Raw genomic sequence first — 57,671 nt, 5'->3', positions numbered from 1 at the left:
ACTTTGAATTATTATCGATAATAATGGACATTCCACGCATTGAGATGTCGTGGACGATACAGTTATGAAGAGTAGCTGAATTGCCGCTTATTCTAAAAAGACCTACCTTCTCAAGTGAAAAACGCTCGGATTTTCTGGAGTTTTCCGGCTCTAGAGCTGAGGAACACTTGATGAGGTGGAAGTTTCCATATCTTGTTTTTACAGGGGTTATAGATGTAGACATGAACTTGTAGACTCTACCATCTCTTTTGTTGCGGATCTGAACTTTGGAGGGCTCGAGAAACTGCATGTATTTGCCAAAATATTCCATGGGTTTACAAAGAAGCCCTGCGTTAATGCCGAAAATGGCCTCTGTCATAAGAACTATGTTGTGATTATTTATGGAAGCGTGGATCCTGATCTGTGATCCTGCGGCAATATCGTTGATATTCATGACTGTCCCCCATATGTAGCGCGATATTGATTCCTCGTATCATATCTAATGGTGTAGAACAATATTGACTAGTGAAAAGATATATAAACTTTCGAGTTCCCTACTATCTATGATATAATGTGCATGGTTTTTTATCAAGCAGTTAGGACGCCTCCGCTTAGACTAAAATGCGCTCTAAACTGTGCTTTTTGTTAGATAATAATTCAGGAGCGATAGTGACTATGATTAGAGAAAACTTGGAAATAGTAGAGAGGAACATACAAAAGGCCTGCGACAAGGCAGGGCGGGATAGAAGCGAGGTTACGCTTATCGCAGTCAGCAAGACCAAGCCTGTCAGCGACATAAGGGAGGCCATGGCCTGCGGCATAAGAGTTTTTGGAGAGAATAAGGTTCAGGAGATAAGGGACAAGACTGCTGAAATCACAGAAAATCTTGACTGGCATATGATAGGCCATCTTCAGGCCAATAAAGTCAAGTATCTTCCTGGAGTTGCCTGCATGATCCATTCAGTTGACAATAGGAAGCTTGCTGATGAAATAGAGAAGCAGGCTGCCAAGCATGATCTGGTGATGGATGTTCTGATAGAGGTCAACATGGCAGGTGAGGACACCAAGTTTGGCCTGGCGTCGGAACAGGTGATTGATTTTGTAAAAGAAATATCTATTCTGCCGCATTTATGCATAAGAGGTCTTATGACAATTGCACCATATACTGATGATCCAGAGAGCAACAGAGTGTATTTTAAGGGGCTTAGAGAACTCAAGGATAAGATAAACGCTCTTGATATACCTGGGGTTAAAATGGATACTCTTTCAATGGGCATGACTGGAGACTATCAGGTGGCCATAGAAGAGGGAGCTACCTTCGTAAGAGTGGGCACTGGAATCTTCGGTGAACGAAATTATTCTAAATAAATTAGTTGAAATATTAAATAAACATAAACGAATTTACACTAATTAGGCCAGATAGTATAATAAATTTATACTATTCTGGCTATTTTTTGGAGTAAATATGGACAAGGTAGCTCTTTTAACTAAAGTGTTTGAAGCCTTTGCCAGTTCGACAAAAGGTAGATATGTTTTTATGACTGACATGGAAACCAATATATCCAGGTGGTCCAAAAGCTGCGTGGAGGAGTTTGGTTTGCCTTCAGAAAGAATGGAAAATGCTGGAGAAATCTGGGAAGAGCATATTCATCCTATGGATAAGAGTAGATACCATCAGTCTATCGTGGATCTTTTTGAGGGAAAAAGCGAGTCTCATGACATGGTTTACAGGGCTAGAAATAAGAATGGTGAGTATGTGGCCTGCACCTGCAAAGGAACGGTCATAAGAGATGATGATGGTAAGCACTTATACTTTGCCGGAACGATAGATAATCATGGAATAGCCAGTGAATACGACAGTGTAACAGCTCTTTATACTAAGGACAAGCTCCTTGATACTCTTGCTGATCTTAAGGATGAGAGGCAGAGATACTACATTCTTTTTGTTGGAATGTATAATTTCGGCGAACTGAATAACGTCTACGGATATGAGTTTGGCAATAAGATTCTTAGGACCTTTGCAGAAAAACTCTTGGAATTTACTGATGATGCAGAGGTTTATCACGCTGGAGGAACCAAGTTTGCACTTGTTTCAACCCAGCTTAATCTTTCGGAGATAAAAGAGATATATTCTGAAATAGTGGACTATTGCAGGAATTCAATTGCTGTGGAAGGAGTGAATGTTACAATTACTCTAGGCGGCTCCTGCACAGAGGTTATGAACTTTAATATTGATGAGCATACAGTATATTCCAATGGTATTCTGGGGCTTGATGAGTCTATGAAGGACAGGCACGGTGAACTGTGCGTGTTTGGAAGCAGCAACCTGGATAAGAGTCACGAGCGACTGGTTCTATTGAATGCTCTTAGAAATAGCATAAGCCGTGACTGTGAAGGCTTTTCAATAGTTTACCAACCTGTAGTAAGTGCACAGGAGGAAAGATTATGGGGAGCAGAAGCTCTTGTAAGATGGCAGAAAAATCCTTTTGGAAGAGTTTCTCCTTCAGAGTTTATAGGATGGCTTGAAGATGATCCTTTGTTCTATGATCTGGGTCTTTGGATTGCCAGAAATTCAATGAAATACTGGAAGGAAAAAGTTCTTTCGGTAAGGCCTGAACTTTCTTTGAGTATCAATGTTTCTTATACACAGCTTGAACGAAAGAATTTTAGAAGAGACCTGCTTGAAATATTGAAGGAGCTGGATTATCCGCCTGAAAATCTTAGGGTTGAACTTACAGAAAGATGCAGTGTACTTGATAAGAATTTCATTAGAAATGAGATAATTTTCTTAAGAAGTCAGGGAATACTTACTTTTATAGATGACTTTGGAACAGGCTTTTCGGCTCTTGAGCTTTTGCTATTTTTACCAGTAGCTGGAATTAAAATCGATAAGTCTTTTGTCGATGGAATTGATGAAGATGAAAAGAAAAGGATAGTTGCAAGGGCAATCATCGAGTGCGCCAGCAATATTGGGCTTAAGACTACTATTGAGGGCGTGGAGACAGGTGATATCAGGGAGATACTTCTTGGATTTGGCGCGAGCCATTTGCAGGGTTATCACTACTCAAAGCCTCTTTCAATAGATGATTTCACTTCTCATCCCCTATTTAAAGAATAGATAAGAGTGAAAGTACCAGTATTTAAGTAGATAGGAAGAGATAATATGTTAAAAACACAACCTCTATCCAAGAGTACAACAATAGATCAGCTTAATCATCTGATTGAGACAGGGCACGTTTTTGTGACGCCTTTTGGGCTTAACAGAACCTGCTATATTGTGGTCAATCACAAGCCCTTTATGGTGATATGTACTGATATATCAATAAGAGGTGTGCAGCTAAGTGGGGCATGGTATACCTGGGAGGATCTGGAAGCAATGGGAGGCGTGTATGAATCAGAGTTTGAAGCACTTAAAGCTGTGGCAGGCGGAGCATGAATGGAGTGTCTAAGAGAAATCTGGACGCTTCATTTTTTATTTATAAACAATGTATAAATAATGCATAAACATTGTCACAACTAAAAAAATTCATGCTAAAATAATTTTTACGCATTGGCAGCTTGGAGGTTTTACTTTGGGATACGTAATATTTTATATAGAAGCATATTTAGCTTGTTTTTTCCTACTGGGGATAATACTTTTTAAAATACAACATGGCGTTAATAAGCAGCTTTCACAGGTCTATCTTGGAAATCTGACTTTTGTTACGATGTTGTATTTTCTTGCAGAAGTCTTTTGGGCAATTGTTGATGGCGGAATTATTTCCACCACCAGACAGATGTTGTATCTATCTAATATTTTTACATATGTACTTCTTAGCATTGCTGCATATCAGTGGTTTCTGTTGTCTGAGGCTATTCAGAATGACAAGGCTGTAGAAAATGATCCGGGTAAGCTACTTCTTAGTATTCCGGTCTGGTTTTCAACTATCCTTTGTGTAACTGCCTACAGAACAGGCCTTGCATACTATGTTGATGACGCGGGCAAGCTGGTAAATGGTAAGCTTTATGTTATTTTGATCATTGTCCCTTTTGGATACATGATAGCTGCTTCGGTTAAGGCTTTTTACCGTGCCTTTGCCAAGGATAAGTATGCGGAGAGAAGTATTTATTTTACAATAGGATTTTTCCCGATTGCTCCTATTGTCATGGGACTTTTGCAGGCTATAATCTGGAGAGTTCCGCTTCTGTGCTATGGAGCAGTAGCAGCAATCTTTTATATTTATACTTCAATACAGGACAGCCTTATTTCTCTTGATCCACTCACTCAGATCAACAACAGGACTCAGATGTACAAGTATCTGACCCAGAAGATGAGAAATGCTGAGCCGGGATTATCTCTTTTCCTGTTAATGGTAGACGTTGATAATTTCAAAAGTATAAATGATGCTTTTGGACATGTGGAAGGCGACAGAGCTCTTGTGAGAATCTCTAATGCTATCAAGAATGCATGTCAGGGCCCTAGAAACAGATTCTTTGTATCCCGCTATGGCGGAGATGAATTTATTATAGTTGCAGAAATGGCTTACAGAGCTGAAGCAACCTGGCTTGCAGAACAGATCAGGACTAATGTCAGAAGAATTACAAGTGACAATAATCTCAAGTACTCTGTTTCAGTCAGCGTTGGGATAGCTCAGTACGATTTTGCAGAGCCTATATCAATTCAATCATTTATCGCTAGAGCTGATTCAGATTTGTACAAGCAAAAGAAATTAAGCGCAGGCTGAGACGTGATACCTGCTTATAAAAAATTGCTCCATAAGTTTGTTATGGAGCAATTTTTTGTGATATAGGAAATTTCTCCGAAATTCCCATATCATAAAAAGCGCTCCGCTGTGGATGCGCACCTCGCGGAGATGAAGTTTATTGCTTCGCAATACCGCTCGGGCGCGAAAGAGTCGCTAGCGACTCTTTGTTCTTGCACAAAACCGGTATTCTTTTATATCACTGCATACAATCTTACATTTCAGAACAACTTCCCAATCATGCTGATCAGCAGCCCAGCCAGGATGAATCCCGCCAGAATTGCAATTGCATATATGTATTTCATTCGTGCCATAAAGTCCCCTCCAACTAGTATATTTGAGCTTTTGTATATAGTACTAGTATACAGTAATCTGCATATAAGGTGAATATTAGACGGTAGGGAACTGGCTTACACGAAAGTGGTGGTAACAAGCTTTTCGTATAATAGCAGGCTGGAATTACTCTTCATCAGCACTTAAAACATGCTATAATTATACTTGTATATTATATGTATGTAGTATTGCCGAAAGTGACGATAGGTCACAGAGCAATAATTGTGTGTTCTGCAAATTCTGGCCACAGAGCTGGATTTCAGACATCATAACTACAAAAGGGGGTTAATATGCAGATATATGTAGCAGGTAATGTTCTAAGAAGCGGTGATGGCACAGCTGTACACCCATTCAAGACCATTCAGGAAGCTGCTAACCTTGCAAGCGCAGGTGATACAGTATTTGTTGGCCCTGGAATTTACAGAGAATGGGTAAGACCAGCCAATTCAGGTACGAAGGATAAACGTATCACATATATCAGCACTTCTAGACAAGAAGCAATAATCACAGGAGCAGAGGAACTTAGAGGCTGGGAACAGTTTGAGAACCTCTGGCGCATTAGAGTTCCCAATAGCTTTTTTGGAAGCTACAATCCTTATATAGACGTAGTTCATGGGGACTGGTTCAGCAATCAGGAGAATCCGCCCCACACAGGAGATATCTACTTAAATGGCAAGTCTATGTATGAAGTATTTGATCTAAATACTTGCATGCATCCAGCAGCAGATAAGCGATCCTGGGATCCCGCCTTTTCTGAGTATGTATGGTTTACAGCGCAGGAAAATGACGAGACAGTTATCTATGCTAATTTCCAAGGCAAGAATCCCAATATAGAGAACGTAGAATTTTCAGTGCGAAAGGCTTGCTTTTTTCCTGAAAAAGAGGGACTAAATTACATAACAATTTCTGGCTTTTCAATCAGGTGTGCAGCTACGCAGTGGGCACCACCAACAGCATTCCAGGAAGGAATGATAGGTCCTAACTGGGCTCTTGGCTGGATAATTGAGGACTGCGATATTTCAGAATCCAAGTGCAGCGGTATTTCCCTTGGCAAGTACTACCAGAAGGGCAATAACAACAAGTGGACTACAAGTTGGATTAAAGATGGCACGCAGACCCAGAGAGATAGTGTATGTCAAGCAGTTAATGAAGGCTGGAATAAAGATACAGTAGGCTCCCACATAGTAAGACGCTGTGATATCCATGACTGTGGTCAGACGGGCATAGTAGGACATCTTGGCGGAGCCTTTAGCGTTATTGAAGACAACCATATTCATAATATAAACAACAAGCATAATCTGGCAGGGGCCGAGATTGCAGGCATCAAGCTTCATGCTCCTATTGATACTGTGATAAAACGCAATCACATAGATCATTGTACAAGAGGAATTTGGCTTGACTGGGAAGCTCAGGGCACCAGGGTTACTCAGAACTTCCTTCATGATAATGTGCCGCCACAGGGAACAATCATAGATTCAGGCTTATCCCTTGGAGAAGATATTTTTGTTGAAGTTTCGCACGGACCTACAATTATCGACCATAACCTGCTATTATCAGATATAGCCTGCAGGATTAGTACTCAGGGCATCGCCTTTGTACATAATCTCATCGCTGGCTCTTTTACCTATGTAGGAAATGGCACAGACAATGCAGGAAAGAGATTTGCAACAAACAGATATACGCCATATCACGTGCCGCACTCTACTCAGATAGCTGGCTTTATGACTATTCTTCATGGCGATGCGAGATTCTACAATAACATTTTCCTTCAGAAGACTGTAAGACAGGAACTTCTGGAGTACTGCGTTTCACAGAACCTTGATACAATAGACAAGAATAACTTTATCTGCGGAACAAGTGTGTACAACAGTTACCCTTCTGCTCCTGAGTATTTTTCAGGCTTCTATAAGGGAGCAGAAAAAGATAAAGGGTCTAAAGATCACTATTACGACCACCTACCGGTATATTTGTCAGGAAATGCATATTTTAACGGCGCAAGACCCTGTGATAATGAGAAATGCCACGTGGACAAGGACCACAAGATAAGTTTTTATATAGACGAAGAGGATGGAAGATACACTCTTCATACAAATCTTTATGAATTCCTGCCAAGGAACATTTCTTCTCCGGTCAATTCGTCTGTTTTAGGAGTTGCCTTTGAACCTGAGGCGAGATTTGAAAATCCGGATGGTACTGAACTTGTTTTTGACAGAGACTATTTTGGCAGAAAGAGGGGAATCCACCCTGTAGCCGGACCCTTTGAGGAGTGTAGAACTGACAGATTTACCGTTCAGACTCCCGGCTTTGGCTCCTATATGATCCGCTATGAGGAGAAAAAGAGAATCTCTGAAAAGAAAGAAAGTGACGAGGAAATCCTTGAAGAAGTAAAGGAGTCACAGACTATCTATGTAGAGCCCAGGGACGAAGCTCCTGACCTTGAAGAAATAAAGGAACCAAACTTTACCATCGATGAGGACGAGTTTGAAAATGAAAGCAGAGTAAGCGAGATCAATTCAAACGTCCTTCTTACAGGTTGTGAATCCTGCGATATCAAGTTTCCGTTTGAGGGAGGTCTTTTCCAGGTAAGCGACATGTTTGTAAAGGGCAATGAAGTCTGGCTCTATGATGGAACTAACGAAAGACTTGTAGAGCTTGATCTTGAGTATGGAATATATCATAACCTGAAAAAATGGTCTGTTGGGTCTTTGCAGTCTCTTGATGTTTCTGATGAGCCAAATATAGAGGGACTTGTCCGTACTGCAGGAACGCTTCTGTGCATCCTTAGTAAGAGCATGACTCATGATGCTGCGGATACCTGCGAGACTATACAGAGCAAGGTCAATAGTGAGATAGAAGCTAAGGGAATAAAAATGAGGCTTACTCCCAAGTACCTCAAATTCATTAGAAATAAGAAATTCATATCTTTAGAAGATGTAATATACCGCATGAGCAGAGGCTCTATGGATGTGGTAACAGAAAGGTTGGAAAATTGATTTAATGGCAAAAAGTAGAAACTGGTACGAACTTGATAATGCTGCCAAGATTGTACCTTCAACAGCAAAGGGAGCCAATACCAGGGTCTTTAGGCTTACCTGTCAGTTAAGGGAGCAGGTTGATGAAGACATCCTTCAGAGAGCATTGGACGAAATAATAGAGGATTTCCCTATCTTCAACTGTGTACTGCACAGAGGACTCTTTTGGTACTATCTGGAGGAAACTGACCTAAGGGTAAAGGTTGAAGAGGAGAATACTCCGGCTTGCGAGCCTATATATATTCCAGGCCGCAAGAACCTCCTCTACAGGGTTAATTACTACAACAACAGGATTAACCTTGAAATGTTCCATGTTCTTGCTGACGGAACTGGCGCCTTTATGTTTTTCAAAAATCTCCTCACAAGATATCTTGTGATCAAGCATGGCATAGATGCTGAGATCAAGCCTACTGATGACTTTTCTATTGAGGAAAAAAATGTAGATGCTTTCGATGACTTTTACAGCAAGCAAAGAGGACTCAAGCAGCTCAAGGAGATGAGATCAGTTAAGGCATATCAGATAACTGGTGAGATAGATGATAATCTTTTGCCACATCTGATAGAAGGAACTATATCAGCCAGTAAGTTCCTTGATATAGCACATGAGTATAAAACAACAGTCGGAGTTATGTGCGTTTCAGTCTACATAAAAGCCATTATTCAGGGAATGAACAGGGCACAGAAAAAGAAGCATATAGTCGTAAGTGTACCTGTTAACCTAAGGCAATACTTTAAATCCGGCACCAGCAGAAATTTCTTTGGCGTAATAAACATCGACTATGATCCTGCAGATTATAACGGAGATATGCAGAGCATCATAGCCAAAGTTGATAAGGACTTTAAAGAAAAACTCGCTCCTGAGAGTATTGAAAAGACAATGAATTCCTATGCTGCACTTGAGCATAATATTGGTATCAAGATGATCCCGCTTCCTATAAAGGATATTGGAATCGGTTATTTTGACAGGGCGGCCAAGAAGGGCGTTACAAGCTCTATGTCCAATCTTGGACAGATCAAAATGCCAGAGGAGGTTGCAGATTTTATTGACGGCTTTAGTGCCTTTATGACCGCTGCCAGTCAGCAGGTTACAGTTTGCTCCTACAAGGACAGACTGACCTTCGGAGAAGCATCCCCTTACAAAACTCATAAGAGTATGCTTAACTTCTTTAGATGCCTTACGGAGATGGGGCTTGAAGTAGAGCTTGGAACAAATGACTATGACAAGGAGTAAGTTAAATGCAGTATTGTCCTAAATGCAAGGTAAATATAAGAGGCCGCAAGGAGTGCTGCCCTTTGTGCCAGGGACAGCTCCGCCAGATTGATGGCGAGCCTGAGGCACCTTTTCCAACTCTTAAAAAGAAAAAGATCAGTAACATAACACTTTTTAAGATGGTGACTTTTATCTTTATTGCGTCAGAGATTATATTTGGAACGATCAATATTCAGACACAAAAGATATATCCTGTATTTGGAATCATGATGCTGGGATTTTTGGTTGCCTGGATCACCTTTATAACCACAATGTACCTTAGGAATAACCTGATAAAGGTAATAACCTTTGAGGTGGTTGTTGCCATAATTGTTGATGTGTACGTTGATATTAAGACAGGCCCCCACGGCTGGAGCGTAATGTGGATGGTTCCAAGTACACTTTTTGGACTTGCTATAGCCACCATTATTACTGCCAAGGTACTCAAGCTAAGACTTGATGAGTATATTCTATATCTGGTTCTTGATCTGTTCATGGCTCTATCACAGATAATATTTATTAAAAATGGTATGAATACCTTCACATGGCCTGCAGTTGCGGTAATCATGGTGTACCTCATACTCATTGCAGCCCTCATCATTTTCAGGTTCTCAGACCTTAAACGGGCTGCGCAAAAGATGTTCAACCTTTGATGTATGGAGAAATATGGGATTAAAAGATAAGACCAACAAAAGTAACTTTAAGCGCGGAATTGTTTTTGCGTCAAAAGTTGGAGATTACGTAGAAAACAGAATAGGCAGAGCAATAGAAGAGAGTAGCTTCAAGGCAGAAAATCTCCCCAGTGATCCCAAGGAAATGACCTGGTACAAGGTACCTCTTGAAAAGGGACTGTCGGGAGATGGGTCAGAGTACCATATCTATGTCAAAAAAGCAGATCCTGACAAACTCTGCATTTTTTTATCAGGAGGCGGTGTTGCCTATAACGAGTACATGGCCGCACGACCAGTGACTGGAGGCAAGGTTGCAGCAGGGCTTCCCAACTATTACTGGAATAATTTAAGACCCTTTACCCAGATCATGAACATAAACGTGGGGATCACTGATATCATGTCAGACAAGAATCCCTTCAAGAATTGGAGCTTTGTAGTTATTACCTATGCCACTGGGGATTTTCATGTGGGCTGCAATGATTATCCATATCAGGGTGAGGATGGCAGCGATAACATACTTCATTTCCATGGCTATGTAAATTTCCTTGAGAGTATGAAGGTGGCGAAAGCTCTTTTTCCTAATCCAAAGAGCATTCTCATTGCAGGTAATTCGGCGGGAGCTTTTGCAGTACCCGCGCTGGCATCCGAGATTGCAGATGACTATTATCCTAAGACCTCCAATATTACGCTATTTTCTGATAGCGGGCTTTTGCTATACAAGAACTGGAGGAAGACTGCAAGAAACATCTGGCAGACCAAGGATTCTATATGGAAATCAATTCACGGGGATAACATAACTCTGGACTGGTACAGAGCCCTCTATGCCAAGCATGGTGACAGGTTCAGATATCTTTATTCAAGCTCTACACATGATTACCTTCTGAGTGCCTATTACAACGATATCATCCGCAAGAAGTACAAGACAGATCAGGATGTTCAGAATGAATATTATAATCAGCTCATCCAGATGGTAAAAGAGCTAAAGGAGATCACGCCAAAGTTTGGCATGTTCATAGATGATTGGAAGATTCCCTTTATTACTATGGGCGGCACAGTTCACACTAGTGTCCGCGAGCCGCATTTTCTTCTTTTTACTGAACAGGGAATTACCATGGCCAAATGGCTTATTGATGCCTGCGAGGGCAAGGTTTACGATGTGGGGATGAATCTTCTCAAACAAGAGTGAAACAAGAATATAACCAAAGAATCACACAAGAAAGATTTACATAAGAAAGGCCGCCTTGCGGCGGCCAACAAGTGGTCTATATGAACTAGTCGACAAAACATTCTTCTATCTGAGCTTCATACTCGCTGCGAAGCTGCTGAGGTATATCGTACTCATCCAAAGCCTCAGCTACTGACCAGTGCTCATTAGCCATAGAACGAAGAATGTTGCGTATAACTCTTGAATCAAGAGCCTCAATATCGGCAACATTACTCATAATTCACACCCTCCTCAAAAACGAAATAAAAATCATTTCTTAACTACAATATATTGTAGTACAAAAAAATATAGATACAAGTATTGACATTTGTTTTGAAATAATTTTTGTAGAATATGCACAGAAAATGAGAGGGAATTTCATGCATATAACAACAATTGCTCTGATAATTTCTATACTGGGTCTGATCAGCTCTTTTTTTGTTGTGGGAATAATTCCGTCCATAATGGCTTTTATTCTGAATATTCTCTGCATCAGAGAAGAGAAGTCTATACGTACAGTAAGAGCCCTGGCTATTTCTTTTGCCGGGATACTGCTTCCGATTGTGATGTATCTAAATAGTTTTGGTTTATCTTTTCCCTATGAAAAACTTAATGGGCTTAATGCAATTAGCCAGATCATGTATGACAATTACGGCAGGTTAGGCCTGGATGTTAGTTTTATGGTCCCGAATGAGGCAGCTGGTGAGAATACGGAGCTTGTCTTAGAAAATCCAGATGAGATGTACTATGTCAGCGATGGCGTAGTGGTAGACGATGATGGAATGCATCTGGATGAAAAGGCACTTAACAACAATGCTAAAGAGAACTCTGACGGGGCTGCCGGTACAAGTACTGCAGATGCTATTGCTCTTGAGATAGATCCAAATAGTATCTTTGAAAGTATAGACAGCCTTGATGAGAGCGCCAAAGCTGAGAATGATTATGGGAGCGATAAAAAAGGCGCTTCAGACGATGATATGCCTTCCTACGGGGGACTTCCTCTGGGGGTCAGGATCCTTGGGCAATATTTTAGAGAGGACTACCACAACTGTAATCCAATCTTGGTCCTTAAGAATGAGACTGGAAACGACTGCAGATTTGAGTGCCTTTTTACTGCTAGAGATGAGGATGGCAATGAACTTGCAACCTCCAATAAGACTGTTGAGGTGGTAAGTCAGGGAGAGGCTTTTGTCTTGGAGGGAAGATTTGATAAAAGGCTTCTTAACGGGACTCTGCCTTCCATGTATGAATTTCTGGTAACCAAAAGAGATCCCTATGAGGGAAATCTCTATGACGGCGTTTCAGTTTTTGGAGAGATAGTCGAGAATTCAGCAGTTGTGACTGCTCAAAATACCACAAAGAAAAGAGCAAAGGTGGATGCTTATGTTTTGTTCTTTGATGGAGAAGAGCTTGTGGACTGCATTTGGATGATACCTAAAAATGGCGGTGAAGTAACAATCGACCCGGGAAGCAGCGCCTATATAAGAGGCGATGCCTATTATAAGTTTGACAGGATAGAAACCTATTACACAGCCTACGAGGCAGTGGGAGAGTAGGTCAAGGCGTATCTGGCTTGCCACTGTCTACCATCATATTTATGGCTTCTAGAGCAACTTCGTAGATATTAGCAAGATCCTTGGAGCCTTCATCGTCTCTGCCCGCAAGTTTTCTGTATTGATTCAAAAAATAGAGACGGGACTGTTCAATAGTATTTTTGGTGATCACATGGCCATTGCAGAAGATATTGCCAGTCTCGGCATTATATTTGCCAGCGGTATATTTGGCCTTTTGGGCGTCACCCATTCCCATGGATTTTGCAAGTGAGTGGATAAGGTCTTCTCTTCCTAATGACATAATGTGCGGTCTCCTTTTTCTTTGACTTATGACACCTAAATGATATACGAATTGCTCCATTGCTTTCGTCTTTGTCGCAATCCTATATCATTATTATATAACAATTAAGAATAAATGGTTAATCGATTATAATAATCATCCGAAATATTATTTGAGATGTGCGAGTTGATTATTTGTAAATTATAAAATATAATTGTATGCAATTGGCAACTGATAAATTTTCGGAGGATCATTCAGATGATAGGTTATTATATTGCGGTGATACTTATTGGTATCCTATATATCGCATTTCTGGAACTATCCAAGAATATGCTGATAGGCTGGTTTGTGGGAATTATAGCAACATTGGCCATGATTGTTTACGGGTATATGAGCAAAAAGACTCTGCCAAAAGAAGATGATTTTTACAATAAAGTCATGAAAAAGAAATCCTACGGCGGAAAAAAGCTCCTTCTTGCTTTTTTGGTATTTGCCCTAGTTCTAGTAATAAATGCAATGCTCACAAAACCGCCAGTAAAGCGGGTTCCAGCTGTCACAGCCAGAAACCCTGATGTGACTGATGTAATTACAATAGACCAGGGTAAGCTAACTGGAGTGTACAACAAGGATCATTCTGTTAAGGTTTATGCAGGAATTCCTTATGCCAAGCCGCCTGTTGGAGAATTTAGATTTAAAGAGCCTCAGGCCCCTAACACTTGGGAAGGCGTAAGAGCCTTTGATCACTTTGGCCCAAGAGCTATGCAGACACAGGGCTCAGTATTTATGGATTCTTTATCTCACATACTTGGCTGGCATGATTACCAGATAAAGTTTGGCGATGAATATGTTGAGGAAGTTTCTGAAGACTGCCTGTATCTTAATGTCTTTACACCTGCTGATACGGAAAAGTTTGCGCAGGAAGCTGGAAGCGAGCTTCTGCCAGTAGTTTTTTATATTCATGGAGGTTCCCTTACAACTGGCCAGTCCTCATATACGGAGTATAGAGGAGAAACTCTGGCTTCCAAGGGAGTAATATTTGTAAACTGCGCCTATAGGCTTGGAGTATTTGGATATTACGCAGCAGAGGACCTTGCTAAGGAGTCTCCAAACGGAACAAGTGGTAACTATGGCCTTCTTGATCAGATAGCAGCTCTTCAGTGGGTTTATGACAACATTGAAGCTTTTGGCGGTGACAAGAACAGGATCACAATTGCTGGTGAGTCTGCAGGATCATCCAGCGTCAATGCTATCTGCGTATCACCTCTTTCCAAGGGACTTTTTAACTATGCAGTAGCTGAGTCCAGCGGTATTGTGGCAAAAGAGCCATTTCATACCTTCAGATATTACGGAGAAGCCCTTGAAACAGGAAAAGAAGTCAGAGAAGAGTTTGGAGTTAAAAACTCTGAAGAACTCAGAAAAATACCTGCCTCTAAGCTTGTTGAGACTAAGACATCAAATGGCTCAATGACAGTAGATGGCTATGCCATAACAGAACAGCCATATCTAACTTATGAGAAGGGACGTAACCACGAAAAGGCCCTCCTTAATGGCTTTAACGTAAAAGAAGCAGACGCCTTTTTGCTATCAACTGAGGCAACTCAGGATAATTATGTTGACCTTCTTTCTGAGGATATAAAAGAATATGCCCAGGAAATGGCTCAGGTTGTGCCATCAACACTTCCACAAAGGGATCAGCACTTTATAGTTGATGCCATGGGAGATGCCAAGGGCGCGCTTAACGTGGCTTATAGCGCGATGTGGTTTTCTTATTCCCACTATGTATGGAATAACTACATGGTAAGTCAGAACAGACCAACCTATGAGTACTATTTTACCAAGACCAATAATATGCTTTCTAACTACCATGCAGGAGAACTCCCTTATCTATATGGAAATCTGTGGAGACACCCTGGGCTTTATGATGAAGAGGACTACAAGCTCTCTCAGATTATGCAGAGTTATCTTATAAACTTTATCTACAGCGGTGATCCAAACGGATTTATCATAAACGATGATGGAACAAGGAGCACAGAGACACTTCCTGTCTGGGAAAAGAGAGAAAAAGGCCAGGACAAGCTCCTACAACTTGATACAACTGTACAAATGATAGATGACCCCAATAATGAGATTTACAAGGTCATAGACAAATTCATGGACAGCAGAGTGAAGTAAGTCAAAAAGTCCGGCGTTGAAGGTGTCGAGGCAAAAATTGTGTATTTGCTGCAGATGCCTTCAGCGACGGACTTTTGTCCTGTATTTTGCCCTATATCAGCGGTAGAGCTTGCGGTACTCCCTGGGAGAGTGGCCGGTTATATCGTGGAAAGCTTTGTTGAAAGCTGTAGTAGATTGAAAGCCGGACATAAAGGCACACTCTGTTATAGAAAGGTTTGCATCTGACAAGAGCTTAGTGGCATTTCTAACCCTTACACTTGATAGGTATGCAGGAAAAGACATGCTCATATAGCTCTTAAAAATCTTTGAAAAATAAAATGTACTTAGACCTATTGCTTCAGCCACATCTTTCTGAGTTATATTCTCTGTAGAATTCTCAACTATAAAGTTGCAGGCTTCATGGATGTATCTGTAGGCCGCCCCGGAGTTAAAGCCGGCCGGGATGTCATCTTTTCTTTCTCTTAGAACAAATTCACCTATATTGACCAAAATATCGTAGATACAGAGCTTGCACTTGGTCTCTGTGAATGGATCAGAGGAATCTCTGATATCCTTTATCTCCATTACCCGGTCCAAAATGTGGCTGGTAAGCTCAGGGTGCTCACTGGCTGAAATATGATGACATTCATATATAAGCTTGGACATGGAGACAAGATCAAGGTTACTCTCAAGGATTGCAGAAGAGAACTGGGTAAAAAGAGCTCCATCCTGGGGAATATTTACAGTCTCATGAATCTGCTGTGGCCATACCAAAAGAACATCACCTTTTTCAAGCTCGTAGAGATTGCCTTCAACTTTATAAAGGCACCCTGACTTTCTGGCAATAGTAAATTCCAGAGCATTGTGCCAATGTGAAGGGAAGGACTTGGGATTATTATTTTCTTCTGTAATTGAAATCTCAGCAAAAATGCCGAATTTAATTGTTTCTTTTTTAATTGTATTCATATTCCTATAATAACAAAAAATGGGCAATATTTGCCAAGTTTTAGATTCTTTTTTTTATGAAATGAGAATAGTATGTTCATAGACCAAAAACTGTGTTTTATAGGTCTGCGTTTTTGAGGAGATTATTATGGGAAATACTGCAAATAAGGCTTTTGTTAAGAAGGAGATTGACTTCACCACAGGAAGCTCTTTTAAGCTGATCATGGCCTTTTACTGGCCACTTCTTATGACCAGTATGCTTCAGCAATTTTATAACTTTGCTGACACCTGGATAGTAGGAAAAGGCCTTGGAGATGACCAATTGGCCGCTGTTGGAAACATGGGATCATTGTTCTTCCTGATTATTGGCTTTTCTTTTGGGCTGGCTAACGGCTTTGGTGTGCTTGTGGCACAAAGCTTTGGCGCCAAGGACATGGACAAGCTAAGGGCAAGGCTTGCCGGGATTGTGAAGCTCGGTATCATGCTGGCTATAGCCCTTACCACATTTAGCGTTGTCTTTTTGCCTCATGCACTTAGAATCCTAAGGACAGATGAAGTCATAATGCCAGATAGTCTAAAATACGGCTACATAGTCTTTGGCGGTTTGTCAGCTGGAATCTGCTACAACATATCCGCTGCAATCCTTAGATCCCTCGGGGATAGCAGAACGCCTCTAAAGGCAATTATCTTTTCATCAATTCTTAATCTGACACTTGATAGCCTCTTTATTTTTGTTTTGCATACAGGAGTTGAAGGAGCCGCGATTGCCACAATCTGCTCTCAGGTAATTTCTGCTTTTATCTGTATCAGGAGACTAAGTCAGATTCCTGAGATACATCTGCAAAGAAGTGACTTTGACAGACAAAATACAAATCTCTATGAGCTATTAAAAAATGGCCTTCCGATGGCGTTTATGAATTCTATAACCGCAGTTGGATGTATGGTAGTCCAGTCCTTTGTAAACAGCTATGGAGTTGTTTATACCGCAGCTTATGCAGCATGCAGCAAGTACTTGAATCTTTTTATGAATCCGGCTTCTACAGCGGGCAACGCCATGACAGCTTATACAAGCCAGAACTATGGGGCTGGCAAGTTTGACAGGATAAAAGAGGGACTTAAGACTTGTCTTTTTATCTCAACAACAGCCTACATTTTGCTGGGATCACTTATGGTATTTGCAGCAAGGCCTCTTGCGACAATTCTTTTAACAGGTCAGGATCAGATAAACCTTGTGTGCCAGTTCCTGCCAAGATGCGGAGTTATGCTTATCTGCGTTGATACGTTATTTGTAGTCAGAAGTGGAGTGCAGGGAATGGGAAAGCCCATGCTGCCTATGCTTTCTGGAATACTTGAGATGATCCTCAGGATATTTACTATATCTTATTTCATCGGCAGGATTGGCTTTACAGCAACTGCTTATGCAGAGATCAGCGCCTGGATAGGAGCTCTTTTGGTAAATGGTTATGCATTTTATATTGAACTTATGCCAAGGCTTCGTGAAATGAGAGGCCAGGGTGGCATGATAAATACGAAAAGACACAGACTTCTTAAGGAGGGGTGATAAGATGAAGGCATTGTTTATTGGCGGCACAGGGACTATCAGCATGGGCATTATCAGAAAGCTATCTGAGGATCCTATGTGGGAGGTTTATCTTTTAAACAGGGGAAATCGAAGGGCAGAAGTGCCGGAAGGAATAAAGCAGATCACTGCAGATATTGGTGACGAGGCTGATGTTGTAAAAAAGCTTGATGGAATGCAGTTTGACGTAGTAAGCGATTTTATAGCTTTTGATGTTAATGCAGTAGAAAGAGATTATAGGCTCTTTAAGGATAAGACAAGGCAGTACATTTTTATAAGCTCTGCATCTGCTTATAATACGCCTGCCTCCAGCTATATCATCACAGAAGGAACGACCCTTGCAAATCCATATTGGGAGTATTCCAGAAATAAGATTGCCTGCGAAGAGTTCCTTATGGAGAAGTATAGAAAAGAGCAGTTCCCTGTAACTATAGTAAGACCAAGTCACACCTACGACGAGAGGAGTGTTCCTCTTGGGGTTCATGGCAATAAGGGCTTTTATCAGGTTATAAGGCGTATGCAGCAGGGCAAAAAGGTCCTTATTCAGGGCGATGGATCATCACTCTGGCACCTTACCTTTAACAGCGACTTTGCAGTTGGCTTTATCGGGCTTATGGGAAACAACCACGCTCTTGGTGAGGCTTTCCAGATCACAGGAGATGAGGTTCTTACCTGGAATCAGATTTATCAGACTATAGCTGATGCCCTTGGAGTTGAGCTAAAGCCCTATTATGTTACTACAGACCTTCTTAGTGATATAGGTGACAAGTATGGCTATGACTTTAGAGGAAGCCTGATGGGAGATAAGTCAGTATCTGTGGTATTTGACAATAGTAAGGTAAAAAAACTATCGCCTGCACTTACAACAACTGTGCCTTTCCATAAAGGAGTAAGGATAGCTCTTGATTATGTCCTTTCTCATCCTGATAAATATGAGGAAGATCCTGAGTTTGACAAGTTCTGCGACAAGGTCATTGCCTCTTTGGACAAGGCAAGAGAAGAACTTCTTGATAACGTATGATTGCCTCATTTTATGAGGCTTTCAGAATAAATAATTGAATACACCTTTTAAAGAGATGGCGCGGACTACATGGTTCGCGCTGTTTCTTTGTATTTCAATTGTGATATGTCACAAAAAGAAAAAATGAATTTGTCTAATATACACAAAAATGACGTAAAAAGATGGAAACTATTTAGAACATGTTGAGTTTTTAGACTTGGGATATTATTATTAAGTTGTACTTTTGTTCAATATAGAGAGGAGTTTTTTGGGTATGGCAAAATATATTATGGCTCTTGATTCAGGCACAACTAGTAACAGATGTATACTCTTTGACCCCAAAGGTGATATGTGTAGTATTGCACAAAAAGAGTTTACACAGTTCTTTCCACAGCCTGGATGGGTAGAGCATGACGCAAGCGAAATCTGGCAGACACAGCTATCTGTAGCGCGTGAAGCCATGAATAAGATAGATGCTAAGTTTGAAGACATTGCGGCAATTGGCATTACTAATCAGAGAGAGACTGTTATTGTCTGGGATAGAAAGACAGGTCAGCCTATTTCCCACGCTATAGTCTGGCAGTGCCGCAGAACATCTGACTTTGCTGAGGAGATGAAGGCAGCTAATCCTGGAATAGTAGAGCTTTTCCAGAAAAAGACAGGTCTTAAGTTTGATCCTTATTTTTCAGGAACCAAGATCAGATGGATCCTTGATAATGTCGAAGGGGCAAGAGAAAGGGCAGAAAAAGGTGAGCTATGCTTTGGAACAGTTGATTCCTGGCTGATTTATAAGCTTACAAAGGGCAAGGTTCATGTAACTGATTACTCTAATGCATCCAGAACTCTTTTGTTCAATATAAATACTCTTAAATGGGACGAGGAACTCTGCGAAATCCTTGATATTCCTATGAGTATGCTTCCAGAAGTCAAGCCTTCCAGCTGTATTTATGGCGAGACTGATCCTGAATTCTTTGGTGGTCCTGTCAAGATCGCAGGAGCTGCAGGAGATCAGCAGGCTGCTTTATTTGGCCAGACCTGCTTTAATGAAGGCGATGCCAAGAATACTTATGGCACTGGTTGCTTCATGCTGATGAATACTGGAGATAAGCCTGTTTTTTCAAGCAATGATCTTTTGACTACAATTGCATGGGGAATTGGAGATAAGGTAACCTATGCAATTGAAGGTTCAGTATATGTTGCAGGAGCTGCTATACAGTGGCTAAGAGACGAGTTAAGGGCAATTGATTCGGCACCGGACTCAGAATATTTTGCAACTCAGGTTGAGGATACAAATGGCTGCTATGTAGTGCCTGCATTTACAGGCCTTGGCGCTCCTTACTGGGATCCATATGCCCGTGGAGCTATTGTTGGACTTACAAGGGGCGTTAACAAATATCACATAATCCGAGCAACGGTGGAGTCTCTGGCCTTCCAAACTGCAGATGTTCTCCATGCTATGGAGCTTGATACAGGCAGGAAACTGACTTCACTTCGAGTTGACGGAGGAGCATCCAAGAACAATTTCCTGATGCAGTTCCAGTCAGACATCATCGATACTGAGGTTGTAAGACCAAGCTGCGTTGAGACTACGGCTATGGGCGCGGCCTACCTTGCGGGACTTGCTGTTGGCTGCTATAAGACCAAGGAAGATGTAATCAAGAACTGGTCAGTAGACAGAAAGTTTAATTCACAGATGACCCCTGAGAAGAGAGAAAAAGAGCTAAAGGGATGGCAACAGGCTGTTGCTTCCACCAGAGGCTGGGCCAAGGAAATCTGAAACTATCGAGAAATATCTTTTGACAGATTAAATATATTTGGGTTACAGAAACAAAAAAAGAGGAGAGTATTATGGTAGACGTTATTGTAATTGGGGCCGGCGTGTCCGGCTGTGCTATTGCAAGAGAGCTTTCAAGGTATGATGCAAGCGTATGCGTCCTTGAAAAATGCGAGGATGTCTGCGAGGGAACAAGTAAGGCCAATTCAGCCATTGTTCATGCAGGCTTTGATGCGGATGAAGGCTCACTTATGGCTAAACTTAATGTAAAGGGCAACGAGATGATGGATGATCTTTCCAGAGATCTTGATATTCCATTTAAAAGAAATGGTTCTATGGTTGTCTGCATTCACAAAGAGGAACTTGATGGACTTAAGACTCTTTATGACAGAGGCGTAAAAAACGGTGTTAAGGGCCTTAAAATCCTGTCTAGAGAAGAGGCTCTTGAGATGGAGCCTAACCTTTCAGAAAACGTGGAAGGAGCGTTATACGCACCAACTGGCGGTATCATCTGCCCATTTGAGCTTACTATAGCTATGGCAGAAAATGCGAGTGTAAATGGCGTAGAGTTTAGATTTAACACGAAAGTTGAAGACATCAAAAAGGGCGAGGATGGTCTTTGGCACATCAGGACTAATAATGGCGAGTATGTTTCTAGATATGTTGTAAATGCTGCAGGTGTCCATGCTGATGAGATTCACAACATGGTTAGTGCAGATAAGATGCACATAATCGAGAGAAGAGGTGACTACTGCCTTCTTGACAAGCAGGTTGGAAATTATGTGTCACACACTATTTTCCCTCAGCCTACTAAGTTTGGTAAGGGAGTATTAGTTACACCAACTGTCCATGGAAACCTTCTTGTTGGACCAACAGCTATCGATATTGAGAACAAAGAGGGAACAGCAACAACAGCAGCTGGTATAAATGAGCTAACAGCCAAGGCTTCTGAAAATGTAAGGAACCTTCCAATGAGAAATGTGATCACATCCTTTGCCGGACTTCGTGCGCATCTTGAAAGGCATGAGTTTGTTATTGAAGAGGTTAAGGATGCCCCTTGCTTTATCGATGTAGCTGGAATCGAGTCACCAGGTCTTTCTGCTTCGCCAGCAATTGGCCAGATGGTGGCTGATATGCTCAAAGAGAAGATGAGTCTTATTCCTAAGGATAACTGGATCGGCACCAGAAAGGGTATCACCAGAACAGAAGGACTCTCGGTAGAAGAGATGAATGAGCTTATCAAAAAGAATCCTGCCTATGGAACTATAGTTTGCAGATGCGAATCAATCACAGAGGGCGAAATTCTTGATGCTATTCACAGACCTCTTGGAGCAAGAAGTCTTGACGGAGTCAAGCGCAGAACAAGAGCCGGAATGGGAAGATGCCAGGCGGGCTTTTGCTCACCCAGGACCATGGAAATTCTTAACAGAGAGCTGGGACTTTCCTATGAAGAAATCACCAAGTCAGGTGGCAGGTCCAATATTGTTATAGAAAGAACTAAAGGGGAGGTATAAGGATCATGAAGACATACGATATTGTAATAGTTGGTGGTGGTCCCGCAGGCCTTGCAGCTGCTGTTGCAGCCAAGGAGGCTGGAAATGACAGTATCCTCATCCTTGAAAGAGATCACGAACTTGGCGGAATCTTAAATCAGTGCATTCACAATGGCTTTGGTCTTCACACCTTTAAGGAGGAGCTTACAGGCCCTGAATATGCTTATAGATTTATAAAGCAGGTTTATGATCTTGGAATTGAATATAAACTAAACACCATGGTAATGGATATTGCAGAAGATAAGACAGTAACTGCTATGAACAGAGAAGATGGAATGTTCCAGATTCCTGCAAAGGCCGTTATCCTTGCTATGGGCTGCAGAGAAAGGCCAAGAGGAGCCCTGAACATTCCTGGTTACAGACCTGCTGGAATTTTTTCAGCTGGTACTGCCCAGAGACTTGTTAATATTGAAGGCTACATGCCTGGAAGAGAAGTAGTTATCCTGGGGTCAGGTGATATTGGACTTATCATGGCCCGCAGAATGACTCTGGAGGGAGCTAAGGTCAAGGTTGTGGCAGAGCTTATGCCTTATTCTGGCGGCCTTAAGAGAAACATTGTTCAGTGCCTTGATGACTATGGAATTCCTCTTAAACTCTCCCACACAGTAGTTGATATTGAGGGAAAAGAGCATGTGACTGCAGTAACTATTGCTGAGGTTGGCCCTGACAGAAAGCCAATTCCAGGTACAGAAGAAAGATATACCTGCGATACACTTCTTTTATCCTGTGGTCTTATTCCTGAAAACGAGCTTTCAAGAGCAGCAGGAGTTAAGATGAGCCCAATAACATCAGGACCTATTGTTAATGAATCACTTGAAACCAACATTCCTGGCGTATTTGCCTGCGGAAATGTTCTTCATGTTCATGACCTGGTTGACTATGTCTCTGAGGAAGCAAAAAGAGCTGGTCAGAATGCAGTCAAGTATATAAATGAAGGCTGCAAGGATGCTGAGGGTACTTCAGTCATTGAAGTTACAGCAACTGATGGAGCCAGATATACTGTGCCAAGTTCAATAAATGTAGACAGGATGGATGATCTTTTAACTGTTAGATTTAGAGTTGGTGATGTCTACAAGAATTCTTTTGTAAGTGTGTACTTTGATGACGAGAGAGTGATGCACAATCAAAAGAGAATTCTTGCTCCTGGCGAGATGGAGCAGATCATCCTTCGTAAGAGCCAGCTTCAGGAAAAGCCTATCAAGAAGATTACTGTGAAGATTGAAAGCGAGTGATGTATGCAGGACGCTTAGCGTGCATAGGCACTTGCGATGAAGATGTTTTTAGATGTACTACAAAAAGGAGTTTGAGATGGAGAAGAGAGAGCTTACGTGTATTGGATGTCCTATGGGATGTATGCTGACAGTTAGCATGGAAAATGGCGAAGTTACTGAGGTTAGCGGTAATACATGCCCTAAGGGCGATATATATGCAAGAAAAGAAGTTGTTAATCCCACCAGGATTGTGACAAGTACTGTAAAGATCACTGGCGGAGATAAAGAGCGCGTATCCTGCAAGACTGCAAGTGATATTCCAAAAAGCAAGATTTTTGAAGTTATGAAGGATATAGATGCTGCCTGCGTTGCAGCACCTGCTCATATTGGAGATGTCCTTATTAAGGATGTAGCAGGAACAGGCGTAGATGTGATTGCTACGAGGAATGTAGAAACTGCTTAATTGATATAATTACTTAGCAGGTGGCCTTATGTATAATCTTTTTCATGCAAGTTACCAGGCTATAGAGAAACCAGATGTACACTATGGCCGGAAGAATGCGGATATGGGGCAGGGGTTTTATACAACTGATGACAGAGCCTTTGCAAACAGATGGGTCAGGGAGAGCCCTGGCAAAGATATTGTAATTAACCACTATGAGCTTGATGATAGAAGTCTCAAGGTCAAGAAATTTGAGAGAAATAAGGAGTGGTTTGACTATATATTTGCAAACAGGCGCCTTAAACCAGATGTCTATGAGGAGTATGATCTTATTATTGGGCCCATAGCCAACGATACAATTTATGAAACCTTTGGAATCATTACAAGCGGATACCTTACTGATCAAGAGGCTATGGAGCTTTTAATGGTTGGACCATGCTCATATCAGATTGTCCTGAAAACTCAAAAAGCGGCGGATAATCTTAAATTTGTATCTTATGAAACCTTAACTAAAGATGCACTCAAAGAAGCGGCAAATCTCCATGAAAAAGAGAATGAGGCTTATCAGACGGAGTTTTCCAAGGTAATGGAAAAGTTTAAATAGGGGTTCTTAAATGTGATATAATATTATCGATATTATATTACATTTTTGGAGCCTTTATGAGAAAAAATAAGAGTTCTGATCCGGATTTTAATGCAGTTAAAAAGAGTGAAATAGCTGGTATTATAGATGTTGATTCTCAGGTTAGAAGAGAGCAGGAGTATTATAGAAATCTATCTGCTGCGAGAAATATAGCGAATCTTGATGTACTCACAGGAATCAAGAACAAAAAAGCTTATTTGGATGTAGAAATAGAGCTTAATTCCAGAATTAAGTATGGAGAGGAACTTAGGTTTGCTATAGCAGTTTTTGATATTAATGATCTAAAGTATGTAAATGATACCAGAGGACACAAGGCTGGAGATGCCTACATAAAGAAAGGCTGCCAGCTTATTTGCAGAGCCTTCAAGCATAGTCCTATATTCAGAGTCGGCGGCGACGAATTTGTGGCTCTTATTCAGGGAGAAGATATTGATAATGCTGATAAGATAATGCAGCAATTTAGAGAAGATAATGGAAAGAGAAATGAGTCTGGTGAAATAGTCATAGCATCAGGCCTTGCCTACTATGAAGGTGAAAAAGAAGTTTCCATAGTCTTTGACAAGGCCGATGCGGATATGTATCTGGATAAACAGAAATTAAAAAATAGTATTTAAGATCAGTAGTTTTCCATTGTTTCTCTGATCTTTATAAACGCTGGCTTGGGCTCGTAGTCTTTGTTAAAGATTCGTGTGTTTGTCTGATCGCCCTCGCGGTAGTGATCAACAAGTCCAAATACAGTTACGTTTGTGATATTAGCAGGTCCGCCGCCTTCAAGGTCCATATCATGGAACATCTGGAATACATCGCCGTAGGCTTTGGCCTGCTTCTCAAACTCAGCATCTGTTTCCTTGTCGACGCCAATTGAAAGCTCAGTTACGTGAATCTGAAGATCAAGCTCGGCAAACTTAGTCATAGCCTTTTTGATCATGTCTATAGAAGGATAGTCGATTCCCCAGTAGCCCTGCATTCCAATACCATCAATAAGGCCTTTTTCCTTGAGGTAACTGCAGAGAGCGTAGATGCCTTCTGTCTTGGGCTCCTGATAGGTGTTGTAGTCATTGTAAAAAAGAAGTACATCCTCATCGGCATATTTTCTTGCATAAGTAAAGGCCATTTCTACATAGTCAGGACCAATCGTATCATACCATGGATTTGGATCCTGTCCGCAGGCGGTGCGGCATTTAAAAAAGCTATCAGGATCAGCACTTTCAGGTTCAACAGCCTCATTTACAACATCCCAGCAATAGATAACTCCAGGATATTCAGTCTGAACATGAGTAAGGAGCTGTTTTATGTAGCTCTCCATTCTGGATAGCATTGTCTCTTTATCTACATATTCCCCGTCATCTGTATAACCTTCTCTAAAGAACCATCCAGGAGCCTGAGTGTGCCATACAAGGGTGTGACCACGCATCTTCATGCCGTTTTCCTGACACCATTTAAGTGTTGGATCAATTGTGTCAAAAGATAAAGCCGGCTCAGCGTTTCCGCTTGCAAGATTAGCCTGAGATCCTGCCTGGTCCAGAATATAGCAGCTCTTCATAAGGTTGGTCATGGTCACGCTTCCAAAGTGCTTTTTGGAAAGCTCCATGTACTGCGGAATATTAAGGCACTGGTTAAAAAGATCACTTCCATTGATGCCTACTCCAAGAACGAAGTAATCCTGACAAAGATCCTTAAGAGCTACATCATCTACAAAAGCTGTTTCGATAGGTTCCTCTACTGATGTGAGTGTTGAACTAGCATCATCAGCACTACTAGCTTGTTCTGCTGATATTTCAAGGCTGGAATTATCCAGAGAAACATCAGTTGCAGCCCCTTTCTCTGCTGCAGGAATGTTCCCCACACATCCCGTGATCATAGCAGCCAAAAGAAGGGCCGACAGTATATTTTTCTTTTTCATTTTTTCATACATTCCTTTCAGCTATAGATATGACCTGATATTAAGGAAAATATCAGGTATTACTTCATAACCATAATATGAAATTATTATTATCTCTACCAACTACTTGTTGCTAGTATTTAGCCTTATTTTGCGGACGAAATAGAAGCGATTAGTACGCTTAATTACAACACTTGATTTTTGGTTACAAAAAGTTAATACTTTATTCTGGCGCTTTAGCTATGCCTATATGCGCAATAACGTATATAATTAAAAATGAAAGTATTAAAGAGGGTTAAAAATGAAAGACAACCGTGTAAAAGAGCCTGCTATTGCAGCCTTTATTCTTCAGACTATTCTGGTGTATGTATCAGTGTATATCATTCAGCACCAGGGCACCTTTGGAAGTGCGTTATTTGGAACAAAAGATATGGAGGCCAGAATTATTCCAGTTTCTTTTTGGCTTGTGACAATTAAACTTGTAATATATGGAATACTGTTTGTGGCAGTCATTACCGGAAATATTAAAAACAAGAGACTTATGGCTACTTTGCTGATTATTTTTGCAGTTGCAATTTCCTGTATTGATATTCCACTTAATCTACTTACTAATAAGTATTTTGCCGGTAAAGGTGCAGAATTTATAGCGGCAAAAGCTGCAGTATCCAATATGATAAGCTTTCCGGTAACTTTTATAACTAATATTGCTAACCCGCTTTTTCTCATAGCTTGTGGGCGACTTGGCTCTGACAGGGATATAAAGGTACAAGGGCTGCTTGCTCTTATTTTTCAAGTAATGGTTATAGGAGTAGCTGGCTTCGTTATTCTAAATCAAAACGACATAGGAACTCGTATGGGAATGCCGCCAGAGATATTAGATGTAAGGATATTTCCGATTCAAATCATTTTCCCAATCATCACTCTGGCAGTTTATATTTCTTTTTACATTTCATGTCAAAAGAATACTGCCACAAACAGAAAAGGTCTGGGAATATGTTATACCCTTATAACTATTTTTATTAGCTATATAGGAAGTGCGTCTGGAACAATTAGCACAATAATAATTGGCAGATTTATGGGGACTAGCGAGCTGGCAGCTTATGCTAATTTAACATATGTCCTTAATGCTTCTACAGCTGCATTTGCAGCTATTGCAACTGCGTTTTTCTTTGTCGCAGTTGGTCGTTTTGGTATTAGTGGTAGGGAATCAGAGCTTTAATGGATAACAGCTATAGAGAACTCAGATACAAGTACATAAATGACGATAATAAGACTATCACCGCAGGAGAGATCATGCGTGATATTATGGAGCTCTCAAGCCGTGAGATGACAAGGTGCAAGCTGTTTTCTGATGGAGTCATGTGCATCAGAAAGGCTGATGATTATCAAGAGAAAGGTGAACCTCTGCGCCTTATTGATGAGCTTTTTCCTGGAGATACGCTTATTGTCAGGATTTACGAGGATAATGATAATGCAGGGGATATTGTTCCTGCCAAGGGAGATCTGGACATCGTTTACGAGGATGAGGATCTTATAATCATCAACAAAGTAGGGGATATGGTAGTCCATCCATCCTATGCTCATTACAAGGACTCTCTTAGCAATTACCTTGCCGGATACTATGAGGAAACGGGACAGAACCACGTGATCCGCACGGTAGGGCGTCTGGACAGAGAAACTTCAGGACTAGTTATTTTTGCCAAGAACCGCCATAGTGCAGCTCTTTTGTCTAAACAAAAGGAAAACATGTCAAGGCGCAAGGAATATCTGGCTCTATGCAGCGGCGTGTTTGAAAATGCTTTCGGAACTATAAATGAGCCTATCAGAAGACGCCCTGATGAGCGTATGATTCGAGAGGTTCATCCTGAGGGTAAGGAAGCCATAACCCACTACCAGGTTGAGAAGCAGTTTAAAGATTATGCCCTTGTAAGGCTCCACCTTGATACAGGAAGAACGCACCAGATAAGGGTTCACATGGCATATCTTGGACACCCGCTACTTGGCGATAACTTCTATGGCAAAGAAATAGATAATAGCCATGGCCTTGAAAGAGCAGCCCTCCATGCAGGATATATAGAGTTTGACCAGCCAATCACTAAAGAGAGAATAAAGATCACAGCCAGTTTACCAGGGGACATGCAACAGCTTTTGTGATAGCACAAGAAGAGGAAGAATATGACATATTTTACTTTTTTCTTTTTGGACAATGAAAAAGATATAGTTATCAATCTCTACAAGGATTTAGACAGGTTATATTACGTTTTAAAAACTCCTAATCATACATCAGGAAATCTAATAAGGAACCTTGCCAAGACCTGCAAACTTCCGCTGTCTCAGGATGAAGACGGGAAGTTTATCATAAAGGGAGAGATTCCATGTTATGTGGGAGCACTAGGGGAAGAGGTATATCTTTTTAAACTTGGAGATGTTGAGATAGCAACTATCTATCCTGATGGCCGAATCCTCCAAAAGGCCCAGGTTCCTGCTATTGCCAAGACTTTAATGAGTCAGACCAAGAATTATAAGCTTGATATGTCCAAGACTCTTTTTACCACCTATATTCCTAAACAGCTCAAATTCAGAGCGGATCTTCATACTCACATGAACGGAAATCTGCCTGCTGACATATTGATCGCACTTGGCATTTATCATCAGATAAGATACCCCTTATACTATGTCAAAAAGCTTGATCTTCAGCTTACTCAAGAGCAATGGATAAAGGTAAATGCTCAGAGAGAGAAGGTTGCAAGGCAGTTTGTAACTTCTCAGCTAAAGGGCAAGTATCTTGATAGAAAAATAAATGATAACACCTTTATAAATTTTGCTGATCTTATTCTCCATAATCTTGATAATGCCGAGATGAATATAGTCAAGATCCGCGGCTCACTAGGAATCATCAGAGATGGACAGGCTGTATTTACTAATCTTGAGAAGGTTTACCTTTATAGATATGTCTTTTGCAAGGGCAAAGAGAGTGAGGAGAAGATCTTTTTATCAAATGTTTCCCAGATACCGGATGCAGATGTAAGAACTGCTCTTTTGCAGATGCTAAAAGATAAAGAAAATCCCGACTATTGCAACAATACTATTTTCCAGGATAAGCTCCTTTGGATTGCAAGGGGCTATAAAAAGCAGGGCGTTGAGTATGCAGAGATAAGCGATACAACCCTTGTTAAAAAGTATGAATCCATAGAAATGCTCCGGCAGGTTCACGAGGTTATGCCCAGGATCTACAGGGAAACCGGGGTCATGATAAGATTCCTTGCTGCTATGCGTAGGATCCCCCTTACCATTATCAAAGACGCGGTAACACCAGCAGATTATCTGGAACAGAACCTTGAAGTCTTAAAGGCAACAGCCCTTGACCCTTATGTTGCTGGCTGCGACTTTGTCGGAGAAGAGATAAATGACATAATAACTCTTAAGCCAGTCTTTAAGGAAATAGCCAAGATCTGTCAAAAGGATCCTACCTTTGTTATCCGTATCCACGCAGGAGAAAATGACAGTCTAAAGGACAATATAGCCCACAGTATACAGTGCGTCAGAGACAGCCTTTCTAAAGGCCAGCAGATGCCAAGGATTCGCCTGGGCCATGGCCTTTACACCTATTCTCTTAAATCCAAGAAGGGAAGAGCAGTTTTAAAAGAGCTAAAAGAAAACAATGTGGTCCTGGAATTCCAGATAACCAGTAATGTACGCCTTAATAACCTCAATTCGCTTGATAAGCATCCTCTCAAGGAGTACTTGAAGCAGGGAATAAAGTGCGTTCAGGGAACAGATGGGGCTGCGCTTTATGGCACTTCTTCAATAGATGAGCAGCTTTCTCTTGAAAAGCTTCTTGGATTGTCACAGGAAGAGCTTTCTCTTATGAAGGAAGCAGAAAGCTATATTATTGAAAAGAGCAGACAAGCATACTCCGACAAGAAGGAAGCCTTCGCAAGACTTGTTAAGAACAAGGATTTTGAGGATGTTCTTCTTGATAAAATGCATGCTGTCAAGATTTCCGGAGGAGCTAAGAGTAAGGCTGGAAAGCTTGATGCTAACACTGAGCTAAAAGATATCGTCCAGGAGATCACCTGGGACAGATTTCCTGTTGTGCTTCTTGGAGGCAGCTTTAATACTGAGAACAGGGCAACGAGAGTAAGAGAAGAGGCCACCAGAGAGCTTGATGAGCTGATGGATTTTTTGAATCCGGAGGAAGTCTGCTTTGTAATCGGCCATAAGCTGTCCGGATATGAGAAATACCTGATTGATCATAACACCAAGGGCTTTAGGATATATTCGGTTGTACCAGCTCTTTTGACAGAAAAAGAGATAGATAAGCTAAGGAAGGCAGGCGTCTTCATCAGGGTTTCTACAGAAGCAGAAGGCATGGGAATCTACAAGAGCTTTAACTACGAGATATTTGAAAGAAGACCATCTGCAGTGGTTGCCTTTGACGGAAACAGTGCAGCAGCCAATCTGATCCAGGAAGCCAAGAATGGCAAGGGACAGTCAGCAATCTGGGTATGGAGCCATTGCAAGAACTTAAGGCAAAAGGCTCAGTCTCTACAGGGCTATGTATACCTTTTTGATGAGGAAAATGGACTTGTCTCACTTATTAAGAAGCTGATAAATGATACGATAGTTGCTTCGAACAATTGACCTGCTTATAGCAGAGTCGTTTATATGATTTTTGATTACTGTGAATGAAAAAGGAAGTATCCTTGATGATGAACATCACTTTAGGGTACTTCCTTTTATTATGGTTCCTTTGCCGTAGCGGGTATCGATTTCTCTTGCCATCTGGTCTAACTTTTTCTGGCGCTCGAATTTTTTATCAAAATCTGGTTCCTTTTTTGTGGCGTCTTTAGCACCTGCAGCTGCAGGATGCGGCGTTGCTGCCAGTACATCAAAGAGATTGAGCTGTCTGTAGGAGCCGTCATCGAGCTTACTTACTCCAACGCCCACAAGGCGGATGACTTCTCCCCTTATAAAAAGACCTTCATCACCAAGGAGGAGCTTATCAGATAGCATTTTTGCGCATTTGTAAATTACTAGGTCATCATCAGTTGAGGAATCAATTTTCATCTGAGCTGAGTGACGTTTAAAATTGCCAGTTTTTACGCTTACTGTTATGGTGCAGCCGTAGACGCCATCTCTTTTAAGCCTTCCTGAAACCTTGCCTGAGAGATACTTTAAAATGGGCTCTATTTCTTTATCGTAGGAATCTGCTGTAAGGTCGGATTTAAGAGTAGTTTCATTAGAATAGCTCTTGGCATCTTCGTATTCATCATGCACCTTAGTACTGCCATAGCCATTTGAACTATTGTAGATATAGCCTGCGGCGTTTTCACCCAGGATGGAGCATAGAAACTCATAGTCGCTATTTGCTGCATCTCCTATTGTCTTTATGCCAAGAGATGTAAGTCTTGAAGCGGTTGAATTACCGCATCCGTAGAGATCGCCGATAGGAAGAGGCCACATCTTTTCTTGTATTTCATGAGGGAAAAGAGTGTGGGTCAAATCCGGCTTTTTGAAATCGCTGGCCATTTTTGCAAGGAGCTTATTGGAAGAGATTCCCACATTGACTGTAAAGCCGAGAGTGTTTCTGATCTCATCTCTTATGAGCCGGGCTACGTTCAGAGGCCAGGGGAAGTCTTCAGATTCAGAATCTTTAAATAGTTCTTTTTCCCCAGACATATCAAGATAAGCTTCATCAATTGAAACCTGCTGAAGTTTAGGGGAGTATCTCTTTATTATCTCTATAAATGCGTGGGAATACATTCTGTAGGTTGTAAAATCACCCTGTACCAGAATGAGATTAGGACATTTCTGGAGAGCCTTTACAACAGGCTCTCCAGTTACTATTCCATATTTTTTGGCTGGTATTGATTTGGCAGTAATGATACCGTGGCGGCTCTTTACATCGCCTCCTACGGCGGAAGGAACAGTGCGCAGGTCTATACTGCCAGGCTCATCCCTTAGTTTTTTAACTGCGGACCAGGATAGAAACGCAGAATTAACGTCGATGTGAAATATGATCGTTTTGTAATTGTCGTAATTAGTTATTCCATGGTTCATAGTCTTTTTCGTGTTTGTTGTGGAAGAGAAGGAACATTACTATACATCCGGCAATCTGGACAGATACCGCAAGTATCGTGCCTTCAAGACCAAAGTCTACGTTGTAGGCAAAAGAGCTGGTTGCTGAAGCAGCATCAAGCTTGAAAATTGAAAAAGGTGAAACAATTCCGCTGTTAGGTAGTCCCAGGATTATGTTCTGAGTGTAATTCCAGGCTGCGTGAGCTGCCATAGCGCACCAGATACTGTCGGTGTAGTAAACCATAAGTGAAAAGAAAATACCAGTAACTACAATATCAAGAATGGCAAGGAAACCTACTCCCGGATTTCCAAGATGAAGAGCACCAAAAAATACTGCATTAAGGATAATGGCAACCCAAGGGTTCTTGTAGCCTTTTCTAAGCTTCTGGTATATAAAGCCTCGGCACAGGAGTTCCTCTGCGGAGGACTGCACAAATACTGCTATAAATAAAACCAAAAGCTCAAAGACAGGTAGTGAATCAAAAGTAATACTGATGTCCTTGTGAAGCATAGCTCCAATTGCGCAGATCATATTGGTTCCAAAACCAATCAAAAGGCCTATTACCAGAAAAAGAATGTTGTTACCCTTTGGAGCTGTACCTATTGCCTTTAGGATAGGGCGGTTCTTGGGAACAATTGCCATGTAGAGGCACAGTACAATCCAAATTCCTATGAAGTTAAAGTACATTACAGTAATATTGAAAAATCCTGTAGGGTCATCAGCTAAATTTGCAGCAAATAATCCGTAGGTTAAAAGCTCTCCAACAAGCTCACCGCATATAAGTAGTACGATTGAAATCAGACCAACTAACAGAAACTGATCTGTCCAGTGGAACTTGTCTGTGTGGAACCTGCTAAAAAAGCTCTTTTTAGGTGGCTGTGGTGGCGCCATATTGTACATTTGGCCATAAGGCTGCTGACAATAGGGCATCTGCTGACTATACTGAGGCTGCTGAAATTGCTGGTTCTGCTGATAGTATTGGCCGGGTTGCCCCTGTTGATAATACTGACCGGGCTGTCCCTGAACTGGCTGGCCCTGTTGATTCATATTCTCGTTCATGTTATCTCCCTTTTAATCTAAATTTCATACATGTTTAGTATACATCATGAGCAATGAAGTGATAATATTAATTTATGACATAGTCATGGAGCAATTTGTATATTATATATGTATAGTTGCCCAAAATGACACATGAGGGGGATATTATGAGAAATAAGGTATTTAAAGCCTTGCGCATAATAGCAATACTGATCTGTATAGGAGTTATTGCCTATGAGGGCTACAAAATCTACGATGACCAGAAAGAGTATGCTGTGGCTGACAATGAGTATGAAGCAATTGAATCTTCAGCTATTACATGGCCATCTCAGGAGGAATCCTCAGTTGTTGAGTATCCTCTTATCAGAGTTGATTTTGACAAACTAGAAGAAATCAATCCTGATGTGGTGGCATGGCTCTATTTTCCTAGTCTGGATATCAGTTATCCTGTGGTAAAAGAAAATGAGGTAGACCAGTACCTTCATCTTACCTTTGATGGGCAGGTTAATAAGGCGGGATGCCTTTTTGAGGACGTTTTAAGTGATCCTGAATTCAGGGGGATGCACGATATAATCTTTGGCCACAATATGCGAAACGGCTCTATGTTTGGAAGCCTTAAGAAGCTCTATGCAAATGGCAATGAAGATCTTCTTGAAAAGAATCCTTATGTCTATATCTATACCAAGGATTATATTTTTCAGTACAGAGTCTTTGGCTATTACATTACGCGAGTTGGAAGTGATGCTTATAAAGTAGTTGAGACTACAGAATCTTATAATGAACTTTTGGATTTTATCCAGTATTCATCTGCTTATCCAAGACCCGCTGATGCTGATTTTAGCCAATATCCAAGTTTACTTACTCTTTCTACTTGCAGTGGTCAGTCTGGAAGCGGAAAAAGATTTGTTGTACATACCTATAAAACAGGCGCCTGGGAGTGGTGAATAATAATTTCATTTTAGGCTGATATCAACTGAAATATATACTCAAAACAGTCAAAATATTATCTTTCTTTTATTGAATTGGGATACTCATTCATGTAGGATTAAGTTAAGAAAAAACGTGAGTGGAGCATTCTGTCCACTATTTAAAAGTGTGTAGGAGAAATGATTATGAGAAAGTTAAAAAGAGTGTTTGCAGTAAGTATTGCAGCGGTTATGGCATTCACCTTTATAGCTTGTGGTTCTGTTGATACACAGAGCATTGATGATCAGGCTGCCGTAAGAGGACTTGATGAAGGTGTTGGAGAAATCTATATCGATGATGAAGCCATTGCCCTTGCAGGTGGTGCAGCTTCAAGTCAGGCAGCAACAGATGCATGTCAGGCTGTGTTTAACCTTATGAATCAGGAAAGAGTAGCAAGAGGACTTTCAGAGCTTGTCTGGAGCACTGCTCTTACAAATGCAGCTCAGGTTCGTGCAAGTGAGATTACAACTAAGTTCTCTCACACAAGACCAAATAATTCAGATTTCTGGACTGTTGATAGTACTGTTCAGTATGGTGAGAATCTTGCCAAGCTCTATCAGTCAGCTGATAGCGTATATGTTGCTTGGATGAATTCACCAACCCACGCAGCAAACATTATGGATGCTGGTTACAAGACAGTTGGTATCGCCATTTGCCAGACATCTGATGGATCATGGTACTGGGCACAGGAGTTCGGATATTAAGAAAGCCAAAAATAAGGCACATCGCTATGCGATGTGCCTTTTATTTTTGCTTTTTCTTAATATCCGAACTCCTGTTATTCAGTGAACAACTGCATCCCCATTACTGTATTTTTCATCGCAGTATTTGCAGCGATAGATTTCTTTTTTCTCATCGGCAAGATAGAAGATCTGAGGAAGCTCCTGCTCGATAGAAGAGATGCAACGAGGGTTGTGACACTTGATCACTCCTGTGATCTCTTTTGGAAGTACAAGAGACCTTTTTTCAATGATCTCGCCATCTTTTATTACATTGACTGTGATATTGTGATCGATAAATGCAAGGACATCAAGGTCAAGAGAGTTAATATCACATTCAATTTTTAGGATATCTTTTTTGCCCATGGCCTTACTCTTGGCATTTTTTATTATGGCTACGGTGGAGTCAAGCTTATCTAACCCAAGATGTCTGTATATCTGCATGCTCTTTCCGGCCTGGATATGATCAAGAACGAAGCCTTCTTCGATTTTTCCTATGTTTAACATGTGTTTTTCCTTTCAAATATCTTTATGAATAAATGATTATTAGCTGATATTATAATCTCAGATATCAGAACTGCCTGAGTAGTCCCTCATTCATATGTGCATCTGTCATATTAAGGAGTGTCAGTATCAGAGCCATTCTTACGTATAAACCGTACTGAACCTGCTTGAAGTAGGCTGCTCTTGGGTCATTATCAATCTCGACAGAAATTTCATTAACTCTTGGAAGTGGGTGGAGGATGAACATTTTCTCTTTTGCCAGCTCCATCTTGGCTTTATCAAGAATATAGAAATTCTTCAATCTGATATAGTCTTCCTCGTTGAAGAAACGTTCCTTCTGTACTCTTGTCATGTACAAAAAGTCAAGCCTGGGCATAACGTCTTCAAGCTTTATAACTTCTTCATAGGTAATTCCCTTAGAATCAAGCATCTCTGTTATATAATCAGGAACCTTAAGCTCCTTAGGGGAAATGAAAATAAAATGAATACCAGTGTATCTGGTAAGAGCATTAATAAGAGAGTGGACGGTTCGTCCGAATTTAAGATCGCCGCAAAGGCCGATAGTAAAGTCACCAAGTTTACCATATAGGGATCTGATGGTCAAAAGATCTGTAAGAGTCTGGGTGGGATGCTGATGTCCGCCATCGCCAGCATTGATAACAGGAATAAGAGAATTAGCAGCTGCAACCATTGGAGCACCTTCCTTGGGGTGACGCATGGCACATATATCTGCGAAACAGGAAATAACACGTATTGTATCGGCTACGCTTTCGCCTTTTGCTGCTGAAGACGATCCGGCATCTGCAAAACCAAGTGTCTTACCACCTAGGCGAAGCATTGCAGTTTCAAAGGAAAGTCTTGTTCTGGTGCTGGGTTCATAAAAACATGTGGCTAAAATCTTGCCATCACATTTGTGGGAATATTTCCCCATGTTTTTTTCGATGTCATTAGCCACATCGAATAGGGCCTCAAGCTCCTCTACCGAGAAGTCGAGAGGGTTCATCATGTGTCGCAAATTGTTCATACCTTCTCCTCATTAAATATTTTTTATGATATACGAATTGCTCCAAGACTAACGTCATTTTCGCAATTCTACATGTTTAATCAAATGTCAGAACTGAAATTTGATTGCTACCATCCAATGGCATATGATACATCACATCGTCGTTTCCGTAAACCTTAAAATACAAGAAGTGTGAAGTAACATTAAGGCAATTGGTAACTCCCTCAAAAAGAATTGTCTTATTTTCCCCATCAAGTGTGCAGCGTCTGAGCTGAGAATCAAGCCCATTTGAATATGTGTAGTAAATATAGTTGTTATCCATGGTGTAGTTATCAAGACGCTCATTTATAACAACTTCTGTAGTTCCATCATACATGTTGGCGCGCCAAAGGCTGTAGCCTGCATCTCCGTTCATATAGTAGATGTAATTTCCCATAACTACAGGGAAAAAGAGATGCCCGTACAAAACGTCCCTGGTGGTATCTCCAGCCTGGGTATTCATGGCGTGAATGTAATGATCCTGGGAAACTCCAGTGTAATAGATGGTACCTCTATCGTAGCAAACAGGCGAGATCATTTCGGGAACTACCTGCTGTTTTTCTTTTTTATCAACCCTTATTTTGTTAAGGGCACCGCCATCAAGCTTAGTCTGGTAATAAAGGTACTCGCCGCATAGCTGCACTTCGCCGCAGAAATCTCTAAGAAGGCACTCCTGATCACTTCCGTCAACTTTACATCTATAGATACCATATTGGTTGGAAACAGAACCAAGACCTGATACCTTATCGGACTTTTTAGTTGAATCCATGTAAAAATATAGAAATCCGTGAGCGCCACTTATATACTGGGCGCGCATGCTTGTAAGTCTCTTTGGATGTGACTCATCGGAATTCATGGAATAAAGACAATCGTGATCGTAGGGGTTAGAAAAGTAGACTTTTCCATCCATTTCAAAGAAAAGCCCCTTGTTGTGAAGGTTTCCAGCAAGATTACCTACATCTGCAGGATCTCGTGGGATTTGCTTGCTGAAAATATAAAGCACAAATAAACCAATAGCAATTATTGCGGTTAAAGCAAACCCAAACATTGCCTTTCTGCTCATAATATGCCTCCATAAAAAACGAAACTACAAAATATAGTGGTCTCAAAATTATTATATTGCTTGCACTTATTGCTATCAAGCGGTTTTTATCATAAACTTAACTTAGAGTCTTTACATATATATCGACATAAAGAGGCTAATAATATACAGGGGCAGCGAAAATGGATTTAAGCGAACTTAGAGTAGAGATAGATAAAGTAGACAAGCAGATAGTGGAGCTATTTGAAAAGAGGATGGATATAGCTTCACAGGTTGCAGACTATAAGATTTCAACAGGTAAAAAGGTTTTTGATAAAGAGAGAGAAGACCAGAAACTTAGGGCGGTAAAAGAACTGGCTAGTTCTGAATTCAATAAGACGGGCGTGGAGGAGCTTTTTTCCCACCTCATGTCAATGAGCCGTAAACTACAGTATCAGAAGCTTGCAAGTGCCGGAGCTGCAGGAAATCTCCCTTTTATCCAGATTGATTCAATAGATAAGGCAAGTTCAAGAGTGTGCTATCAGGGTGCTGAGGGCTCATACTCAGAAGCTGCCATGAAGAAATATTTTGGAGAAGAGGTAAACAGCTTCCATGTAGACACTTTCAGGGATGCCATGGCTGTACTTGAGGATGGAAGCGCAGATTATGCTGTTCTTCCAATCGAAAACTCAACTGCTGGCATAGTTAGTGAAATATATGATCTTCTGACAGAGTATGAACATTACATTATCGGTGAGGAGATTATTCCTATCAGGCACTGCCTTTTGGGCGTTCCAGGAACTAAGCTCTCTGACATAAAAAGAGTTTATTCTCACCCGCAGTCCCTTATGCAGAGCGCCAGATTTTTGTCTGAGCACAGTCATTTTGAGCAGATCAGTATGAAGAACAATGCTTTCGCAGCCAGGAAGGTTGCCCAGGATAAAGATAAATCACAGGCTGCAATTGCCAGTGCTCTTGCAGCAAAGGTCTATGGACTTGAAATACTGGAAGAGGGAATAAATCAGGCGGATTCTAATTCTACCCGCTTTATTATTGTTACTAATCGCAAGGTATTTCTTAAGGATGCTCATAAGGTCAGCATCTGCATGGAAATTCCACACGAGGCTGGTAGTCTTTACCACATGATGTCTCATTTTATATACAATAACCTTAATATGACTAAGATTGAATCCCGTCCAATCGAGGATAAGGACTGGGAATACCGCTTCTTTATAGATTTCGAGGGCAACCTTGCTGACAGTGCAGTCAAGAATGCACTCCGTGGCCTTCGCGAGGAAGCCAAAATGCTCAAAATCCTCGGAAACTATTAAACAAACGACTATAATATCGGCACGAAATACATCAATTAATTAACGTTATAAGTGAGGTGGTGGGATTCATTTTCAAGATCAGTTTATACCACCGGGGAATATTTATTCATTGAGGGGCAAATATGACAGGAGAGGTTTTTGCTGCAATTGACGTGGGATCCTATGAAATGGCGCTAAAAGTTTTTGAGCTTTCCCATAAAAATGGCGTCAGAGAGCTTGACTATGTAAGGCACCGAATGGACCTTGGTAGTGAGACCTATGCTACCGGCAGGATCTCACACAGACATGTAGAAGAGATGATAAGGATTCTTCTGGATTTCAGACAGATCATGAAGAGCTATGGCGTGACACATTATCAGGCCTATGGTACTAGTGCTGTCAGAGAGACCAGAGATATTGAGGTAGTGCGCGACCTTATTCAGCAGAGAACAGGTATCAGAATCGATATTTTAAGCAACTCCGAGCAGAGGTTCCTTGACTATAAATCTATTGCCCTTAAACACGGCTTCTTTAAAGAAATCATTGCAAAGCCAACAGCCATTGTAGATATTGGTGGTGGCAGCATTCAGATATCTCTTTTCGAAAAGGATACCCTTGTGGCAACTCAGAACCTAAAGACTGGTGTGCTCAGGATCCATACCACCATGGAGCTTGTTCATGCTCCGAGGCTTAAGTATATGGAGCTGGTCTCAGAGTTGGTAAATTCCCAGCTATCTGTTTTTTCCAAGCTATACCTGAAGGACAACTCAATAGACAACATAATAGTTATAGATGACTATGTTTCTCCTCTTGTGCAGAGATTTAGCAAGGAGGGAAAGAGCGATGGCTATATAACAACTCAGGAATATTTAGGTTTCCTATCTCAGGCCAATCAGGTAAGTGACATTGTAGTAGCTAAAAAGCTGAATATTCCAGAGGATAATGTCCCTCTATTGTATGTATCCGGAGTTCTTATAAAGTGTATCCTTGATGCCACAAATGCTTCTAATATCTGGGCTCCAGGTATCACACTCTGCGATGGCATTGCTTACGAATACGCAGAGCGTAAGAATTTTATCAAGTCGCCACATGACTTTGAACAGGACATTGTGGCTTGTGCCCAGAACATTTCCAAGAGATTCATGGGCAGTAAGTCCAGAAGAGAAACCCTTCAAAAGATTGCCCTTACAATCTTTGATAATACTAAAGAGCTTCATGGACTTGGAAAAAGAGACAGACTTCTTTTACAGATTGCAACTATCCTTCATGATTGTGGCAAGTATATAAGCGTAGTATACCTGGGGGATTGTTCTTATAACATCATAATGTCTACGGAGATCATAGGGCTTTCCCATTTGGAAAGACTGATGGTTGCTAATATTGTCAGGTATAATCACGAAGAGTTTGAGTATTTTGGCTCACCTAGTCGTTATATGGAAGGGATCTCAAGAGAAGATTATCTGAGAGTTGCCAAACTAACTGCGATACTTAGAGCCGCCAACGGCCTTGACAGAACTCACAAACAGAAATTTAGAGATGTCAAGGTAAAACTTGAGGATGATGAGCTTGTTATTACTGTTGATACCAAGGCAGATATTACTCTTGAAAAGGGACTTTTTAACAACAGAGCAGCCTTTTTCGAGGAAGTATTTGGTATAAGACCAGTAATCAGGCAAAAGAAAATGCTATAAGAAATCGAGGGGTTATTTATGGCAAAGATAAAAGAGAAAAACAAAAAAAGTGCAGATTTTGAAAATCCTAAATACTACATAAACAGGGAGCTTAGCTGGCTTAAGTTTAATGAAAGAGTCCTGTCAGAGGCTGAGGATTCTGATAATCCTTTATTTGAGAAACTTAAGTTTCTAAGCATCTCTGCCAGCAATCTTGATGAATTTTTTATGGTCAGAGTTGCATCCCTCAAAGACATGATAAATGCAGATTACAAAAAGCTTGATATAGCTGGCATGACAGCTACTGAGCAGCTTGAAGAGGTTCTAAGGCATGTTCATGACTTTGTAGACAAGCAGTATGAGATCTACAATAAAGAGCTTGTGCCAGCTCTTTTGGCAAATGGGCTTATGATCTGCAAGGCAGAAGATCTTATAGGTAAAGACAGGGAGTATGTGGACAGGTATTTTGATGAATTTGTGTATCCTGTTCTGACACCGATGGCTGTCGATTCCTCAAGGCCATTTCCTCTTATCAGAAATAAGACCTTGAATATAGCAGCTCTTCTTAAGAAAAAAGAGGGCAAAGATGACGTCGATTTTGCTACCGTGCAGGTCCCAAACGTACTTCCAAGAGTTCTTGAAATACCTGGAAACGGCGGTGAAGATTCTGTCCGCAAGGTTATCTTTTTGGAGGATATAATACAGAAGAATATTTCAAGGCTCTTTTTAAACTATGATGTTATTACAAGTTCGCCCTACAGAGTTGGTAGAAATGCCGATCTGTCTATTGACGAGGATGAGGCGGAGGATCTTTTAAAAGAGATTGAAAAACAGATAAAACGCCGTCAGTGGGGGCAGGCAATTAGACTTGAAGTTGAAGCTGGCATAAATAAAAAGCTTTTAAAGCTCATTACTGATGAACTAAATGTTGAAGAAAATGAGATTTATAACATAGACGGGCCGCTGGATCTGACTTTTCTTATGAAGATGTATAAGCTTGAGGGATTTGACCATCTAAAAGAACACAGGTATAATGCTCCTGCACCAGTACCTGAGTTTGAGCAGGACGACAATATATTTGAAGTCATCAGTAAGGGCGATATTCTGATGCATCACCCCTATGAGACCTTTGAAAATGTCGTCAAGTTTGTAGAAAGAGCTGCTGTAGACCCGGATGTACTGGCTATCAAGCAGACTCTTTACAGAGTAAGTGGTAATTCGCCTATCATTGCAGCCCTGGCCAAGGCAGCTGACAATGGCAAACAGGTGACTGTTCTAGTTGAGCTCAAGGCCAGATTTGATGAGGAAAACAATATAGTCTGGGCCAAGATGCTTGAAAAAGCCGGATGTCACGTTATCTATGGACTTGTTGGCCTTAAGACCCACTGTAAGATTACTCTTGTTGTCAGAAGAGAAGATGACGGAATAAAGAGATATGTTCATCTTGCTACTGGTAACTACAATGATTCCACAGCCAAGCAGTATACAGATGTAGGTCTTTTTACCTGTGCTCCCGCATTTGGCGAGGACGCTACAGCTGTGTTTAATATGCTCTCAGGATATTCTGAACCTCTTGGCTGGAATAAACTCTCCCTGGCACCTTTATGGCTCAAGGACAGGATAATTGACCTTATAAAAAGAGAAGAAGAGCATGCTAAAAATGGTGAGAGCGCAAGAATCATTGCCAAGATGAATTCAATATGCCACAAGGATGTTATTGCGGAGCTCTACAAGGCAAGCTCAATGGGAGTTAAGATTGATCTTATAGTAAGAGGTATATGCTGTCTTAGGACAGGAATTCCCGGAGTTAGTGAGAATATCACAGTCAGATCAATAGTTGGCAATTACCTTGAACATAGCAGGATATTCTATTTTGAAAATGGCGGAATTCCTGAGTACTACGCAAGTAGCGCGGACTGGATGCCGCGAAACCTGGAAAGGCGCGTGGAGATTCTTTTCCCTGTTGAGAATGAGAAACTGCGTGAGAAACTATGGCACATTTTGTCAGTTGAGCTTGCAGATACCGACAAGGCTCATGTTATGGACGAAAATGGCAATTATATCAAGGTTGATAATAAGAAGCTTGATGCATCAGAAAGGGTTAATTCCCAGAAACAGTTTGGAGATGAAGCTGTTCGAAATTCTAAGGTTTTAAGCACTCAGAATTCAAGGGTGTTTATACCGGAAATGAAGGTTTAAAGGAAAGAAAGATATGAGATATGTTTTAGCATCGGGATCTCCTAGAAGAAAAGAGCTGCTTTCAAAGGTAATCCCGGAGTACGAAGTTATCCCTGCACAGGGAGAGGAGATAATAAACTCCGATGATCCAAGTAAGATTGTTGAGGAGTTGTCTTTTCAAAAAGCTTCCGAGATTTTTCACAAAATTTTAACGAATGATACAGATAGACTAGTTGTAATCGGCGCAGACACCGTTGTATCATATAATCGTAAAGTGCTTGGAAAACCCAAGAACCGCAACGACGCTGCGGATATGATAAGGAACTTATCAGGAAATGCCCATTCCGTGTTTACTGGAGTTACATGCTTCTACACAGATGAAGAGGGCAAGGAAAAGAGCTTTACCTTCCACGAGGAAACCTTTGTGGATGTAGCACCTATGACAGAGCAGGAGATACTTGACTATGTTGCTACAGGAGAACCGGACGACAAGGCAGGAGGCTACGGAGTCCAGGGACAGTTTGCAATCTTTATAAATGGTATCAGAGGCGATTACTATAATGTTGTTGGACTTCCAATAGCGAGGCTCTATCACGAAATGCAGAAATTACGGCTATTATAAAGAAGTTACGGAGGACTTTTTATGCACGAATATGATGAAGCAGTTCTTAGATGTTTTTTGGAGAATCAGGGTCAGCTTTTCCCTGAGGATGTAGCATCGAATATGGAGGAGGCCGAGGCCTTCCTTGAGGACTGTATGGCTGTGGTTGTCGATGGTGTCGATGAGGTAGAAGAATATTTTGAGGAGACCGGAGTTGATACGGAAGGCAGCAATGTGCTTGATGCCGATGAGGTTTTTGATATTGGAGATGGCAGATACCTTATAGTTGAGGGATGACGCCTATTGTTTTGCTATTTGGTCTTTACCTGTTTTGAAACAGCAGGTAAAGACTTTGTTCGTTTATAGGCAGCAATTAGCGTACTGACACAAATTATGATTGGAGATTTTATATTTTCGTGAGTAAGATTTTTTTCTTCGACCTTGATGGGACACTACTTAATAAAGACAAGGTCATTACCCCAAAAACCATGGAGGCTCTCAGGAAATTTACAGATGCAGGCAACCACTTTTGCATCAATACAGGAAGAGCAATTGATTCTGCCAAGGCAGTTTATAATGGCCTTGGACTTGATTTTAAGGGAAGTTTTTTATGCGGCTCTAACGGAACAGAGATATATAGCGTAGATGAAGATAAATACGTTTATAAGACGGGAGTGCCTCTTGAAATGGTGCCACAGATCCTTGATCTGGCCGAGGAGTATGGAATCCATTGCCATACATATAACGAGACTCATATCGTATCAAGACATGATGGGGAGTGCATGGACTATTACAGAAGGGTTATTAAGACACCGCTTATAGTTGCAGATGATGTGATGCCATATTTGAAAACGGCTCCCTCCAAAATGATTGCAATTGAGCTTCATGACCATGACAAGCAGGAGAGATTTAGAAAAGCCCTTCATGAACTTACAAAAGGGAAACTTACTCTTTTGTATTCTAATCCTTATTACATGGAGATATTCCCATCAGAAGCCGGAAAGGGAAGTGCAGTAAAAAGACTTGCAGACATCTTGGGAATTCCTGTAGAGAACACTTATGCTGCTGGTGATGAACAGAACGACATTTCAATGATAGAAGCAGCAGGCTGCGGAATTGCCATGATAAATGGAACAGACCTGGTCAAGAAAAGCGCAGATGTTATAACTAGTGAAGATAACAATCATGATGGTCTTGCCCGGTTTATTTTGGATGCTATTTGATTAAAAAGACTGATTTTATCTCTGTATTTGGAAGAGTACGGGAATAAATGACAATAGGAGAAATTTGATGAAAGCTATAGATTTACATACACATTCAACCTGCTCTGACGGAACTTTTAGCGTTGAAGAGCTTATGGACTATGCCCATGAAAAGGGGCTTGCAGCGATTGCTCTTACTGATCATGATACGGTAAAGGGGCTAGAGAGAGCAGATACTTACGTAAAAGAAAAATATCCTGACATGGAGTTTGTGCCAGGAATTGAGTTTTCAACTGTAAATGAGGGAAAAGATGTCCATGTAGTTGGTCTTTATGTGAACTACAAGGATCAGGAGTTTCTTGATACTATCGATTCCTACATGAATTCCAGAATCCAGAGAAATATAAAGATGTGCGAGAAACTGCGTGATGAGGCAGGTATAGACATCAGCTATGAAATACTTACTGAGATGTTTCCAAAGACAGTTATAACAAGAGCTCACTTTGCTAAGTACATGCTGGAAAAGGGCTATGTATCAAGCAAACAGGAAGTATTTGACAGATTCATAGGAGATGACTGCCCCTATTATGTACCAAGAGAAAATATTACTCCTGAAATGGCAATTGAAGCCATTGTTAAAAATGGCGGAGTTCCTATTCTGGCTCACCCTGTTTTATATCATATGAGTGATGCTAAGTTAGAAGCCCTTGTAGTTCGTCTTATGGAGGTAGGACTTGCAGGACTTGAAGCTATCTATTCAACCTATGAAGCATACGAAGAAAGACAGATGAAGGAACTTGCAGAGCGCCATGGCCTACTTATAAGTGGAGGATCTGACTTCCATGGAGACAATAAACCCAAGATAGATCTGGGGGTTGGCATGGGCAAATTGTTCGTTCCTGAAAATATTTTGGAACAAATAAAAAAATATAGTTGACTAAAAAATAATAATGATGTAATATACCACAAGACATATCGTTTTAGTTCTTAAACAAATGCAATGATTTGCGGTCGTTTATTAATCCCATTGAACTAGAGTTTTATATATTATGTGTGGTGTAGATAGTTGCCCACGGAAATGGAGATATTTTGAGAGAAAGATACGAAACACTTAAACTTAATGACCTTCGTGACATTGCCAAAAAGCGTGGCATTAAGGGCGCTACAGCACTTAAGAAGTCTGAAATCATAGACCTTATGTGCGAACTTGATGAGAAGGAAGCTGCTAAAAAGACTGAATCTCAGGAAAAAGAGACTGCTTCAGAGGAAAAGAAGCCACTTCATAAGAAGAAAAACATTGTTGTGACAAATAACAAGGAAGCTTTTAGCAGAGGTGAGGCGGTTGAGCGCAAAGAGGCTCCTAAGGCTGAGAAACCTGAAAGAGTTGACAGACCAGAAAAGACTAAGGATGCAGCTCCTACTTCAGAAGGAGCAAGGGAAGAGGCAGAAGAGCTTGCAGATGGTGATGACGCAAATGGTATCCTTGAAGTTATGCAGGACGGCTATGGATTCATCAGATGTGAGAATTATCTTCCTGGAGAAAATGATGTATACGTTGCTCCAAGCCTTATCAGAAAATTTAATCTTAAGACTGGTGATATCTTAAAGGGAAGATGCAGAGCCAAGAAGGAGACTGATAAATTTGCAGCTCTTTCAAGACTTGATTCAGTAAATGGATACAGACCAGAAGTTGCTATGGGAAGATGGAACTTTGAGAACATGACACCTATTTTCCCAAATTCCAGAATTAAGCTTGAGCAGCCTGGAAGTTCTGTGGCAATGAGAATCATGGATCTTATAAGCCCTATTGGTAAGGGACAGAGAGGTATGATTGTATCACCTCCTAAGGCTGGTAAGACTACACTTCTCAAGGAAGTTGCCAAGTCAATTCTTAGAAATGACAGTAATATCCATCTTATTATTCTCCTGATCGATGAGAGACCAGAGGAAGTTACTGATATCAAGGAGTCAATCGAGGGCCCTAACGCAGAAGTTATTTACTCAACTTTCGATGAACTTCCTGAGCATCACAAGAGAGTAGCAGAGATGGTTATGGAGAGAGCAAAACGCCTTGTTGAACATGGCAAGGATGTAGCAATTCTTCTTGATTCTATTACAAGACTTACACGTGCCTATAATATTGTTGTTCCTCCTTCAGGAAGAACACTTTCTGGTGGTCTTGACCCAGCAGCGCTTCATATGCCCAAGAAATTCTTTGGCGCTGCCAGAAATATGAGAGAGGGCGGAAGTCTTACAATTCTTGCAACTGCTCTTATTGAGACAGGTTCCAAGATGGATGATGTTATCTACGAGGAATTCAAGGGAACTGGTAACATGGAAATGGTTCTTGATAGAAAGCTTCAGGAGAAGAGAATCTTCCCTGCTATCAATATTCCTAAGTCCAGTACCAGAAGAGAGGATCTTCTTCTTACACCAGAAGAGCTTGCGGCTATCAATAGCCTGAGAAAGGGCTTCAATGGCATGAAGGCTGATGATGCAGTAGACCAGTGTATCAACCTCTTCTCCAAGACCAGGAACAATACTGAGTTTGTTCGCATGGTAGAGAAACAAGTTAGATTTTAACATGCTTTGAGCTGTCCAAAATAATGACCACCTTGTGTGGCAATATATACCTATCAGAAATGAAGGGTATGTATTGTTGCACAAGGTTTTTTCTTTATTTTGGAGGTAAAGTGTTATGACAAAGGCATTGATGGAAGCAGCAAGTCTTTATAATGATCCAAGGTTTTTATCAAAGAGTGAACTTAGGATATACGAGAATAAGAAGAGAAGACTAAGGATAGTAAGACGCCAGAAAATGGTATTGGCACTATTTGTAACTGCGGTAATCTTTCTTTTGCTTTTCTTTAGGAACTCTATTAAATTGGAAGCACAGAATGAGAATTATATTCCGAAATGCAAGTATTATAAGGTTGTAACTGTTCATGCAGGGGATAATCTTAGCAGCATTGCAGGCAGATTCTATGATAGTCAGGAGTATGAAGACTTAGAGCACTTTGTGTCAGAAATCTGCAGTATTAATCAGTTATATGATCCTGATGTGATAAAGGCGGGAGAGAGCATAGTAGTACCTTACTATGATGAATATAAATAATTAATGTTAGCAGTACTTATTAATGAAATAAGTCATGAACTATATGAATGTAAAAAGAAAAGAGATTGGACGCATCCAATCTCTTTCTTTTTCTTTATATCATTTAAATGTTAGTCTTCCAATAACCAGCCATAGTTCTGAACTTCGAAGCCATCTATTGTTCCATCATCATCCATATCAAACTTGATATAATTATCACATCTGTCTAATGAATCTTTCTGATCAAGAGGAATAGTGTATTTCTTGTAATCCTTTTTGTACTCGTAGTTTTCAATCTTGTTGCTCTCAAGGAACTTCTTGATATCATCATCAGTTGAAGAAATGTTGATTCCGCCAGGAATCTGGAAATCAAGCTTTGTACGGCTGTATACGTTAACCTGTACGGCTACAACAATTGTGTTATTGAGATGTACTGCATAATCCATAGGGTTAACAGCCTCAAGGTAAATTCTGTCGTCGCCGATTGAAACAGGAACAAGACATCTCTGTCCGGCACCAAGAGTATCATCACTTACATTGTAGCTCCATCCATTGTCAAGGAACTTCTGCATTGGGCAAGGAAGATTATAGACCTTCTTGTCAATCTGTACGTTTCCTGAGAGAGGATCTGATCCAAGTTCCTTGGGTTCTACATAAGCTGAAAGGTAATCAGGTGTTTCATCAGATACTTCTGCCTGTACAAAGTCTTCTGGCTCAACATCGTTCTCAATATTGATAGAAGTGAGTAACTTGGTATCGCCAAAATAGAATCTTACAGAAGAATCGATTCCGTAGTTGTCATGCTCACCATAGTATGTAAGAGACTTACTTCCTGAAGATCCGTCGTACTCGTTGTCAGCTTCGCCAAGAACTGCCTTTACATCTTCAGCCTTGCTCACACCAAGTGTGATAGCACCATTCTGAACTGTAACTGTCTTGCCAAGCTTGTGCATTGTGTAGTCATCAAGTTCTACCTTTGTAACGTAGCAGTCACCAAGAGCCATAGCATTGTTAGAGAAGTTCTTGACATATACAGTTACGTGGTTTCTTGATGTATCACCAGGAACCTGAAGGTAAATGTATTCATCCTGGCTTGTTGCAAGCTGCTTCTTGGCATCGTTATCATCATTATACTGCCAGCCATCTGCAATAAGGTCTGAGATAGGCATTGGAAGTGAATAGTCAGTTCCGTCAAAGTTGAAAGAGAAGAGGCTTGAAGGATCAACTTCTACATTACTCTTTGCAACCTTTGTTTCTTCCTTAGGTTCTTCAGTTTCTTCTGTGGTAGCTTCTACAGCTGCATCTTCTTCTGAAGTAGCTTCTACAGCTGCAATTTCTTCTTCCTCGACTGGATCTTCGATAGAAGCCTCTACAATTGGCTCATCGATTTCAGGAGCTGCTTTCTTCTTGGAACCATTAGCAAGTGCAAAACCGCCAATTCCAAGAACGAGAACTGCGGCAATTACTACTCCAAGGATAAGGCCTGTCTTGTTGCCACCCTTGTTTCCGCCGTTCTGAGGCATACCAGGCTGCATAGGCTGGCCTGTCTTAGGATCAAATTTCATTCCACCGTTACCCTGCTGTGGAACACGCTGCATCTGAATAGGCTGACCTGTAACTGGATCAAACTTAGGATCGTTTGCTGCAGGTCCTCTCTGCATACCAGGCTGAGGCATTCCGTTCTGAGGCATACCAGGCTGCATAGGCTGGCCTGTAACTGGATTGAACTTAGGTGCTCCTCCTGGCTGCTGCATGTTTGGCTGCTGCATTCCGCCCTGAGGCATAGCAGGCTGTATTGGCTTGCCAGTAACCGGGTCGAATTTAGGACCGTTTACAACTGGCTGCCCCATATTTGGCTGCTGCATACCTGGCTGAACACCGGGCTGAGCAGTTGGCTGATTGATTGGCTGTCCTGTAACAGGATCAAATTTCATTTCGCTCATTTTTCATATTTCTCCTTCCGCATATGTTTCTACACGAAACCACAATATTTTAGCAAAATATTCAAAAAAACTCAACGTATATAAGTTTTATTATAAAAATTTGCTGACCTGAGCTTAATTCTAAAACTTTGATAATAGAGAATATATATTTAGATATGAAAGAATAGCCGGGATAATTTGCTTATATGGTGAAATAAGAAAAAGTAAGTGTTAAAAGAAAATGCAATGTCGTGGAAACGTATAAACATCTGTTGGTTAAACTGGATATAAACTTATATTTTTAAAACGTTTTCGCATGTAAAGATTACTAGATTTTTTAGAGCAATCAGAAATATTTTAAATCTATTTGTGCATATAGTTCAAAAAAATGATGCCAAAAAGACATTTTTTGTTAAAAAGTAAAAATAGTGCTTGATGAGGTAAAAGATTTACATTCAATAAAGTTCATGAATATTCTATATTCTATTTATAAAGAGTTTGGGTTGCATGCGCCTGAGCTTACAAAGTGAACGTGATTTAATTAAATAAGGAGAGGTATGAAAATGAAGAAACGTATAGCGTCTATTCTCATGGCTGGTCTTATGACATTCTCAATCTTCGGATGCGGATCACAGGCACCAGCAGCAGAAACATCTGACAACACTCAGACAGAAACTAAGGCTGATACTACAGAGACAGCACCAGCAGCTGAGCAGACAGAAAGTACTGAGGCTGCAGCTATTCCTACAGACGAGCAGATCACACTTAACATGTGGTGTATTGCTACAGAGAGTGACTCTAACCGTCATGCATATGAAGCAGCTATCGCTGAAATGGCTGAGAAATATCCTAACATCACTCTTAACTGGGAAGCATTTGAGAACCAGTCCTACAAGACTAAGATCAAAGCTGCTGTTTCAGCTAACGAGATGCCTGATATCTTCTTTACATGGTCATGCGCATTCCTTGGCGACTTTGTAGATGCTGGCAAGGTTTATTGCCTCGATGATGTTTATCCAAAGTTTGCAAGTGAGCTTCCTGAGAATATGCTTGGAAATACAACTTATGATGGCAAGCACTACGGCGTTCCTACAACAATGAACATCGTTGGTCTTTTTGCTAACATGGATCTTCTTGCAGAAGTTGGTTACACAGAGGTTCCTGGAACATATGAAGAGTTCATCGCTTGCTGTGATGCACTTAAGGAAAAAGGAATCATTCCTTTCGGATGTGCTGGTAAAGAGACATGGTGCGTAACAGAGTATCTTGAGTCAGTTATTGAGAAGAGTGTAGGTGCTGATACTCTTAACGATATTTTCCTTGGAAGAGATACATGGAACAATCCTGACGTTGCAGCTGCTGTAGATACATTCCAGACACTTGTAAACAACGGCTACTTCGATCCTTCAGGAATCGGCCTTACAAATGACGAAGTTAAGAACAACTTTATTGCTGGCAAATATGCTTTCTACATGAATGGTACATGGAACTGCGCAGATTTTGCATCAAACGCTGAGTTCCTTCCTAAGGTTAAGGTTGCTGAGTTCCCAGTTATCAACTCTGACAAGGCTAAACTTGGCCAGCTTATCGGTGGACCTTCAGATACACTTGCTGTAGCAGCTTCTTCACCTAACGCTGAGATCGCTGCTGAGTATGCTATGGAGCTTGGTAAGCTCATCTGCCACTATGGATACCTTGATGGATGCGGACTTCCAGCTTGGACACCTTATGGCGACACAAGCACTATCAATCCTCTTACACAGACTGTAGCTGATATCTGTGCAAATGCTGATACATTCGTTCTCTTTGGCGATACAGCTATGGATGCTGATTCTGCAAACACATATCTTTCATATGTAGATCAGGTTTATGGATGCCAGGTTAACGGAGATCAGTTTATAGAGGGTCTTGCTAAGGATATAAGATAAAAGTTTATAAATAATTATTTTTTCCATCTCTTTGGTCCTTCCTTACCTCCCACTCGGGAAGCGGGGAAGGGCCCTTTTAAAAGAATTTACTATTGGTGAGGATTGGGTATGAGTGAAAAGAAAAAGAGGAAAATAGAAGAGGGCTTGGCTATTTTCGTATTTCTTCTTCCCGGACTGTTTCTGTTTATCAGCATTCTGATTGCGCCAATTGCTGTATCAGTTTACAGAAGCATGTTCGATTGGAACGGTTTTTCTGAAGGAACCTTCATTGGTTTTGATAACTATATAGAACTGTTTACTAATGGATCTATTAAATTTGTGAATTCTCTTAAGAATTCTCTTATACTGGCTTTTTTCTCAGTGTTTGTGCAACTTCCACTAGCTCTAATGCTTGCTCTTATTCTTGGAAGACATGAGACTAGAAAAGAAAGAACTTTTCTTTCAATTTTCTTTATGCCAGTACTTATTTCAACTGTTGTAATTGGTCAGTTATGGCTCAAAATCTATAATCCAGACTACGGTCTTCTTAACAGATTCCTTGATGCTGTGCATCTTGAGAGCTGGAAGCATGTTTGGGTTGGAGATATAAAGACTGCTCTTGGAAGTATTATAGTACCTACTGTCTGGCAGTACGTAGGATACCATATGCTTTTAATGTACGCAGGTGTTAAAGGTGTTGATCTGGACCTTAGGGAAGCAGCTATGCTCGATGGAGCAACAAAGTGGCAAGTTGACAGATACGTTGTCATTCCTATAATCAAGCCTATTTTAAGGGTTAGTGTCATTTTTGCTGTTACAGGTTCGCTTAAGACCTATGACCTTGTACGTATTCTCACAGAGGGCGGTCCATTCCAGTCTACAGAAGTACCTAGTACGCTTCTTGAAAATATGCTGTTTTTGAGAAACAGATACGGAATGGGAAGTACTATTTCTGTAATGCTGATTCTTTTGTGCTTTGCTTTTGCACTTCTTATCAGCGCAGCATTTAAAGAAAGGGATGAGTAAGAGATGGAGAGCTATACTTTAAAAGAAGAAAGTCCCGTTATCAAGGTGATCATTAACATTTTCCTTGTTATCTGGGCTGTCATAAATCTTTTCCCCATTTATTTCATGTTTACTTTTTCTCTTAAGTCTAATGAGGAAATATTTGGTGAAAATATCATAGGACTTCCTAAACACTGGCTGTGGTCAAATTATTCTTCAGCCCTTAATACTGGTAATATGGCATTGTATTTTTTTAACAGTTTGCTAGTTACTACACTTGCTATTGCCATATCTATAATGGCAGCCATGATGGCATGTTATGCAATAACAAGAATCAAATGGAAGTTTAGTGGGCTTACAAATGCATTTTTTATGCTGGGACTTACAATTCCTATTCAGGCTTCTATTGTTCCTGTTTATGTAGTAATGTCCAAGGCACACTGGCTTAATAAGTATTCAACGCTGATTGTACCGTATTCAGCCTTTGCCCTGTCCATGGCAATTCTTATCTGTACAGGTTTTATGTCAGAAATTCCTTTTGCATTGGATGAGGCTGCAAGAATTGACGGATGCGGACTTTTCGGAACATTCTTTAAGATTATTCTTCCACTTATGAAACCGGCGGTTTCTACTGTGGGTATTTACTCATATTTGCAGTGCTGGAACGAGTTTATGTTTGCTAACGTATTTATTTCTGATTCCAAGCACAGAACACTTCCTGTTGGTATCAAGGCTCTATCGGGCCAGTATACTACAGACTGGGGCCCTATAGGAGCGGCTCTTGCGATTGCGACATTCCCAACCCTCATTGTTTACCTCTTTCTTTCCAGAAAAATTCAGGCAAGCTTTATTGCTGGCGCAGTAAAGGGCTAAGAGGCAGACAGGGATTACAGGCTCAGAGTCAGTGCTGGGCCTGTTTTTTCGTTCTTTTTTTGTCTTTATTCACAGGCCAAAAAGTGGTATTTTATTAGGAAAAAGAATGCTTTTGGGGAAAGCGAAAACGGGGTGAGTAATGGGGAAGTTTTTGTGGCGCTTCAGAAAAAAGAGTTCCTTATCAGAGAGTCTTCAGAGGGGAATTCTTGGTCTTATACTTGTTGTAACTATTTCTTTTTTGATTTCCACGTATTTTATAGTTGAGAGAGAGCAGAGAAGCTACGCTGTTCAGGAAGCGGAGAGTATTACCAAGACTCTCTCGAGTAACATAAACGCAGATATCGTAAAATACATGGAATTGTCTCGCATCATCATGACTGAGGATAGACTTGTAAAGTTTCTGCGCGCAGATGGTGACAGCGTTGATATTGGTATGATAAACGATGCCAGATATGGCATTATGGATGTTTTGAACGTTACTGAGGGTGTGGACTGTGTCATGGTAATAAGAGAAGACCTGATCCTGGCTACAACCAACAGATTTACTTATAAATTTGATAATGAGGTTTTAGGCGGCGATGAGTGGAAAAAAGATATCTGCGAGGCAAGAGGCAGCGCTGTAGTTTCCTTAAATAGTAATGGCGTGGCCAAAAAGTCAGATAACAGGCCTTTTGTAACTATTGGAAGAGCTATATATGACATTGATTCTCAGAAACAAAAAGGAATCATGCTTATGAATATATCACCAGGAATCTTTGATATGATGCTTTCTTCCCTGGGCTATAGGAACATCTGCATTATGGGAACAGATGGAACTTGCCTCGCGGGAAACAGTAGCATAGCAGGATTTTATGACAGTTCTTTTGCCTCAGATAAGATAAAATTTAAGGATGTGTCTGTTGACGGCGAGAGAATGCTCTTATCCGGAGGAAGGGTAGGAGACTATCCAATAGTTTTACTTAGGGCGGCGCCTTTTAGCACTGAGGGAATTCCCTTTAGGATGCTATATGTTTTATTAGTTCTTTTGCTGATATTTATGATAATGGCCTTTTTTGTTGGGAACTTTATCAGGAAAAATATAACAGATCCTGTGCTGGAACTTTCTGCCAGCATGGATAAGAACAAGCGATCCGGAGATCTTAAGAAGATTGATGTGGAGATGCCTTCTACTGAGCTAGAGCTTTTAAAGGGGGATTACAATTCTCTTATAGATCATGTTAATGAGCTTATTGTAACTTTGATAGACAAAGAGAAAACGCTTCAGAAAGCGCAGATGCGAGTTCTGCAGGAACAGATAAAGCCGCATTTTCTTTATAATTCAATAGAGACTATTGGCTTTCTCGCACTTGATGCTGGAGCTGACAAGGTTCACGATGCACTTGAAACTTTGGGGAGCTTTTATAGGAATTTCCTTAGTAAGGGAGACAGGGAAATCCCGCTATCAAGGGAAATATGCATAGTCAAGGACTATCTTTCACTGCAAAAGCTAAGGTATGGGGACATAATAGAGGATGAATATGATATAGCTGAGGATACTATGAAACTGGTAGTTCCCAAGCTTATCCTGCAGCCTCTTGTAGAGAATAGCATCTATCACGGGATCAGGCAGAAAGGGGAGCCTGGTGTCATCAGGATAAAAAGCTACATTGCAGGCGGATGCCTTCATCTGTCGGTGAGGGATACAGGCGTTGGGATGAGTAGTGAGGAGATTACGAGAGTTCTTTCTACTGAAAATCCAGAGAACAGGTCTGAAGAAGAGAGCTTTGGCCTGTGGGGAACTATTCACAGAATGAGAATCTTTGAGGGCAAGGATGATATTGTCAGGATAGAGAGTGAAATAGGGGAATATACAGAGGTTGAATTTGTTTTAGACGTAGGCAAATCCTATGGCGTATAAATGGGGATGGCTTTAATTTAGAGTAAGAATGTATGGGGAAAAGGGTATGGACAGAAAGTACAGGGTTATGATCATTGATGATGAGCAGTCGGCAAGAAAGCTTATGAGGGCGGCTATAGACTGGGAGAGCCTTAATATGGAGGTGGTTGGAGAGGCTGCTAGTGGAATTGAGGCAATCAATATTATAGATGAGATCAGGCCGGATATTGCTTTTGTTGATATATCCATGCCTTTTATGGATGGAATAGAGTTTACTCAGACTGCTACCAGCAGGTATCCAAATCTTGTTATAATAATAATGACTGCTATAGATCAGTTTGAATATGCAAGAAAATGCGTGAGCCTGCCTGTATTTGAATATATGCTAAAGCCTATGGTAAGGGCTGAGATCACTGAGGTCTTAGAGAGAGTCAAGAAAAAACTCATGGTTTCTCCGGACTTTTGGGAAGAGGGTAAGGGAGAGACTCTTGAAAGTCATGCATCCAAGGGAGATTCCACTGATGTTATAAAAAAGTATGTGGAAGAAAACTATGGAGATCCAGGGCTTAATCTGACTTATATTGCCCAACACTTTGGATTTAGCGCAAGTTACTTATCGAGGAAGTTCAAGCAGGATACAGGCAAGAATTTTATAGAGTATTTAACTGGTATCAGAATGACAAAAGCGATGGACATTGCCAAAAGTCGTGTTAAAATGTATCAGGCTGCATCTGAAGTTGGGATACCTGATCCCAATTACTTTGGAAGGTGCTTTAAAAAATATGCCGGCATGAGTTATTCAGATTATGTGAACGCTCAGAATACCAGTGCCTGAGCATATTTAAAAGAGGTTATGGATGAATGTATTTGATATTATTGGCCCTGTAATGATAGGACCATCAAGTTCTCATACTGCAGGAGCAGTGAGACTTGGAAGAGTTGTTAACAAGTTGATAGACAATAGGAAGCTTAAAAAAGTTGAGATTACTTTGTCTGGTTCTTTTGCCCAGACCTATAAGGGACACGGAACGGACAGAGCACTTCTTGCCGGAATCATGGGCTTTAAGAGCTATTCTCCGGAGATCAGAGATGCTCTCTCTATAGCAGATGAGAAGGGAATTGAGTACTCTTTTACCAAGGAAAATATAAAGGGTGCTCATCCCAATACAGCTATGATCAGGTTCTTTTTGGAGGATGGAAGTAGTGGAACCATGCAGGGCGCCAGTATTGGCGGCGGTAATATTCTAGTAAATCAGATAAATGGCATGAATGTGGAATTTAACGGAGAGAACAATACACTTCTTGTTATGCATGATGATAAGCCAGGGGTTATAGCTAGTGTGACCCATATGATGCATTTTGAACATGAGGATCTTAATATTTCTAATTTCCATTTATCCAGGCAGGAGAAGGGCGGAGATGCTATCATGACAATCGAGATAGATGGTAATCCCCCAGAGGAGCTGGTGGATGAGATCAGAGAAATTGAGCATGTCAATAATGCCATCCTGATAAGGAGAGTGTAGGAATAGTTAATGCTGAAATATGAGTCAATAGAAGAGCTTGTTATGCAAGCTGAGAAAAAGAATGTTAAGATAAGCGAGCTTGTAATTGAGGACCAGGCACTTGCCATGGAGAAGGACGAGCTTGAAGTATATGAGAAAATGGAACTTGCCTTTCAGGTAATGATGGAGTCAGTTAAGACAGGGCTTGATAAAAATCTTAAGTCAACATCTGGCCTTACTGGCGGCGAAGGATACCTGATGAATGAGTATGCCAAAGGAAAAGAGAGCCTTTGCGGAGAGTTTATGGGAAAGGCTATAGCAAGGTCTTTGGCTGCGGCTGGATGTAATGCCAGCATGGGAAGAATCGTGGCTGCGCCAACAGCTGGAAGCTGCGGAATTCTTCCTGGATGTCTTGTGAGTCTTTATGAAGACAAGGGCTATGATGAAAAAGCTATAGTTATGAGCATGTTTACAGCTTCTGCTTTTGGAATGGTCATTGCCAAGAAGGCTAGTATCGCTGGGGCTCAGGGTGGATGCCAGGCAGAGTGCGGAAGTGCTGCGGCTATGGCTGCTGCAGCTTTAGTGGAGCTTAGAGGCGGCTCTCCAAGGCAGTGTGCAGATGCTCTTGCTATTGCAATCTCAAGTCAGATGGGACTTGTTTGTGATCCTGTTGCAGGACTTGTGGAGATTCCCTGCATCAAAAGAAATGCATCAGGCCTTATGATAGCTTTTTCAAGTGCAGATATGGTTCTTGCGGGGATAGATGCCAAGATTCCTGCAGATGAATGTCTGGATGCAATGAAAGAGGTTGGAGATGCGCTTCCTTTATCGTTGAAGGAGACAGCAGCGGGAGGACTTGCGGCAACTCCTACTGGAAAGAAACTCAGGGACAAGGTTTTTGGAGAATAAGAATATAGTCAGTAATACGAGCCG

At 41.0% G+C, this 57,671-nt stretch carries 50 protein-coding genes (1 of these 50 only partly in view); 39 read left to right on the top strand and 11 right to left on the bottom strand.

Annotated features, from left to right (window positions below):
• Nucleotides 1–433 carry the 5' portion of a PilZ domain-containing protein gene (locus tag BLO53_RS01305; protein WP_092058489.1) on the bottom strand. It extends 479 nt beyond the left edge of the window, so the window shows 433 of its 912 coding nt (coding positions 1–433); its start codon is at nucleotides 431–433; the stop codon falls past the left edge of the window.
• Nucleotides 434–654: 221 nt separating this feature from the next.
• On the opposite strand from BLO53_RS01305, the gene BLO53_RS01300 reads away from it, so the two are divergent.
• From BLO53_RS01300 to BLO53_RS01265, 8 genes are all read left to right on the top strand, one after another.
• Complete coding sequence (locus BLO53_RS01300) at nucleotides 655–1,347, top strand: YggS family pyridoxal phosphate-dependent enzyme (RefSeq protein ID WP_092058487.1); 693 nt, start codon at nucleotides 655–657, stop codon at nucleotides 1,345–1,347.
• A 97-nt stretch (nucleotides 1,348–1,444) separates the two neighbouring features.
• Nucleotides 1,445–3,097, top strand: coding sequence for an EAL domain-containing protein (locus BLO53_RS01295; RefSeq protein ID WP_092058485.1), 1,653 nt, complete (start codon nucleotides 1,445–1,447; stop codon nucleotides 3,095–3,097).
• Nucleotides 3,098–3,142: 45 nt separating this feature from the next.
• Nucleotides 3,143–3,415, top strand: a complete 273-nt coding sequence (locus BLO53_RS01290; protein WP_026488042.1) for a hypothetical protein — start codon at nucleotides 3,143–3,145, stop codon at nucleotides 3,413–3,415.
• 136 nt (nucleotides 3,416–3,551) lie between these two features.
• Nucleotides 3,552–4,703, top strand: a complete 1,152-nt coding sequence (locus BLO53_RS01285) for a GGDEF domain-containing protein (RefSeq protein WP_092058483.1) — start codon at nucleotides 3,552–3,554, stop codon at nucleotides 4,701–4,703.
• A gap of 641 nt (nucleotides 4,704–5,344) precedes the next feature.
• On the top strand, nucleotides 5,345–8,047 hold the full coding sequence (locus tag BLO53_RS01280; protein WP_092058481.1) for a right-handed parallel beta-helix repeat-containing protein: 2,703 nt from the start codon (nucleotides 5,345–5,347) through the stop codon (nucleotides 8,045–8,047).
• Between the two features lie 4 nt (nucleotides 8,048–8,051).
• Nucleotides 8,052–9,317: a hypothetical protein gene (locus tag BLO53_RS01275; RefSeq protein WP_092058479.1), complete on the top strand. Its 1,266-nt coding sequence runs from the start codon at nucleotides 8,052–8,054 to the stop codon at nucleotides 9,315–9,317.
• 5 nt (nucleotides 9,318–9,322) lie between these two features.
• Entirely contained in the window at nucleotides 9,323–9,988 is a 666-nt protein-coding gene (locus tag BLO53_RS01270; protein WP_092058477.1) for a DUF6320 domain-containing protein, read from the top strand.
• Nucleotides 9,989–10,001: 13 nt separating this feature from the next.
• Entirely contained in the window at nucleotides 10,002–11,192 is a 1,191-nt protein-coding gene (locus BLO53_RS01265; RefSeq protein ID WP_092058475.1) for a pectin acetylesterase-family hydrolase, read from the top strand.
• 85 nt (nucleotides 11,193–11,277) lie between these two features.
• On the opposite strand, the gene BLO53_RS19040 is transcribed toward BLO53_RS01265, so the two are convergent.
• The gene (locus BLO53_RS19040; RefSeq protein WP_155833856.1) at nucleotides 11,278–11,448 is read right to left on the bottom strand and encodes a hypothetical protein; all 171 of its coding nucleotides are present in this window, start codon (nucleotides 11,446–11,448) and stop codon (nucleotides 11,278–11,280) included.
• A gap of 142 nt (nucleotides 11,449–11,590) precedes the next feature.
• Between BLO53_RS19040 and BLO53_RS01260 the strand changes: the two genes are divergently transcribed.
• The gene (locus BLO53_RS01260) at nucleotides 11,591–12,766 is read left to right on the top strand and encodes a hypothetical protein (protein WP_092058473.1); all 1,176 of its coding nucleotides are present in this window, start codon (nucleotides 11,591–11,593) and stop codon (nucleotides 12,764–12,766) included.
• A gap of 1 nt (nucleotide 12,767) precedes the next feature.
• Here BLO53_RS01260 and BLO53_RS01255 read toward each other — a convergent pair whose 3' ends face one another.
• The gene (locus tag BLO53_RS01255; RefSeq protein WP_092058471.1) at nucleotides 12,768–13,064 is read right to left on the bottom strand and encodes a hypothetical protein; all 297 of its coding nucleotides are present in this window, start codon (nucleotides 13,062–13,064) and stop codon (nucleotides 12,768–12,770) included.
• Between the two features lie 237 nt (nucleotides 13,065–13,301).
• Here BLO53_RS01255 and BLO53_RS01250 point away from each other — a divergent pair, with 237 nt between their 5' ends.
• Nucleotides 13,302–15,215, top strand: a complete 1,914-nt coding sequence (locus BLO53_RS01250; RefSeq protein WP_092058469.1) for a carboxylesterase/lipase family protein — start codon at nucleotides 13,302–13,304, stop codon at nucleotides 15,213–15,215.
• Nucleotides 15,216–15,311: 96 nt separating this feature from the next.
• On the opposite strand, the gene BLO53_RS01245 is transcribed toward BLO53_RS01250, so the two are convergent.
• Nucleotides 15,312–16,160, bottom strand: coding sequence for an AraC family transcriptional regulator (locus BLO53_RS01245; protein ID WP_092058467.1), 849 nt, complete (start codon nucleotides 16,158–16,160; stop codon nucleotides 15,312–15,314).
• A 127-nt stretch (nucleotides 16,161–16,287) separates the two neighbouring features.
• On the opposite strand from BLO53_RS01245, the gene BLO53_RS01240 reads away from it, so the two are divergent.
• From BLO53_RS01240 to BLO53_RS01205, 8 genes are all read left to right on the top strand, one after another.
• Complete coding sequence (locus BLO53_RS01240) at nucleotides 16,288–17,700, top strand: MATE family efflux transporter (RefSeq protein WP_092058465.1); 1,413 nt, start codon at nucleotides 16,288–16,290, stop codon at nucleotides 17,698–17,700.
• A gap of 4 nt (nucleotides 17,701–17,704) precedes the next feature.
• A complete protein-coding gene (locus tag BLO53_RS01235) occupies nucleotides 17,705–18,739 on the top strand; it encodes an NAD-dependent epimerase/dehydratase family protein (protein ID WP_092058463.1) in 1,035 nt (344 codons plus the stop codon).
• Nucleotides 18,740–18,992: 253 nt separating this feature from the next.
• Entirely contained in the window at nucleotides 18,993–20,495 is a 1,503-nt protein-coding gene (glpK, locus tag BLO53_RS01230) for a glycerol kinase GlpK (protein WP_092058461.1), read from the top strand.
• Between the two features lie 71 nt (nucleotides 20,496–20,566).
• Nucleotides 20,567–22,006: an NAD(P)/FAD-dependent oxidoreductase gene (locus BLO53_RS01225; protein WP_092058459.1), complete on the top strand. Its 1,440-nt coding sequence runs from the start codon at nucleotides 20,567–20,569 to the stop codon at nucleotides 22,004–22,006.
• Between the two features lie 5 nt (nucleotides 22,007–22,011).
• Nucleotides 22,012–23,277: an NAD(P)/FAD-dependent oxidoreductase gene (locus tag BLO53_RS01220; protein WP_026488029.1), complete on the top strand. Its 1,266-nt coding sequence runs from the start codon at nucleotides 22,012–22,014 to the stop codon at nucleotides 23,275–23,277.
• Nucleotides 23,278–23,353: 76 nt separating this feature from the next.
• The gene (locus tag BLO53_RS01215; protein WP_092058522.1) at nucleotides 23,354–23,719 is read left to right on the top strand and encodes a DUF1667 domain-containing protein; all 366 of its coding nucleotides are present in this window, start codon (nucleotides 23,354–23,356) and stop codon (nucleotides 23,717–23,719) included.
• A gap of 28 nt (nucleotides 23,720–23,747) precedes the next feature.
• Nucleotides 23,748–24,302: a DUF3990 domain-containing protein gene (locus tag BLO53_RS01210; RefSeq protein WP_092058457.1), complete on the top strand. Its 555-nt coding sequence runs from the start codon at nucleotides 23,748–23,750 to the stop codon at nucleotides 24,300–24,302.
• Between the two features lie 56 nt (nucleotides 24,303–24,358).
• Nucleotides 24,359–24,955 (top strand): GGDEF domain-containing protein, encoded by a 597-nt coding sequence (locus BLO53_RS01205; RefSeq protein ID WP_092058455.1) that lies wholly within the window; start codon nucleotides 24,359–24,361, stop codon nucleotides 24,953–24,955.
• Between the two features lie 2 nt (nucleotides 24,956–24,957).
• Here the strand turns inward: BLO53_RS01205 and BLO53_RS01200 are convergent, their stop codons facing one another.
• A complete protein-coding gene (locus BLO53_RS01200) occupies nucleotides 24,958–26,244 on the bottom strand; it encodes an endo-1,4-beta-xylanase (RefSeq protein WP_176757105.1) in 1,287 nt (428 codons plus the stop codon).
• Between the two features lie 280 nt (nucleotides 26,245–26,524).
• Between BLO53_RS01200 and BLO53_RS01195 the strand changes: the two genes are divergently transcribed.
• Genes BLO53_RS01195 through BLO53_RS01185 form a run of 3 tightly spaced genes read left to right on the top strand, consistent with a single transcriptional unit; the run spans nucleotide 26,525 to nucleotide 30,867 of the window.
• Entirely contained in the window at nucleotides 26,525–27,442 is a 918-nt protein-coding gene (locus tag BLO53_RS01195) for a hypothetical protein (RefSeq protein WP_092058451.1), read from the top strand.
• Entirely contained in the window at nucleotides 27,442–28,377 is a 936-nt protein-coding gene (locus BLO53_RS01190) for an RluA family pseudouridine synthase (RefSeq protein ID WP_092058449.1), read from the top strand. Before BLO53_RS01195 ends, BLO53_RS01190 begins: the two co-directional genes overlap by 1 nt.
• 21 nt (nucleotides 28,378–28,398) lie before the next feature.
• On the top strand, nucleotides 28,399–30,867 hold the full coding sequence (locus BLO53_RS01185; RefSeq protein ID WP_092058447.1) for an adenosine deaminase: 2,469 nt from the start codon (nucleotides 28,399–28,401) through the stop codon (nucleotides 30,865–30,867).
• A gap of 75 nt (nucleotides 30,868–30,942) precedes the next feature.
• Here BLO53_RS01185 and BLO53_RS01180 read toward each other — a convergent pair whose 3' ends face one another.
• Both BLO53_RS01180 and BLO53_RS01175 read right to left on the bottom strand, forming a co-directional pair.
• Complete coding sequence (locus tag BLO53_RS01180; RefSeq protein ID WP_092058445.1) at nucleotides 30,943–32,286, bottom strand: DNA polymerase Y family protein; 1,344 nt, start codon at nucleotides 32,284–32,286, stop codon at nucleotides 30,943–30,945.
• Nucleotides 32,267–33,364, bottom strand: a complete 1,098-nt coding sequence (locus BLO53_RS01175) for a CPBP family intramembrane glutamic endopeptidase (protein ID WP_242875264.1) — start codon at nucleotides 33,362–33,364, stop codon at nucleotides 32,267–32,269. The genes BLO53_RS01180 and BLO53_RS01175 overlap by 20 nt, the downstream gene beginning before the upstream one ends.
• Nucleotides 33,365–33,510: 146 nt before the next feature.
• Here BLO53_RS01175 and BLO53_RS01170 point away from each other — a divergent pair, with 146 nt between their 5' ends.
• Nucleotides 33,511–34,287: a class B sortase gene (locus BLO53_RS01170; RefSeq protein ID WP_176757104.1), complete on the top strand. Its 777-nt coding sequence runs from the start codon at nucleotides 33,511–33,513 to the stop codon at nucleotides 34,285–34,287.
• A 168-nt stretch (nucleotides 34,288–34,455) separates the two neighbouring features.
• The gene (locus tag BLO53_RS01165; RefSeq protein ID WP_176757103.1) at nucleotides 34,456–35,013 is read left to right on the top strand and encodes a CAP domain-containing protein; all 558 of its coding nucleotides are present in this window, start codon (nucleotides 34,456–34,458) and stop codon (nucleotides 35,011–35,013) included.
• A 78-nt stretch (nucleotides 35,014–35,091) separates the two neighbouring features.
• Here BLO53_RS01165 and BLO53_RS01160 read toward each other — a convergent pair whose 3' ends face one another.
• From BLO53_RS01160 to BLO53_RS01150, 3 genes are all read right to left on the bottom strand, one after another.
• Nucleotides 35,092–35,535, bottom strand: coding sequence for an aspartate carbamoyltransferase regulatory subunit (locus BLO53_RS01160; RefSeq protein ID WP_092058439.1), 444 nt, complete (start codon nucleotides 35,533–35,535; stop codon nucleotides 35,092–35,094).
• 64 nt (nucleotides 35,536–35,599) lie between these two features.
• On the bottom strand, nucleotides 35,600–36,547 hold the full coding sequence (gene pyrB / locus BLO53_RS01155) for an aspartate carbamoyltransferase (RefSeq protein WP_092058518.1): 948 nt from the start codon (nucleotides 36,545–36,547) through the stop codon (nucleotides 35,600–35,602).
• Nucleotides 36,548–36,632: 85 nt separating this feature from the next.
• Nucleotides 36,633–37,637: a DUF5050 domain-containing protein gene (locus tag BLO53_RS01150; protein ID WP_092058437.1), complete on the bottom strand. Its 1,005-nt coding sequence runs from the start codon at nucleotides 37,635–37,637 to the stop codon at nucleotides 36,633–36,635.
• Between the two features lie 161 nt (nucleotides 37,638–37,798).
• Here BLO53_RS01150 and pheA point away from each other — a divergent pair, with 161 nt between their 5' ends.
• The 9 genes from pheA to BLO53_RS01105 all read left to right on the top strand — a co-directional run bounded on the left by pheA (nucleotide 37,799) and on the right by BLO53_RS01105 (nucleotide 47,671).
• Nucleotides 37,799–38,926 (top strand): prephenate dehydratase, encoded by a 1,128-nt coding sequence (pheA, locus tag BLO53_RS01145; RefSeq protein WP_092058435.1) that lies wholly within the window; start codon nucleotides 37,799–37,801, stop codon nucleotides 38,924–38,926.
• Nucleotides 38,927–39,048: 122 nt separating this feature from the next.
• Nucleotides 39,049–40,596: a Ppx/GppA phosphatase family protein gene (locus BLO53_RS01140; protein WP_092058433.1), complete on the top strand. Its 1,548-nt coding sequence runs from the start codon at nucleotides 39,049–39,051 to the stop codon at nucleotides 40,594–40,596.
• An 18-nt stretch (nucleotides 40,597–40,614) separates the two neighbouring features.
• Entirely contained in the window at nucleotides 40,615–42,774 is a 2,160-nt protein-coding gene (locus tag BLO53_RS01135) for an RNA degradosome polyphosphate kinase (protein WP_092058431.1), read from the top strand.
• Between the two features lie 13 nt (nucleotides 42,775–42,787).
• The gene (locus BLO53_RS01130; protein ID WP_026488012.1) at nucleotides 42,788–43,375 is read left to right on the top strand and encodes a Maf family protein; all 588 of its coding nucleotides are present in this window, start codon (nucleotides 42,788–42,790) and stop codon (nucleotides 43,373–43,375) included.
• Between the two features lie 21 nt (nucleotides 43,376–43,396).
• On the top strand, nucleotides 43,397–43,651 hold the full coding sequence (locus BLO53_RS01125; RefSeq protein ID WP_026488011.1) for a hypothetical protein: 255 nt from the start codon (nucleotides 43,397–43,399) through the stop codon (nucleotides 43,649–43,651).
• Between the two features lie 119 nt (nucleotides 43,652–43,770).
• Complete coding sequence (locus BLO53_RS01120; RefSeq protein ID WP_176757102.1) at nucleotides 43,771–44,577, top strand: Cof-type HAD-IIB family hydrolase; 807 nt, start codon at nucleotides 43,771–43,773, stop codon at nucleotides 44,575–44,577.
• 67 nt (nucleotides 44,578–44,644) lie between these two features.
• Nucleotides 44,645–45,493, top strand: coding sequence for a PHP domain-containing protein (locus BLO53_RS01115; protein ID WP_092058427.1), 849 nt, complete (start codon nucleotides 44,645–44,647; stop codon nucleotides 45,491–45,493).
• A 152-nt stretch (nucleotides 45,494–45,645) separates the two neighbouring features.
• The gene (gene rho / locus BLO53_RS01110; protein ID WP_092058425.1) at nucleotides 45,646–47,139 is read left to right on the top strand and encodes a transcription termination factor Rho; all 1,494 of its coding nucleotides are present in this window, start codon (nucleotides 45,646–45,648) and stop codon (nucleotides 47,137–47,139) included.
• A gap of 115 nt (nucleotides 47,140–47,254) precedes the next feature.
• Complete coding sequence (locus BLO53_RS01105) at nucleotides 47,255–47,671, top strand: LysM peptidoglycan-binding domain-containing protein (protein WP_092058423.1); 417 nt, start codon at nucleotides 47,255–47,257, stop codon at nucleotides 47,669–47,671.
• 110 nt (nucleotides 47,672–47,781) lie between these two features.
• Here BLO53_RS01105 and BLO53_RS01100 read toward each other — a convergent pair whose 3' ends face one another.
• Nucleotides 47,782–49,593 (bottom strand): hypothetical protein, encoded by a 1,812-nt coding sequence (locus BLO53_RS01100; RefSeq protein ID WP_092058421.1) that lies wholly within the window; start codon nucleotides 49,591–49,593, stop codon nucleotides 47,782–47,784.
• A gap of 542 nt (nucleotides 49,594–50,135) precedes the next feature.
• Between BLO53_RS01100 and BLO53_RS01095 the strand changes: the two genes are divergently transcribed.
• The 7 genes from BLO53_RS01095 to sdaAA all read left to right on the top strand — a co-directional run bounded on the left by BLO53_RS01095 (nucleotide 50,136) and on the right by sdaAA (nucleotide 57,647).
• A complete protein-coding gene (locus BLO53_RS01095) occupies nucleotides 50,136–51,500 on the top strand; it encodes an ABC transporter substrate-binding protein (RefSeq protein ID WP_176757101.1) in 1,365 nt (454 codons plus the stop codon).
• Between the two features lie 108 nt (nucleotides 51,501–51,608).
• A complete protein-coding gene (locus BLO53_RS01090; protein WP_092058417.1) occupies nucleotides 51,609–52,505 on the top strand; it encodes a carbohydrate ABC transporter permease in 897 nt (298 codons plus the stop codon).
• 3 nt (nucleotides 52,506–52,508) lie between these two features.
• Nucleotides 52,509–53,357, top strand: a complete 849-nt coding sequence (locus BLO53_RS01085; RefSeq protein ID WP_092058414.1) for a carbohydrate ABC transporter permease — start codon at nucleotides 52,509–52,511, stop codon at nucleotides 53,355–53,357.
• Nucleotides 53,358–53,496: 139 nt separating this feature from the next.
• Nucleotides 53,497–55,254 (top strand): cache domain-containing sensor histidine kinase, encoded by a 1,758-nt coding sequence (locus tag BLO53_RS01080; protein ID WP_092058412.1) that lies wholly within the window; start codon nucleotides 53,497–53,499, stop codon nucleotides 55,252–55,254.
• A 46-nt stretch (nucleotides 55,255–55,300) separates the two neighbouring features.
• A complete protein-coding gene (locus BLO53_RS01075) occupies nucleotides 55,301–56,068 on the top strand; it encodes a response regulator transcription factor (protein WP_092058410.1) in 768 nt (255 codons plus the stop codon).
• A 22-nt stretch (nucleotides 56,069–56,090) separates the two neighbouring features.
• Nucleotides 56,091–56,759: an L-serine ammonia-lyase, iron-sulfur-dependent subunit beta gene (gene sdaAB / locus BLO53_RS01070; protein WP_092058409.1), complete on the top strand. Its 669-nt coding sequence runs from the start codon at nucleotides 56,091–56,093 to the stop codon at nucleotides 56,757–56,759.
• Between the two features lie 9 nt (nucleotides 56,760–56,768).
• Nucleotides 56,769–57,647, top strand: a complete 879-nt coding sequence (gene sdaAA, locus BLO53_RS01065; protein ID WP_092058407.1) for an L-serine ammonia-lyase, iron-sulfur-dependent, subunit alpha — start codon at nucleotides 56,769–56,771, stop codon at nucleotides 57,645–57,647.
• Nucleotides 57,648–57,671 lie beyond the last annotated feature (24 nt).

It is taken from the genome of Butyrivibrio sp. INlla14 (assembly GCF_900102515.1).
GTDB lineage: Bacteria > Bacillota > Clostridia > Lachnospirales > Lachnospiraceae > Butyrivibrio.
This window is presented reverse-complemented; position numbering and strand designations above follow the sequence as displayed.

Excerpts from the sequence above, each read along its gene's own strand:
- BLO53_RS01300 (WP_092058487.1), top strand. The coding sequence starts at position 655 with ATGATTAGAGAAAACTTGGAAATAGTAGAGAGGAACATACAAAAGGCC.
- BLO53_RS01295 (WP_092058485.1), top strand. The coding sequence starts at position 1,445 with ATGGACAAGGTAGCTCTTTTAACTAAAGTGTTTGAAGCCTTTGCCAGT.
- BLO53_RS01290 (WP_026488042.1), top strand. The coding sequence starts at position 3,143 with ATGTTAAAAACACAACCTCTATCCAAGAGTACAACAATAGATCAGCTT.
- BLO53_RS01280 (WP_092058481.1), top strand. The coding sequence starts at position 5,345 with ATGCAGATATATGTAGCAGGTAATGTTCTAAGAAGCGGTGATGGCACA.
- BLO53_RS01275 (WP_092058479.1), top strand. The coding sequence starts at position 8,052 with ATGGCAAAAAGTAGAAACTGGTACGAACTTGATAATGCTGCCAAGATT.
- BLO53_RS01270 (WP_092058477.1), top strand. The coding sequence starts at position 9,323 with ATGCAGTATTGTCCTAAATGCAAGGTAAATATAAGAGGCCGCAAGGAG.
- BLO53_RS01265 (WP_092058475.1), top strand. The coding sequence starts at position 10,002 with ATGGGATTAAAAGATAAGACCAACAAAAGTAACTTTAAGCGCGGAATT.
- BLO53_RS19040 (WP_155833856.1), bottom strand. The coding sequence starts at position 11,448 with ATGAGTAATGTTGCCGATATTGAGGCTCTTGATTCAAGAGTTATACGC.
- BLO53_RS01260 (WP_092058473.1), top strand. The coding sequence starts at position 11,591 with ATGCATATAACAACAATTGCTCTGATAATTTCTATACTGGGTCTGATC.
- BLO53_RS01255 (WP_092058471.1), bottom strand. The coding sequence starts at position 13,064 with ATGTCATTAGGAAGAGAAGACCTTATCCACTCACTTGCAAAATCCATG.
- BLO53_RS01250 (WP_092058469.1), top strand. The coding sequence starts at position 13,302 with ATGATAGGTTATTATATTGCGGTGATACTTATTGGTATCCTATATATC.
- BLO53_RS01245 (WP_092058467.1), bottom strand. The coding sequence starts at position 16,160 with ATGAATACAATTAAAAAAGAAACAATTAAATTCGGCATTTTTGCTGAG.
- BLO53_RS01240 (WP_092058465.1), top strand. The coding sequence starts at position 16,288 with ATGGGAAATACTGCAAATAAGGCTTTTGTTAAGAAGGAGATTGACTTC.
- BLO53_RS01235 (WP_092058463.1), top strand. The coding sequence starts at position 17,705 with ATGAAGGCATTGTTTATTGGCGGCACAGGGACTATCAGCATGGGCATT.
- glpK (WP_092058461.1), top strand. The coding sequence starts at position 18,993 with ATGGCAAAATATATTATGGCTCTTGATTCAGGCACAACTAGTAACAGA.
- BLO53_RS01225 (WP_092058459.1), top strand. The coding sequence starts at position 20,567 with ATGGTAGACGTTATTGTAATTGGGGCCGGCGTGTCCGGCTGTGCTATT.
- BLO53_RS01220 (WP_026488029.1), top strand. The coding sequence starts at position 22,012 with ATGAAGACATACGATATTGTAATAGTTGGTGGTGGTCCCGCAGGCCTT.
- BLO53_RS01215 (WP_092058522.1), top strand. The coding sequence starts at position 23,354 with ATGGAGAAGAGAGAGCTTACGTGTATTGGATGTCCTATGGGATGTATG.
- BLO53_RS01210 (WP_092058457.1), top strand. The coding sequence starts at position 23,748 with ATGTATAATCTTTTTCATGCAAGTTACCAGGCTATAGAGAAACCAGAT.
- BLO53_RS01205 (WP_092058455.1), top strand. The coding sequence starts at position 24,359 with ATGAGAAAAAATAAGAGTTCTGATCCGGATTTTAATGCAGTTAAAAAG.
- BLO53_RS01200 (WP_176757105.1), bottom strand. The coding sequence starts at position 26,244 with ATGAAAAAGAAAAATATACTGTCGGCCCTTCTTTTGGCTGCTATGATC.
- BLO53_RS01195 (WP_092058451.1), top strand. The coding sequence starts at position 26,525 with ATGAAAGACAACCGTGTAAAAGAGCCTGCTATTGCAGCCTTTATTCTT.
- BLO53_RS01190 (WP_092058449.1), top strand. The coding sequence starts at position 27,442 with ATGGATAACAGCTATAGAGAACTCAGATACAAGTACATAAATGACGAT.
- BLO53_RS01185 (WP_092058447.1), top strand. The coding sequence starts at position 28,399 with ATGACATATTTTACTTTTTTCTTTTTGGACAATGAAAAAGATATAGTT.
- BLO53_RS01180 (WP_092058445.1), bottom strand. The coding sequence starts at position 32,286 with ATGAACCATGGAATAACTAATTACGACAATTACAAAACGATCATATTT.
- BLO53_RS01175 (WP_242875264.1), bottom strand. The coding sequence starts at position 33,364 with ATGAACGAGAATATGAATCAACAGGGCCAGCCAGTTCAGGGACAGCCC.
- BLO53_RS01170 (WP_176757104.1), top strand. The coding sequence starts at position 33,511 with ATGAGAAATAAGGTATTTAAAGCCTTGCGCATAATAGCAATACTGATC.
- BLO53_RS01165 (WP_176757103.1), top strand. The coding sequence starts at position 34,456 with ATGAGAAAGTTAAAAAGAGTGTTTGCAGTAAGTATTGCAGCGGTTATG.
- BLO53_RS01160 (WP_092058439.1), bottom strand. The coding sequence starts at position 35,535 with ATGTTAAACATAGGAAAAATCGAAGAAGGCTTCGTTCTTGATCATATC.
- BLO53_RS01150 (WP_092058437.1), bottom strand. The coding sequence starts at position 37,637 with ATGAGCAGAAAGGCAATGTTTGGGTTTGCTTTAACCGCAATAATTGCT.
- pheA (WP_092058435.1), top strand. The coding sequence starts at position 37,799 with ATGGATTTAAGCGAACTTAGAGTAGAGATAGATAAAGTAGACAAGCAG.
- BLO53_RS01140 (WP_092058433.1), top strand. The coding sequence starts at position 39,049 with ATGACAGGAGAGGTTTTTGCTGCAATTGACGTGGGATCCTATGAAATG.
- BLO53_RS01135 (WP_092058431.1), top strand. The coding sequence starts at position 40,615 with ATGGCAAAGATAAAAGAGAAAAACAAAAAAAGTGCAGATTTTGAAAAT.
- BLO53_RS01130 (WP_026488012.1), top strand. The coding sequence starts at position 42,788 with ATGAGATATGTTTTAGCATCGGGATCTCCTAGAAGAAAAGAGCTGCTT.
- BLO53_RS01125 (WP_026488011.1), top strand. The coding sequence starts at position 43,397 with ATGCACGAATATGATGAAGCAGTTCTTAGATGTTTTTTGGAGAATCAG.
- BLO53_RS01115 (WP_092058427.1), top strand. The coding sequence starts at position 44,645 with ATGAAAGCTATAGATTTACATACACATTCAACCTGCTCTGACGGAACT.
- BLO53_RS01105 (WP_092058423.1), top strand. The coding sequence starts at position 47,255 with ATGACAAAGGCATTGATGGAAGCAGCAAGTCTTTATAATGATCCAAGG.
- BLO53_RS01100 (WP_092058421.1), bottom strand. The coding sequence starts at position 49,593 with ATGAGCGAAATGAAATTTGATCCTGTTACAGGACAGCCAATCAATCAG.
- BLO53_RS01095 (WP_176757101.1), top strand. The coding sequence starts at position 50,136 with ATGAAGAAACGTATAGCGTCTATTCTCATGGCTGGTCTTATGACATTC.
- BLO53_RS01090 (WP_092058417.1), top strand. The coding sequence starts at position 51,609 with ATGAGTGAAAAGAAAAAGAGGAAAATAGAAGAGGGCTTGGCTATTTTC.
- BLO53_RS01085 (WP_092058414.1), top strand. The coding sequence starts at position 52,509 with ATGGAGAGCTATACTTTAAAAGAAGAAAGTCCCGTTATCAAGGTGATC.
- BLO53_RS01080 (WP_092058412.1), top strand. The coding sequence starts at position 53,497 with ATGGGGAAGTTTTTGTGGCGCTTCAGAAAAAAGAGTTCCTTATCAGAG.
- BLO53_RS01075 (WP_092058410.1), top strand. The coding sequence starts at position 55,301 with ATGGACAGAAAGTACAGGGTTATGATCATTGATGATGAGCAGTCGGCA.
- sdaAB (WP_092058409.1), top strand. The coding sequence starts at position 56,091 with ATGAATGTATTTGATATTATTGGCCCTGTAATGATAGGACCATCAAGT.
- sdaAA (WP_092058407.1), top strand. The coding sequence starts at position 56,769 with ATGCTGAAATATGAGTCAATAGAAGAGCTTGTTATGCAAGCTGAGAAA.